The organism is Neglectibacter sp. X4 (assembly GCF_009917365.1).
Taxonomy (GTDB): domain Bacteria; phylum Bacillota; class Clostridia; order Oscillospirales; family Acutalibacteraceae; genus Acutalibacter.
Map to the genome: position 1 here is coordinate 56,784 of NZ_QWLE01000006.1, position 57,276 is coordinate 114,059.

Here is a 57,276-nt window from a genome sequence, read left to right on the forward strand (position 1 = left end):
GAGCAGGGCGGAGATTTCCCCGGCAAAGTCCCCGTCCTTCTGCACCCGCACGCACATGTCGTGGGTGAGGAGGAAGTTGGCGTTGTCCTCCTCCTGGCCGGGGATGGCGTCGAACACAGCCATGGGCAGGTTGCAGGCTAAAGCCTCGGAGACAGTGAGGCCCCCGGGCTTTGTCACCAACAGGTCGGCGGCGTGCATGTATTTCTCCACTTCGTCTGTAAAATACAGCAGGCGGGTGGGCACCTGGCTTTCCTGGGCAACCTCTTTTTCAAAGGCCTCGTAAAGCTTCTTGTTGCGCCCGGTGATAACGATAATCTGCATGGGCACGCTGGTGGCAGCCAGCTCCCGGTACAGCCGGATGATGTTGTTCACCCCGAAGCTGCCTGCCATAAACAGCAGGGTGGGTGTTTCCGGGCTGAGGTTTAGCTGGCGCAGCAGCATGGCCTGGTCGCTTTTGTCAAAGAACACCCCGTGTACCGGGATGCCAAAGGGATATACTTTTTCTTCCGGCACGCCGAAAGCGGCAAGCTCCGGCAGCATGTGGCTGCCTGCCACCACATAGGCGTCCACCTCTTTGGCGATATAGGCCCGGTGTGCGCCGTAATCGGTGATGATGCAGATGAGGGGGGCCTTCACAAGGCCGTCTGCCTTCAGGGCTGCCGCCATTTCTGTGGCAAAGGGGTGGGTGGTGATGATGGCGTCTGGCCCATAGGCCTCAATGGCGGGGTAGAGCAGGCGGCTGAACAGGCCGCTGAGCTTGGGCACCAGGTCGGAAAAACGGCTGTTCTTGTTGGTACGCTTGTAAAGGTGGCCGAAAAGGGCCGGGGCCTTTTTGGCCATAAACAGGTAGCTGTCGCACACCGTCTTGTCCAGCAGGCGGCCTACGGCCTTTAAGGTGTCCACGATGGTAACATCATAAGGGGTGTTGTCCCGGATGTACTGTTCTATGGCGTTTGCCGTGCGGATGTGGCCCCCGCCGGTAGCAGCCGTTAAGAGCATGATTTTCATAGTTTTATATCCCTCGCAAAAGTTAAGGCTTCCTTTTGAAAAAGCGCGGGCGCCATCTTCTGGCCCCTTGGGCGCCTGGGGTTCAGCCGCCTTGCCCTGCGCGAAATCCGTCACTTCCTCTGTTTTCAAAACAAGCCCTGAAAATTTATTACAAACATTGTAACATACACCCCGAAAAAATTCCAGTTTTTTAATCAAATTGAAACCATTTCCCCGTTTACTTTTCCCCGGGCAGACGGTATAATAAGAATGGCGCTTGCGCTGCCCGGCTTTTTTGTTTCCTGAAACTGCGGCAGGCTGCGCGGCGCAAATGCGAAAAGCGGGAAAGCCGCTCTCACGCAGCAAAAGCCCTCTGCGGGCATGGGAATGGAAGGGTTTTCTTTGGAAGCCTTGTTTGGAAGCGTGGGAAGCTAACGCAGGGGAGCGGCAGGACGATAAAACGGTAAAAAGCACGGCGCAGGCCGGCAGAGAGGATGGTAAAAGCATGAAGCATTTTTGGAAATACGCGGTGGTGGCCGGGGCGGCCTCCCTGCTTTTGATTACAGGGCTGGGGGCCTGCTCCAAGCCGGAGGAGGATACTTCTTCCCTGCTTTCCTCAGCGGCGGAGGACGCCTCCTTGTTCCCAGCGGGCACCACCATGGGCGGGCGGAATATTGGCGGGAAAACCCTGGACGAGGCCCTGGATATCTCGAAGAAAGCCCTGGAGGAGGCGGTGAACAGCCTGGAAATCAGCGTGAAGTTCAAGGATGACACCATCCTGCTGCAAAAGGGGGATTTCGTTATCCAGGACGTGCTGGAAAAAGAGCTGCCAAAGCTTTTGGAAAACCGCAGCCCCCAGGAATATGCCCTGCCCTATGTGGCGGATTTGTCCCCCAGCGGCAGGCAGAAGCTGGAGGACGCGGCAAAAACCTGCTATGTAGAGGCCAAGGACGCCACAGTGGAAAGCTATAACGGGGAAAAGTTCTCCTTCACCCAGGAGCAGGCCGGCGTCAGGGTGGACATGGCCGCTACCCTGAAAAGCGTGCGGCAGCTTCTCTCCCAGAAGCATGACGGGGATATCCAGGCGGCGTTCCTGGAGACAAAGCCCAAGCTGACCCAAAGCTATTTAAACGAAAACTTTAAGCTCCTTTCCACCTATTCCACCACCTCCACCAACACGGAAAACGGCAACAGCAACATGCGCCTGGCCCTTTCCCATGTAAACGGCACGGTTTTGGAGCCGGAGCAGGAATTTTCCTACAACACAGCCCTGGGCGACAGCACAGACCCATCCCGGGGGTGGCTGCCTGCCGGAGGCATTAACGGCGGGGTGCTGGTGCAGATGTATGGCGGCGGCATCTGCCAGGGTTCCACCACCCTGTATAATGCCGCGCTGCTGGCGGGCATGGAAATTACGGCCCGGGAATGCCACAGCATGCCCTCTTCCTACTGTCCCATTGGCCTGGACGCTACGGTGGACTATGGGAACATTGACTTTAAATTTAAAAACCCCCTGGACGCCCCGGTGTATATTGCCGCCTGGATGGACAATGTGGATCTCCACGTAAGCTTCTTCGGGGTGTTCCCCAAGGAGTGGGATAAAATCAGCGTTTCCTCTGAGCAGACCGGCTCTTCCGGCCCTCTTTCCGAGGTAAGCTTTGTGGTGGACGCGGGCCTTGCCAAGGGGGCCTATAAGCGCAAGACCTCCGGGAACAACGGCTATTCCGCCAAGGCATACCGCACGTTCCTGAAGGGCGACGCCACTGTGCGCACAGAAGAACTGCCCTCTTCCTACTATCCGCCTACAGGCAAGGTGTTCATCATTGGGGAGGGCACAGACACTAGCAAGATAGACACCGGCAAGGAGGAGGGCAATACCCTGCCCTCGCCCTCGCCCTCTCCCAAGCCCTCTGTTTCTCCCAGCCCCACGCCCACCATTAAGCCCAGCGAGCCTACGCCTCCTCCGGTTACCCCGCCTCCTGTCACGCCTCCACCGGTAACCCCGCCCCCGGTTACGCCGGATCCTGTGCCCAGCTTTAACCCGGAGCCGCCTGTGTCCCAGCCCCCTGAAGGCGGGTCAGGAGAGGGCAGCGGCGTGCCCCAGGGATTCTTGGATTAGCGCGTATTGCAAAAGCCCGGGGCTTTCCGTACAAGAACGGCAGAAGAAGGAAGGTATCCCCTCGCCCGGTCGGCGGGGGGATACCCCTGTGAATATAGGAAGAAAGGAGCGGTACAGGACAGAAAAGGCTGCTTTGCAGGCGCCTGTACCCAGTGGCAATGAAGATGAAAGACGGATTTTTCCGGGTGGCGGCCGCCACCCCGGCTGTGCAGGTTGCAGACGTGGACTTTAACAGGCAGGGCATTTTGGAGCTGATTGGAAAAGCGGCGGGGGAGGGCTGCGGGGCTGTGTGCTTCCCGGAGCTTTCCCTCACAGGATATACCTGCGGCGATCTTTTTCGGGAGCGCACCCTTCTGGCAGCGGCAGAGCGTGGCCTTGCCCGCCTGCTGGAGGACACAAGGGAGTTGGACATCCTCTGCGCCGTGGGGGTGCCTGTGGCCTTGGAGGGTGCTTTGTATAACTGCGGGGCTGTGTTCCACCGGGGCAGGCTTTTGGGGCTTATTGCCAAGGAGAGCATTCCCAATTACAGCGAGTTTTACGAAATGCGGTATTTCACTCCTGCCTGCCCGCCCAGGGAGGTTTTCTTTGCCGGACAGCAGACTGTGCTGGGCAAGGGGCTTTTGTTCCCCTGCGAGAATGTGGAGGGGCTGTGCGTGGCCGGGGAAATCTGCGAGGACTTGTGGGGCGTTGTGCCGCCAAGCGCCAAGCTGGCCCAAAACGGCGCCACCCTGCTTTTCAACCTCTCCTGCAGCGACGAAACCATTGGCAAGGCGGAATACCGCCGGGATTTAGTGAAAATGTGGTCGGGCCATCTGCTGGGGGCCTATGTATACGCGGACGCGGGGCCGGGGGAATCCACCACGGACATGGTGTTCGCAGGGCATGACATCCTTGCGGAAAACGGCACTGTGCTACAGGAAAGCAGCCTGTTTTCCAGAGGGCTGGTTATAGGGGAAATTGACCTGGAACGCCTTTTGCAGGAGCGGCTGCGGATGAATACCTGGCAGCCCCGGCAGGACAGGGACGTGGTGCGCATTCCCTTTGCCTATAAGGCGGAAACCCTGGAAAGCTTTGTGCCCCGGCGGGATTTCTCCCGGTTCCCTTTTGTGCCTGAGGACAAGGCATGGCTTTCCGACCGCTGCCGGCTGATTCTCACTATGCAGAGCCAGGGCCTTGCCACCCGGCTTTCCCACATCCATGGCAGCAAGGTGGTAGTGGGCCTTTCCGGGGGGCTGGATTCCACCCTGGCCCTGCTGGTGTGCGTCCGGGCCTTTGACAGCCTGGGCCTTGACCGCAAGGGGATTCTGGCGGTGTCCATGCCCTGCTTTGGCACCACAGGCCGCACCAAAAGCAATGCCCAGCGCATTGCCGAGGAGCTGGAGGTGGAGTTCCGGGAAATCAGCATTGAGAAGGCGGTTTCCCAGCACTTTGCGGACATTGGGCAGAACCCGGAAACCCTGGACGTTACCTTTGAAAATGCCCAGGCCCGGGAGCGCACCCAGGTGCTGATGGATTTAGCCAACCAGCGGGGGGCGCTGGTGATTGGCACAGGGGATTTGTCCGAGCTTGCCCTGGGCTGGGCCACCTACAATGGCGACCACATGTCCATGTACGGCGTGAATGGTTCCATTCCCAAAACCCTGGTGCGCCATCTGGTGCGCCACGAGGCGGAGCACTGCCCGGAGACGGAAAGCGGGAAGCGCCTGCAAAAGGCCCTGCTGGACGTGCTGGACACCCCGGTAAGCCCAGAGCTGCTGCCTCCCAAGGACGGGGAAATCGCCCAGAAAACGGAAGAGCTGGTAGGGCCTTATGAGCTGCACGACTTTTTCCTTTTCTACATCCTGCGCTATGGCTTTTGCCCCGGGAAAATTTATAGGATGGCCTGCCGGGCTTTCCAGGGGGAATACAGCCCCGCTGTTGTCAAAAAGTGGCTTGTCTCCTTCTACCGCCGGTTTTTCTCCCAGCAGTTTAAGCGATCCTGCCTGCCGGACGGGCCAAAGGTGGGTTCTGTCACCCTGTCCCCCCGGGGAGACTTCCGGATGCCCAGCGACGCCTGCGCCGCCCTCTGGCTGGAAGAAGCAGAGAGGCTGTAAAGATTCCAGGAAATCGGGCAGCGGTTATTCCCTGGTGGATAAAAGAGAATTGCAGACTCCCCTGGAAAATTGTACCGCCCCAGGTTGTGCAGACAGCACAAACAGGCCCCTGGGTAGGAAGTATGAAGATTTAAGCGGAGAGGCGTCGCGCAAGCGGTGCTTCTCCAGTTTTTAACTGGATGCGCTCGTGATTGTAGAAATAAATGAAATCGCCAATTAATTCTCTGGCCAACTGAAAAGTCTTGGTTTTCTGCCGATAGATGCATTCAGTTTTCAGAATGGAGAAAAAATTCTCAGCCATTGCATTATCGTAGCAGTTTCCACGTCTTGACATAGAGGGCGTAATGCCGTATTCTTTGGTTAGGTTGAAGTATGCTTGCGAGGTGTACTGGATCAGTCGATCATTTTTTGCGGACAGTTCAATACATACCATCCTTTTCTGTTCCCTGTTCCTGCGTTTGCTCTCGTTTGACTTCTCCCTCTGTATCCTCTTGGCACAAGCAGGACAATACTTCGATATTCCAGAGCCAGGGACATATTCAACGCCGCACACCGTACAGTGTTTGGCGGGCAACGCTGTCCACCGTTTCGTGGGTGTGATATGTAATTCACCGACAAAGACGATGAATTTATAATAAAGATTTTGCAATTTCCAGCTCTAACCTTATGTAACTCGGCAAATGGTGGCAAAGCCTTGATTTTCAGGCGTTTCCGCCATTTGCCGTTTGGGAGAGTTATTCGCATATCTCGGCGTATCCCGGCGTGACTTTGCGCTGAAACGTAGTACGGAAGTAGTAAAAGCGGCCTGCCGCTTTCTTTTTACTTCTTTACTACTCACTACGCGGCCAGCCGCTCCATCTCCGCCTTTACGGAACAGGCGTCAACATGGGTGTAATAGTCCGGCGTCATGGTGATGTTGGCGTGGCCCATGATGTACTGCAACGCCTTGGGGTTCATACCGGCGTTTGCCATGTGGGTACAGAACGTGTGCCCTTACGGTATAATAAGGACAAATCGAAAAACCCAGTGATATCAAGGGTTTTCAGGTTTGTCCTTATTCTTTTTCCAGTAAAAAAGGGGCAGAAAATGGCTCTTAAAAGAGGGGTGGAAAACAGCGGCGTTATATGAACGACAAACTTTCAACAGTCAAAAAGAGGGATAAAAATATGTGCAAAACAACAAAAATTATTGCCGTCTGCAACCAAAAGGGCGGCGTGGGCAAAACCGTCACCACAGTAAACCTGGGCATCGGCTTAGCCCGCCAAGGCAAACGCGTCCTGCTGGTGGACGTTGACCCACAAGGGTGAGCGAGCGCCGGTGGCGCTCTGGTGCGAACTGACCGAGCCGGCAGGCGAGACCGCTTACCGCAAGCCTTGGCTTCCACCAGCCAGACCGGATCGAGAAAACGGTTTCTACTGTGCTGGGTGAGATCGTCCAGCAAAAGCCTTTTAACCCTGCGGACTACATACTGCACCAGGACGAAGGGGTTGACCTGCTGCCCGCCAACATCGACCTTGCCATGGTGGAAATGAACCTGGTGGGCGTCATGGGCCGGGAAACGGTTCTGCGGGAGCTTCTGGAAGCTGTGCGCGGCCAGTACGATTACATCCTGTTGGACTGCTGCCCGTCCTTGGGCACCCTCACCGCCAACGCCTTAACAGCGGCGGACGAAGTGATTATCCCCATGCTGGCCCACTATCTGTCCATTAAGGGCCTGGAGCAGCTTCTAGCCACCATCGGGCTGGTGCGGCGCAAATTCAATCCCAGCCTGCAAATCTCCGGCATCCTTATCACTATGGCAAATATGCGCACCGCTTATTCCCGGGACATTGTAGCCCTGCTGCGGGAGAGTTATGGGGACAAGCTGCGTATCTTTGACACCATCATCCCCGAATCCATCCGGGCCGCGGAAACCAGCGCGGAGGGCAAGAGTATATATTTACACGACCCTATAGGCAAGGTTTCCGCCGCCTATCCACAGCCATTTCCTATGTGCTGATTCCGCTGTCACTCGTCCTTGCAGGCGGCCTATCAGAAATATGGCCTGCGTTTGTTCTGCCGCTGGCCAGCGGCGGGATGCTCATGATAGCTCTTGTGGTTCTGTGGGCTGTAGAGCGGTGGAATGGGAATAATCAGAAAAAACATGTTCGGATTTCAAATCAAGAGACGCCTCATTGAAAATCGTGTCAAAATTACATTTCTTTGTTAAGCAGCGCAGATTTTGAGGTGGGACGCAAAATGCGGCCCACCTCGCCATGCTGCCCTTGTCAAATTGATATTCCCCCCACTACCCGCTGAGCAGCCTGCACCTTTGTTATGCGTTGTTCCATCGCCATACGTTCTAAGGCCCGGTGGGCTTCCGGCTCTGTAAAGCCCTTCTTATCTATCAGCACCCACTTAGCCCGGTCAATCATCTGCAACTCCCGGATCTTCTCTTCTACCGCAACCTGCCTGCGGCCCCGTGCCCGCAGCCGTTCCCGCATAGCGCAGAGGGCTTGCAGGCTGTGTGAAGCCAGAAGCCGGCTGCTGGGTTTATGCAGTGTGATTACCCCGCTCTGCTGGGCCTGGGCAGCGGTTTCCTCGTAGACCCCCGCCGGAACCAACAGCAGGACCCCGGCTTCTGTTTCGGCGCACAGATCCTCCGCTAAAGGCAGGCCTGGGCCATCGGGCAGGGGGGAATTGATGAGAACCAGATCAAACCCCCGCTCCAGCAGCTTCCGCCTTGCTTCAGCACAGCTGCGGGCAACGCAAACCGGGTTAAAGGAACCTGGAGGCAGAAGAGGGGACAGGCTTTCCCGGAAGCGGTCGCCTGGGGAGACAATAAGTACACTATAAGGCTCCGGTTCGAATACCATATGCTTACACCTGCCCTCGTACCAGAGCTGCCATGAGCCGGTACGGGTTCTGCCAGCCCTTTTGGGGCACGGCTTCCCGCACGTTAGCCCCCTGGGTTATGAAGAGCCGGGGAGGATGGGGGAATTCTGCAAAAAGCCCGTTTTGGTCTGCCATTGTGCGTACCACTGCCTGAAAAGTTACCATGTTGTCCGCAGCCTTTAGAGGGCCTGCGCCCTGGTAGCGGATCAGGTTCCTTCCTGGCCCCGCCCCGTGGTGGGAGCTTTCCGGCTGGATGCCCATCTGCTCCAGGGTTAGGCAGATGGCCCGGCGCACATTCTCCCCGCGGTCTGTGGGGGCTATGTCCAGATACCCGGCTTCGTCCTGGGGTTCAGTTGTGGGGCGGCCCTGCTCGTCCAGTTTGTACAGGGCAAAAAGCATCTCTGCCGCTACAGTACACTCCATCTGCTGTGCAAGCTCTTTCAGCTGCCACCGGATATCCTGGGGGTGGGGCGTACCGTCCAGGGCCACCAGATCGCAGAACATATGCACCACCCGCCCGTGCTGGGGCCGCCAGGGCATTTGCAGCAAAGTTGTGGGGTCTGGGCGCAAAAGCACAGGCCCTGCTCCAAAACCCGGCAACTCGCGGCCATCTACCGGAATGCCTTGGGAGAACGCCCGGGGAAGCGTCTCCGGCATAACGGCCAGATTCTTCTGGCGCCCTTCGGTATCACAGAACGCCAAACGGATAAATTTCACATCTTCGCTTTTCACATAACACAATACATCGTCTTGGGTAAATTCCATAGGCATCCTCCTGTCAATTGGCTACATACATCTGCCGGTACGGATTCCGGCTGTCCGGGACCGCCAGGGTAAAGGGGGCGTTTAGAATAAACGCCAGGTCTTTGCCGAAGCGGCGGCAGAATTCTTCTAAATATGGCCGCACGGCATCCAGGTCTTGGGGAGATGCCGGAAGGGCCGTCACCTGGCCGGGGAAAAGGAGTTCTTCCGGTCGGCACCGCAGCAGCACCTTGCCGCCATGCATGCCCGTACAAGGGAAGTTCCCGGCAATGGGGCCTGAACCCGTCAGCCCCAGCACCAAGATCACCCCGCCAGCCTGGTACTCCCCCAGGAAGCTGCCGGCCCGGCCGCCGATGACCATTACCGGCACCTTGTCCTGGTACTCCTTCATATGCACCCCAGCCCGGTAGCCCGCCGAGCCTTCCACATAGATTTCCCCGCCCCGCATGGCGTATCCTACCGTATCGCCCACATCCCCGTGGATCACAATGGTGCCGGCATTCATGGTGTCGCCTACAGCGTCTTGGGCGTTTGCGCACACTTCTATCTCACCGCCGTTGAGGTAGGCCCCCAGGGCGTTTCCCGGTATGCCTGTAACACGAATTTTCTTTCCGTGCATCCCCGCCCCGATAAACCGCTGCCCCAGGCATCCCACAACCTCTACCGGGCCGGGGTGCGCTTGGATCTGCCTGCCCAGCCCGGCCGCGTCTAAGCCTTGGGCCATTATTTTATAGGCCATTATACCGCGCCTCCTTTACTTTGCGCAGGGATCATTCCCCCGCGTGGGCTACGCCCAAAATCTCCAGTTCCTTTGCCGTTAGCCCAATGCCCCGCAGCATCAAACGGTTGCCCCGCAGGGCCTCTATAGAATTGATGCCCATGCCGCCCAGCATTTCCATAATCTCGTGGTTCCAGGCGGTCATTAGGTTTACCAGGCGTTTCGCCCCCTCTTTGGGGTCTAAACGGGCCACCAGTTCCGGCCTTTGGGTGGCAATGCCCCAGTTGCACATACCCGTCTGGCAGGTACGGCACAGATGGCAGCCCAGCGCCAGCAGCGCCGCCGTTGCAATATAAACCGCATCTGCGCCCAGGGCGATAGCTTTAGCCACATCTGCCGAGGAGCGTATGCTCCCTCCGGCGATGATGCCTACCTGGTTCCGTATCCCCTCATCCCGCAGGCGTTGGTCTACCGCCGCCAGGGCCAGCTCAATGGGGATGCCCACATTGTCCCGTATTCGGGTGGGGGCGGCGCCTGTACCGCCCCGGAAGCCGTCTATGGCGATAATGTCTGCGCCGCTGCGGGCAATGCCGCTGGCAATAGCCGCGATGTTGTGCACAGCCGCCACCTTCACAATGACGGGCTTTTTGTGATGGGTGGACTGCTTTAAGGAATACACCAGCTGGCGCAGATCCTCAATGGAATAAATATCGTGATGGGGGGCCGGGGAGATAGCATCGCTGCCCTCGGGTATCATGCGGGTGCGGGAAATATCGGCCCCCACCTTTGTCCCGGGCAGATGCCCTCCAATGCCTGGTTTGGCCCCCTGCCCCATCTTGATTTCAATGGCCGCCCCGGCGTTTAAGTACCCTTCGTGCACCCCAAACCGCCCTGACGCCACCTGCACAATGGTATTAGGGCTGTAAGCGTAAAAATCTTCATGCAGGCCGCCTTCGCCGGTATTATAGTAGACGCCCAGTTCCTCTGCCGCCCGGGCCAGGGCCTCGTGGGCGTTATAGCTGACAGAGCCGTAACTCATAGCTGAAAACAGCATGGGCATAGCAAGCTTCAGCTGGGGCGGCAGCTCACAGGTAAAGCGGCCGTCCGGCCCGCGCTGGGGCTTGTCCGGCTTCTTGCCCAGACAGACGCGGGTCTCCATAGGCTCCCGCAAGGGGTCAATGGAGGGGTTGGTCACCTGGCTGGCATTGAGCAGCAGCTTGTCCCAATAGACGGGATAGGGCTTTGGCGTGCCCATGCTGCTCAGGAGGACGCCGCCGCTCTGGGCCTGCTTAAAGATCTCTTTGATAGTCTGGCTGTCCCAGTTGCTGTTTTCCCGCAGGGCACAGTCCGCCTTTACGATTTTCAGCGCCCGGGTGGGGCACATGGCTACACAGCGGTGGCAGTCCACACACTTGGCGCTGTCGCAGGTCAGTTGTACCCCGTCGTATTGATGCACCCCGTTAGCGCACTGGGCCACACAGCCCAAACATTTTGTACAGCGGGCGCTGCTGCGCACCACTTCAAATTCCGGATAAACTTCCCATTGCCCCATTTTTAATATGCCCCCTCCCGCACCCGCACTACCACGGGCTGGCCCCCCGCCGGGGCCCAGATGTTTTCCGCGCCTGGCTCCACTGCGCGGATAGCCGCTTCTTCACTGGCTATGTAGACCTTGTCATCTTTTTCGCCCACCACCATGCTGCGTAATTTCAGGCGGTCGTTCAGGGCCATCAGCCCGCCGCGAAAGCCCAAAATAATGGAGAACGGCCCGGTAATCAGCAAACTGGAGTAGACTGTGCGCAGATACGCCAACTCCCGGCTCTTGCCTTTTGGCTGCCGTTCTATAGTAGACCAGAAGGGCGCGGCGATTACCGAGGCCATTTCTTCTAGTGTGAGGCCCTGCTTGCGCTGTAAAAAATCGGCAATGTAGGTGATGACCTCTGTATCCGTTTGCAGGGTGCATTTGTAGCCATACATCTCGATGGTGCGGCGGTTGCAGTCGTAAGAAGAAATCTCGCCATTATGGACAATGGTTCTGTCCAGCAGCGCAAAGGGATGCGCCCCGCCCCACCAGCCGGGGGTGTTCGTGGGATAGCGGCCGTGGGCAGTCCAGCAGTAGCCGCTGTATTCTTCCAGGCGGTAAAATTCGCCTACGTCTTCGGGGTAGCCCACGGCCTTGAACACGCCCATATTTTTCCCGCTGGAGAACACGTATGCCCCTGGATAGCCTGTATTGACGCGCATGGCCAGGCGGGCAATGAATTCCTCCTCATCCTGCTGGCAGCTATGCAGCACTGACCGCAGGGGGGCCACGAAATAGCGCCAGATAAAAGGCTCGGCCGTGATGGCTGGGTGCTTGCGGGTGGGGATGTTCTCTGCCCGGACAATCTCCAGCACAGCGCGCAGATGGGCTTCAACGGCGGCACGGGCCTCATCCGTATCATAGAAGATGTGCAGGGCAAAGAAATCTTTATATTCGGGATAAATGCCGTACCCCGCAAATCCGCCCCCCAACCCGTTTGACCGCTCATGCATGGGGCGCATACTGTCCACAATGGTCTGGCCGCTGATAAGCCGCCCCTCCCGCGAGATCACCGCTGAAATAGCGCAGCCGGAAGGGATGCGGACTTGCCCTTCAAAAAGCTCCGGTCGTATCATAGGTAAGTCCCTCCCAAAATAAAAAAGGACATAAAGACGCAATTCCACGAACGCCTTTGTCCTTGCCTCTTATTATACGATATGCAACTTGAGTTTGTCAACCTTGCATATAGCAGTAAGGTTTTTCGGAGTTCCGCCTTAAAAATTGTTTATATAAACAAAAATGCATAAAACGGCTTGACAACTTGCAAAAATGAGTGTATGCTAGTCGGCGTTGAGAGACAACGGCGTCTACGGGAAAGCCCCCCGCAGACGCCGTTGCCTCTCTTCGTTTTTAGAAAACCTATTCCCTAAAAGGAGAGATGAGCTATGCAGACCCCACATCATGTGCCGGATTTTTTCGCCAGTAAAGTTTTCGATGAACAGGCCATGCGCGCCCGCCTGACCCCAGAAGTATACCGTTCTTTAAAGCAGACTATCCGGCGGGGCGTCCGGCTGGATTTATCCTTGGCAAATGCCGTGGCCACCGCTATGTGTACTTGGGCTGTAGAGAACGGGGCAACCCACTTTACCCACTGGTTCCAGCCGTTGACAGGCATCACCGCGGAGAAGCATGACTCTTTCATCACCCCTGCTCCTGGCGGCCGGGTTATTATGGAATTTTCCGGGAAAGAACTCATCCGCGGCGAACCGGATGCCTCCTCCTTCCCTTCCGGCGGCCTGCGGGCGACCTTTGAGGCCCGGGGCTACACCGCATGGGATCCCACCAGCTTTGCTTTTATTAAAGATAAGACGTTGTGCATCCCCACCGCGTTCTGTTCCTACAGCGGGGAAGCCTTAGATAAAAAAACGCCTCTCCTGCGCAGCATGGAAGCCTTAAATAAACAGGCTCTGCGTATCCTGCGGCTGTTCGGCAACACAGCGGCCAGCCGCGTCATCACCCATGTGGGTCCGGAGCAGGAATACTTTCTGGTGGACCGGGACATGTACCTTAAGCGCAAGGATTTGATTTATACAGGCCGCACGCTGTTTGGGGCGAACCCGCCCAAAGGCCAAGAGCTGGAGGACCACTATTTTGGCTCCATCAAGCCCCGGGTGCAGGCGTATATGGATGACCTCAATGAAGAGCTGTGGAAGCTGGGCATCCTGGCGAAAACCGAGCATAACGAGGTTGCCCCTGCCCAGCACGAGCTGGCGCCCATTTACGCCAGTACCAACGTGGCTACCGACCACAACCAGCTGACTATGGAGATTATGAAGAAGGTGGCCCGCAGGCATGGCCTGGTGTGCCTGCTGCACGAAAAGCCCTTTGCCGGGGTAAACGGCAGCGGCAAACACAACAACTGGTCTATGGCAACAGACACCGGGGTAAACCTTCTCTCTCCCGGCGAGACCCCTTATGAGAACGCCCAGTTCCTGCTGTTCCTGGTGGCGGTCATCAAGGCGGTAGACGAATATCAGAGCCTGCTGCGTTTAAGCGTGGCCACCGCAGGCAACGACCATCGCCTGGGGGCAAACGAAGCGCCCCCCGCCGTGGTTTCCATCTTCCTGGGTGACGAGCTTTCGGCCATCCTGGAAGCTATCGAGATGGACAGCCCCTATGAGGGGACAGCCCAGAAAAAGATGAAGCTGGGTGTGGACGCCTTGCCCCGCATCACCCAGGACACTACCGACCGCAACCGTACCAGCCCCTTTGCTTTTACAGGCAATAAGTTCGAGTTCCGCATGGTAGGGTCAGGGGATTCTATCGCCTGTGCCAACATCATGCTCAACGCGGCAGTGGCTGAAGCCCTCCGGCAGTTCGCCGACATCCTGGAAGGGGCCGGCGATTTTGACGCCATCCTGCATGGATTGATAAAAGAAACCATCATTTCCCACAAGCGCATCCTCTTTAATGGGAACGGCTACGATGGCCAATGGATAGAAGAAGCTGTGGAAAAGCGCGGCCTTTTAAACCTGCCTACAACGCCCGACGCCATGGCGCACCTGCTGGACAAGGGGAATATGGAAATGCTGCTGAAGAACGGGGTCTTTACAGAGGGGGAATTGCGTTCCCGCTATGAGATCCAACTGGAAAACTACACCCGCACAGTCAAGATAGAGGCCCTGACCATGGAGGACATGGCCAGGCGGGAGATTTTGCCCGCTGTGCAGCGGTACGCCGGAAGCTTGGCAGCGGCTATGGCCGACAAGGCAAAAGTTGACCCAGCCCTTGTGAGCGGATATGAGAAGAAAGCCAGCGCCGCGATCTCCGGGCTTCTGGACGAGATTGACCAGGCAGCGGATGCCCTTGCGGAAAAGCTTACCGCACTGGATAGGGCTGTGGATGTGACCGCCCAGGCGCTCCTGGTAAAGGGGGAGATCATCCCGGCCATGGAGGCCCTGCGGAAGCCCTGCGACAAAGCCGAGTCTATGGTTGGCCAAAAAGACTGGCCGTTCCCGACATATGGGGATTTATTGTTCGGGGTGTGAAAAACGCTTGAGAGGTGAAAGAAAATGACAATAGAATTTTGGTTTTTGATCGGTGCGGCCCTTGTGTTCTGGATGCAGGCGGGGTTTGCTATGGTAGAGACAGGATTTACCCGTGCGAAGAACGCCGGGAATATCATCATGAAGAACCTGATGGATTTTTGTATCGGCACCGTTGTGTTTTCATTGCTGGGGTACACATTGATGATGGGGGAAGACGCTCTGTTTGGCCTTATCGGCCTGCCTAATTTGGATTTATTCATCCACTTTAGCGATTTTATCGCCGCGCCCCAAGAAGGATTTACAGACGCCTCCTATTTCGTATTCAATCTAGTATTCTGCGCTACCACCGCTACCATTGTTTCCGGCGCCATGGCCGAGCGCACAAAGTTTTCTTCCTATTGCGTTTATTCCGGCATCATCTCCCTGCTGGTATACCCCATTGAGGCCCACTGGATTTGGGGCGGCGGCTGGCTTTCCCAAATGGGCTTCCATGATTACGCCGGCTCCTGCGCCATCCATATGGTGGGCGGCATCGCAGCTTTAGTAGGCGCTGTGATTTTAGGGCCGCGTACCGGCAAATATGTTAAAGACGCAAGCGGGAAAGTGGTGAAGGTCAACGCTATCCCTGGGCATTCGATCCCCTTAGGGGCTTTGGGGGTGTTTATCCTGTGGCTGGGCTGGTACGGCTTTAACGGCGCGGCGGCCACCACAGCCACAGAACTGTCCGCTATTTTCCTCACCACCACCATTGCCCCTTCTGTGGCAACCTGTACCACGATGGTTTATACATGGGTTAAAAACGGCAAGCCGGACGTGTCCATGTGCTTAAATGCATCCCTGGCAGGCCTGGTGGGCATCACAGCCGGATGCGACGCCCTGGACGCGGTTGGCGCAGCAATTGTAGGCATTGTTTCGGGCATCCTGGTGGTAGTGGTCGTTGAGGCGCTTGACTTGAAGCTGCATATTGACGACCCGGTAGGCGCGGTAGGGGTGCACATGGCAAACGGTATCTGGGGTACCCTGGCGGTGGGGCTGTTGGCCGCGCCGTCAGCCCCGGCAGGGCTTTCCGGGCTGCTATACACTGGCAGCGCTTCCCTATTGGGCATACAGCTTTTGGGTGTTGCCAGCGTGTCGGCTTATGCGGCAGCCGCTATGGTGCTCACTTTCCAAATCATGAAAAAGACGGTAGGCCTGCGGGCCAGCATGGAAGAGGAGCTCCGCGGTTTGGACGCAAGCGAGCACGGCCTGCCCAGCGCCTATGCGGATTTCGCCCCGGCAGTGGACAGCTATAGCGGTTTTGCCTTGGAAGGCGGCCTGATACCGGCGGCCGGCGCCACATCTCCCGCAGAGATCCTGCCCGCAGATTGGGCGCCCGCTTCGGAAAGCCCCGCAGAGGGGAAATTCACCAAAATCGACATTGTTTGTAAAGAGGAACGCCTTTATGCCCTCAAGGAAGCTATGTCCAAGCTGGGCATTACCGGTATGACAGTTTCCCATGTCATGGGATGCGGCGTTCAGAAGGGCAAGCCTGAATATTACCGCGGCGTGGCGGTGGAAACAAGCCTTTTGCCTAAGGTGCAGGTGAGTATCGTGGTCAGCGCTGTCCCTGTCCAGGACGTGATTGCGACAGCAAAAAAAGTCCTGTATACCGGCCACATCGGCGATGGGAAAATTTTTATCTATAATGTGGAGAATGTCGTCAAAGTCCGAACCGGAGAGGAAGGCTTTGCAGCCTTGCAGGATAAGGGATAAAAGCATATCGGCCACAAGCCTGTGGGGCGGTTTTACGGCTGCCCCCGCTTTGGCTTTTTGTCGGGAGGGGATCAAGATGGAATCAAAGCAGGATGCCCTGCATGAAGAATGCGGCGTGTTCGGGGCCTACGCCCCGGTTAAAACAGACTTGGCCGCGCTTTGTTACTACGGGCTGTTTGCCCTGCAGCACCGGGGACAGGAAAGCGCGGGCATTGTCCTCAATGACCAAGGCTGCTTTACCGCCTGCCGGGAAACGGGGTTAGTCAGCGAGATTTTCACGCCGGCACGGTTGGCGGGATTGGGGCAGGGCAACATGGCGGTGGGCCATGTGCGGTACGCCACCACCGGGGCCGACAGCAGGCGCAACGCGCAGCCCCTGCTCGTTAACCACCATAAGGGGCGTATGGCCCTGTGCCATAACGGCAACTTGGTCAACGCCTATGAATTACGCACGTTTTTAGAAGAACAGGGTTCCATTTTCCATACAACTACGGATTCAGAGGTGATCGCCCATCTTATTGTGCGGGAGCGCCTTCGCTGTGGCAGCATCGAAGAGGCCGTGTGCCGGGCTATGGAGCATCTGGTGGGGGCCTACTCGCTGGTAATCTGTTCGTCCCGCAAGCTTATGGCAGCCCGTGACCCCAACGGCTTCAGGCCTTTGTGCATGGGAAAGCGCCCCGACGGCGCCCTGTTGTTCGCATCGGAGACCTGCGCCCTGGACGCTGCCGGGGCGGTTTATGTCCGGGATCTTTTGCCGGGCGAAGTGGTGACGGTAAGCAAGGAAGGCATCTGCAGCGATAAGCGGCACTGCAACAAATCCCCCAAGACCTTATGCGCCTTTGAATATATTTATTTTTCCCGCCCCGATTCCGTACTGGACGGTGTAAGCGTCAGCCTGGCCCGCCAAAAAGCCGGGGCCCGGCTGGCTCAGGAACATCCCGTGGATGCGGATGTGGTTATTGGCGTACCGGATTCCGGGCTGGACGCTGCCATTGGTTATGCGCGGGAAAGCGGTATCCCCTATGCTATGGGGTTCACCAAAAACAAATACATCGCCCGGACTTTCATTGCGCCGAACCAAGCCCTGCGGGAAGCCGCGGTCAACTTAAAGCTCAACCCCATACGTTCGGCTGTAGCGGGAAAAAGGGTAGTGCTCATTGACGACAGCATCGTGCGGGGCACCACCTGCCGGCGCATTATCGCCCTGCTGCGCCAGGCCGGGGCCAAAGAAATCCATATGCGGGTGAGCGCCCCGCCTTTTGTGTCGCCCTGTTGGTACGGCACAAACATCGACAGCCCGGGCGCGCTTATTGCCAGCCAGTTCAGCGTCAGGGAAATTGGGGAGCAGATAGGCGCGGACAGCTTAGGCTATTTAAGCTTAGAGCACGCTAAAGCTTATGCCGCAGACGGCAAGGTGTGTTTGGCGTGTTTTGGCGGCGGCTACCCGACGGCGATCCCGGCCCACGGAGAAAAGGCGCGGTTTGAGGGAAAAATCAAAGGATAAGGAGGAAAGGATATGTGCGCAATCATAGGGGTTACCCGCCGGGGGATAAGCAAAGAAACTATACAGGAATGCTTTTCCCGCACCCGCTCCAGGGGGCCGGACAGGGAACGGGTGCGGGAGGTGGGGCCAGGCTACCTGGGGTTCCAGCGCCTGGCTGTTATGGGGCTGGAGGAAAGCGGCATGCAGCCCTTTTACCTGGGCGAAACGGCCTGCGTATGCAACGGGGAGCTGTACGGGTTCCGGGAGGCCAAGGCCATGCTGGAGGGAAAAGGCTACCGCTTTCAAAGCGGTTCAGATTGCGAGCTGCTGCTGCCCCTTTACCGAGAGTATGGATTAGACATGTTCGCCAGGCTGGACGCGGAGTTCGCTATGATCTTATACGATGGCGAAAAGGGCGATTTCATCTGCGCCAGGGATCCCATTGGCATCCGGCCCTTATTTTACGGGGCTTTACCAGACGGTTCTATGGCTTTTGCCAGCGAGGCAAAGGACTTGCTGGGCCTGTGCGGGAAGATCAAGCCTTTCCCGCCGGGGCATTACTACGCCCAGGGCGAGTTTGTGCGGTACGCCGATCCGGCTTCCGCCCCTGTCCTCCATACAGGGCCTGTGGAAGAAATCTGCCAGGGTATACACGACCGCCTGATAAAGGCTGTAGAAAAGCGGCTGGACGCGGACACGCCAGTAGGCTTCCTTCTCTCCGGCGGGCTGGACAGCAGTCTGGTGTGCGCCATAGCGGCAAGGCTTATGAAGAAGCCCATCCAAACCTTTGCTATTGGGATGGATTCCGATGCCATCGATCTGCAATACGCCCGGCAGGCGGCTGATTTCATCGGCGCGGACCATACCGAGGTTATCATGACAAGGGAACAGGTGTTAGGCTCCCTTGGGGAGGTCGTTGCGTTGCTGGGCACTTGGGATATTACTACCATCCGGGCCAGCATAGGGATGTATTTATGCTGCAAGGCCATCCACGAGACAACAGACCTGCGGGTGCTGCTGACCGGGGAGATCAGTGATGAACTTTTTGGCTACAAATATACAGACTATGCCCCCAGCGCGGAAGCCTTCCAGAAAGAAGCGGAAAAACGCGTGCGGGAGCTGTATATGTACGATGTTTTGCGGGCTGACCGCTGTATCTCCGTCAACTCCCTGGAAGCGCGGGTGCCCTTTGGGGACCTGGCCTTTGTACGGTATGTGATGGGAATCGACCCTAATCTGAAAATAAACACCTACGGCATAGGGAAGTATCTGCTGCGCAAAGCCTTTGAAGGGGAGGGGTTATTGCCGGAAAACATCCTTTGGCGGCAGAAAGCCGCGTTTTCCGACGCGGTGGGGCATAGCATGGTAGAAGACTTAAAGGAATACGCTGAAGGGCGCTATACGGACAGGGAATGGGAAGAAAGGCGGCGGGCATACCGGCATGGCACGCCCTTTACAAAAGAGAGCCTGTTGTACCGGGAGCTTTTTGAAAAATATTATCCTGGACAGGGTGAAATGATACAGGACTTTTGGATGCCAAACCGGGATTGGGAAGGCTGCGGCGTAAACGACCCTTCGGCCCGGGTGCTGGGGAACTATGGAGAAAGCGGGCATTAGAGGCGCTGCGGCGCTGCGGAAAGGCAGGATGATACGGATGGATAAAAAATACATCTTCGTCACGGGGGGCGTGGTTTCCGGGCTGGGCAAGGGAATCACAGCGGCCTCTTTGGGGCAGCTCTTGAAGGCCAGGGGCCTCAAGGTGGCGGCCCAAAAACTGGATCCTTACATCAACGTGGACCCTGGGACCATGAGCCCCTATCAACACGGCGAGGTGTACGTCACAGAGGACAGCGCAGAAGCCGATTTAGACTTGGGGCATTATGAGCGTTTCATTGATGAGGACCTGAACAAATTTTCAAACCTCACCACTGGAAAAGTCTACTGGAACGTGCTTAATAAGGAACGCCGGGGGGAATACTTAGGGTCAACCGTACAAGTGATCCCCCATATCACCAATGAGATCAAAAGCTTCGTCTACAGCGTAGGGCAAAAGGCCCGGGCCGATGTGATCATCACGGAGATTGGCGGCACCATCGGCGACATAGAAAGCCAGCCTTTTTTAGAGGCCGCGCGCCAGGTTTCCTTGGAGGCCGGCCGGGAAAACAGCCTCTTTATCCATGTGACCTTGGTGCCTTTCCTGCGGGGGTCAAATGAGCACAAATCAAAACCGACCCAGCATTCCGTGAAGGAATTGCAGGGCATGGGCATCAACCCCGACCTGATCGTTCTGCGCTGCGATGAGCCGCTGGAACCTTCTATCTTCCAGAAAATCTCCCTGTTCTGCAATGTACAGCCCGACTGCGTCATTGAAAACCGCACCATCCCCAACCTCTACGCAGTCCCCTTGATGCTGGAGCGTTCCGGGTTTTCCGGGGTGGTCTGCCGGCGGCTGGCCCTGCATACCCCGGCCCCTGAACTCTCGGAGTGGGAAACAATGGTACAGCGTATGGAATCGGCCGATAAAACAGTACGGATCGGCATAGTGGGCAAATATGTGCAGATGCACGACGCTTACCTTTCTGTAGCCGAAGCCCTGCGCCACAGCGGGTTTATCCTGGGCGCCCGTGTAGAGATAGAATGGATCGATTCCGAGGGGATCGCCCCGGAAGCCATCGGAGAAATTTTAGGCGGCATAGACGGCATCCTGGTACCGGGCGGGTTTGGCAGACGGGGCATAGAGGGCATGATAGAGGCCGCGCGGTTTGCCCGGGCGAACCATGTGCCCTATTTCGGCATATGCTTAGGGATGCAGATCGCCGTCATAGAATTCGCCCGGCATGCCGGGGGCTTTCCCGGCGCTAATTCAGGGGAATTTGACAGCGGCTGCCCTTATAAAGTCATCAGTTTCATGCCTGGCCAGAGCCAGGAAACCGATAAAGGCGGTACCCTGCGCCTGGGGGCCTATCCCTGTGAGATTCGCCCCCATACCACACTGGCCCGCTGCTATGGCAAGCCCACTATCTCTGAGCGCCACCGGCACCGGTATGAATTCAACAACGAATACCGGGCCGCCTTGGAAGAAGCCGGTATGGTCTTCAGCGGCCTTTCCCCAGACGGCGCCCTGGTAGAAGCTGTCGAACTGCCTGGCCAGGATTTCTTTGTGGGCGTGCAGTACCACCCAGAATTTAAGAGCCGCCCCAACAGGCCCCACCCGCTTTTTACCGGGTTTGTACGGGCCGCGTTGGAGAAACAGAAAAGGAAGGGATGAACATGCTCCATTTTACAAAAATGCACGGTTTAGGCAATGACTACCTTTATGTCTACGGCGAACCGCAAGACCCGCAGGCCCTCTCCCAGAAGCTTTCCGACCGCCACTTCGGCGCCGGGGCCGATGGGATGATCTGGATCAGCCCCTCCAAGGCGGCTGATTTCAAAATGCGCATCTTCAACGCGGATGGCAGCGAGGCCAATATGTGCGGCAACGGGATCCGCTGTGTGGGCAAATATGTATACGACAAGGGCCTCACCTCCAAGACCCGCTTGACCATCGAGACGCTGGCAGGCCCGCGCACCCTGGCCCTGCAAATCGAAAACGGGAAGGCTGTCGGCGCGGCGGTGGATATGGGTACGGCCCAGGTGGGGGATACCCTATCCCTTTCCCTGGATGGCGCGCTTATTGCCTGTACGCCTGTGGATATGGGAAACCCCCATGCGGTGCTCTTTGTAGAGGACATGGCCGCTGCCCCCCTGTCCACCCTTGGCCCCCAGATCGAACGCCATCCCGCTTTCCCCGGCGGGGTCAATGTAGAATTCGTCCAGGTGTTGGGGCCTGGACGGTTGCGCATGCGCGTCTGGGAACGGGGCAGCGGGATTACTCTGGCCTGCGGCACTGGGGCTTGCGCCTGTGTGGCAGCAGCCGCCGCTATGGGCCATTGCCCTAAAGGCAGGCCAGTCCTTGTGGAACTGGATGGGGGTACGCTGCAAATTGAGATAGACGAAAAGGGCGCTGTGGTCATGACCGGCCCGGCGGTGACGGTATATGAGGGGGAAGTGGAACTATGCTGAAGCCAAACAAATGTTATGGGGATTTACAAGACTCTTACCTGTTTTATAATATTGCCCAGAAAATCCAAGCCTATTTGGAAGCCCACCCAGACGCAAAGCTGTACCGGATGGGCATCGGGGACGTTTCCCTGCCCCTGTGCGACGCCGTGATCGAAGCCTTGCATCAGGGAGTGGAGGATCAAGGGGTAAAAGAACGCTTCCACGGTTACATGCCAGAGTGCGGCGCCCCCTTTCTGCGGGAGGCTATTGCGGCCCATTATCAAAAACGCGGCGTTTCGTTGGACGCAGACGAGGTTTTTATCAGCAGCGGGGCCAGCGATGAATTAGGCGACATCCTTGATCTGTTTGACCGCAGCAGCACGGCTTTGGTTATGGAACCGGCTTACCCCGCTTATGTGGATGCCAATCTTATGGCTGGACGTAAAATTGTGCGTCTGGCGGCGGGGGAGGAAAACGGCTTTTTACCGCAGCCAGACGACCGCCTGGAAGGGGACATCCTCTACATCTGTTCGCCAAACAATCCCACTGGCGCGGTTTTTTCTAAAGAACAGTTGCAAGCCTGGGTGGATTATGCCAATGAAAAAGAGGCCCTCATTCTTTTTGACGCAGCCTATGAAGCCTTCATTGAGAACCCCGACCTGCCCCACAGCATTTTTGAGCTGGAAGGCGCCCGCACCTGTGCCATTGAGATATGTTCCTTAAGCAAGACGGCAGGCTTTACAGGCACAAGATTAGGCTATACCATTTTGCCGAAAGGCCTTCAGCGCGGCGGTATGGATTTGCACGCCATGTGGGTACGCAACCGCACCACTAAGACCAATGGCGTATCTTACATCCTGCAAAAAGGCGGCGCGGCGGTCTTTACAGAGGAAGGCCAACGGCAGATCCGGCAAAACCTGCAGATATATAAAAACAATGCCAAGGTTTTTATGCGTGCGGCTAATGAACTGGGCCTATGGTACTGCGGCGGGAAAAATGCCCCTTATATTTGGTTAAAATGCCTTGGCGGCATGACGGGTTGGCAGCTTTTTGATTACCTGTTAGAAGAGGTCCAGGTGATTGGCACCCCCGGCGAGGGCTTCGGGGCCTGTGGAAAAGGGTTTTTCCGCTTCTCTACCTTTGGCAATCCCCAGGACACAGAAGAAGCGGCCCGGAGGCTTGTATGGCTGTTCAAAGGCAAAGGGTATTAAGGGCTGGCCCGTCACGGAGCGTCAGATCTCAAAATTTTCCTGGATATGCGCCTCGTTGCTGGAACCGGGGATGGCAATGTTCCCGGCCTGCAAGTGCCAGCGCAGAATCACCTGGGCAGAGGTTTTGCCGTGAGCTGCCGCGATAGCTGAGATAGCTTCATCATTGAACAACGTTTGAGTATTTCCCCGCCCTCCCAATGGGAACCAGCTTTCCATCACCGTGCCGTATTGGGCGATGTGCTCTTTCATGACGGTGCTCTGGTGATAGGGATGGGTTTCGTTCTGAATCAGGGCAGGCTTCATTGTCGTGGCGCTTATCAGCCGGTCAAAATCTTCCGGCTCGTAGTAGTTTGACAAGCCAATGGAACGCAGCTTGCCATCGGTCACAGCCTGCTCCATGGCTTGGTATGCGGCAACATCGTTTTCCGGCTGGGAGTGATGGAGAATCATCAGGTCGATATAATCCAGGCCCAGGCGCTGTAAAGAAGCATCGATAGCTGCCGGGCCGTCATCATAATCCGACGTCCACATTTTTGTGGTGACGAAAATTTCTTCCCGGGTGACAAAGCCCTCATCGATGGCTCTTTGGATACCCCGGCCCACACCATCTTCGTTGCCGTAAATGCGGGCGGTGTCGATGAGCCGGTAGCCGTCCTTTAATGCCCAATAGACAGAGTTCTCCGCTTCCTCTGAGGACAGCCGGAAACAGCCGATGCCCAAAATGGGCATTTCAATGCCGTTGTTGAGCAGGACCGTGCCGCTCTCCAGGTCAAATTCACCCACAGCTTTTTCTGCCGGTGCTTCGCTCTCCGCTTGGCTGGATTCGGGTTCCACAGACGCTTCTTCCGCCAGTGAGCTGGAGGGAATTTTGCTATCAGCGGCAGGAGTGGGCGCTGCCGCCTGACTGGAACTCTCCGGCCTTTCGGAACTTTCCACAGTGCGGGGCGTGTCGCCAGCACATCCGGCCAGCAACAGGCACGTCAAAAGCAAAGCAAGTAAGCTGGAGCTTCTCCTCGGCGCGGGCGCGGCACTTCACCGCAGCCTTGCAGAACTGGCACCAGGGGCCGGGGAGATAGTCCCCCTCACCCTTATGGGCCAGTTCCGCTTTGGGCTTGAGGATGTTCTCCGCCCAGGCGTTCAGCTCGTCCACCGAGATCGTCCAAGTGGACACATTTTCCCGGCGGGGCTGGTAGATACTCATGCTCACCTCAGAGATGTCGTAGAGGGAGTCGAACAGCCGGAGTGCGCCCAGGGCATACAGCATCATCTGGGGATTCCCCTCGGCCTCCACCAGAACGCCCTGTCCGTACTTGAAGTCGATGATGTGGAGCAGCTTGTCTGCCACGATGAGGCAGTCCCCGGTACCGAAGCCCTCCGGGACCCAGCAGGAGAAGTCCAGCCGCTGTTCGATGAGGGCCAGCGGATCGACGCACTCCAGCTTGGCCTGGGCAAGCTGCTCCAGCACGAACTCCACATAGCCGTCCGTGTATGCGTCCATCTCGTCACAGTCGTACTTGGACACCGGCTTGCGGGAGCGCATCTTCAGAGCGCGGCGGAGCTTGTGTTCGCACAGGGCATGAGCGGCGGTGCCTTCGGCCGCGGCCTCCGTTTCCCGGTCGGCGAACTCCCGCTCCAGACGGGCGGAGGGGGTACAGTTCATCCAGCGGTGGCTAGACGATGCAGAGAGGATTGCGTGTGCGTTAGCTGCCATGGCCTAGCACCTCCGCGTCCTTCAGGAGGGCGGCATAGTGCTTGGGTCCCACGCCGCTGAGTTTATCGGCTCCGTACTTCTGGAGCAGGCCCCGCACCTCGGCGGTGTACCCATCGTGGCTGCGCTCCGCCAGCACCGCCCGAACCTCCTCCAGCGTGATGGCCTTGGGGGGCGGACCAGCGGGAGCCGATTCCGGGGGTGCTGCCGGGACAGGAGCGGGGGTGTCCTCCGGGTCGCTCTGGCCCAAGGCGGTGGCCACGGCCTGGAGGCTGTCCGCCAGGGAGCGGATGTCCTCGACCACATCGAGGAGCAGCTTGATCCTACTCACAGACCGCACCTCCCTCCGGCACCTCGGTGATGCACACCGACTCCACGCTGTTTCCGGGGACCAGGATCATCACCTTTTCCTGCCGCCCCAGCAGCCGGGTGAGCAGCTTTTCCCGCAGGGACACGTTCCGGCATTGCACGATGCCGCCGCTCTGGGGTTCCTTGGACACGCTGATTTTCAGATTGTGTTATTTGGAACCTCCGACCAAACAGGAAAGCTGGTTGTCTACATAGGACAGGCCGGGGCCAGGAAAAACGGCGAAGGCATCCTTAACCGTCTGCGGGAGCATAAACGCAATCCGGAAAAGGATTACTGGGCAGAGGCGGTAGTGTTTACCACATCAAATAATTCCTTTGGCCCCACAGAAATCAGCTATCTTGAAAATCGTTTCTGCAATCTCGCTATCGCTGCCAACCGCTATGAAGTGAAAAATGGCAATGATCCCACTTCTGGGAATATAACCGAGGAGAAAGAAAGTGAGTTGGAGGAATTCATTGATTTCGCCAAGCTCATCATGGGTACATTAGGACACAAGGTTTTTGTCCCGCTGAGCCAAGTTCAGTCATCAAAAGAGCTACCAGTGGATGGGGTAGAAGCAGACGAAGGAACTATATTTTACCTTACCCGCACAATTAAGCAGTATGGCATAACCGTCAACGCTGTGGCAAGGCAAACCAGTGATGGCTTTGTTGTATTGCGGGGCAGCAGCATTTCGCCGCAGGATGACAGCACTGTCTCAGCCGGAATCAGGGAACGCCGAAAGTCGGCTCAAGTAGATGAAAACTATGTTCTATTGGAAGACGTCCTTCTTGCCAGCCCATCTGGAGCGGCTATGTTTGTTATAGGAAAAAGCGCAAACGGATGGACTTCCTGGAAAACCCAAGATGGGAAGACCCTCCATGACTTGGAAAGTGACCAGTGAGTGAGGCAACAACCTTTCAACGATTCCCCCAACCTTTTAATTTTCCCTCCCGTGGGGCAGGGGGAGGGTGCAAATTGCAAATCTTTCCTGATGGTGTATTGACCCCGCAAAACGAAAAAAGCGGGACGCCGGAGGATATCCGCACCCCCTGCGTCCCGCTTTTCCCCTGATTACAAGGCTTTTTCATAGGCAAAATTAAAAAGTCCTCAGCCGATTGTATCATCGACTGAGGACTTTCGTGGTGCGGGTGACAGGACTCGAACCTGCACAGTCTCCCACCAGAACCTAAATCTGGCGCGTCTGCCAATTCCGCCACACCCGCATATGTACAAAGTTATTATACAGGTATTTGGCGGGAAGTGCAAGCTTTTTATAATAAATTTTTTATCTTCAAGGGCTTTTGCGGGATATTTCCCAATGAGCGTTGCACTCCTTAATCCAATATTTTGCCTGTTACAAATGAAACTGAAAAAAGCTTTTGCGGAAAAATATAGATTTAGTAGATACTCAAAGTCCTTTGTTTCAGGGAATTTAATAGAAAAACACGACCTTTCACCTCATATCAATTGAAATTCCAACGTTTATATGCTATAGTGGTACTTAGCATTTTTTCTTTATCGAAAGGAATTATAGACCAATGGAAAACATATCATTCATGACAGTTTCTGATGTTGCTGCCAAATTAAAGATCACGGCACCATCGGTTCGGACTCTTATTAAGAGCGAGCTCTTGTCTGCCCAGAGAATCGGCAAACAATGGGTTGTTACCCCTGAAGACCTGGATTCATATATTACCAAAAATGATGTGATAATCGAGCCAGATGACCATCCACGAATTGGTGATGATATTCCCCAAATTACTGCACTGAGCTTTTTCTCCGGAGCCATGGGCTTAGACATCGGTATGAAAAACGGCGGGATTGATGCCCTCCTTGCCTGCGAGTTCAACAACTACTGCCGAATGACCATAAATGAAAACAACCCCAATATTGGATTAATTGGGGACATAACAAAATACGATGCCCCTGACATTTTAAAAATGGCCAACCTCCCGCCGAAGGCTCATGTCGATGTAATCTTTGGCGGCCCACCATGCCAAGCTTTTAGTACCGCCGGAAACCGTAAGGGCTTTGATGATTCCAGAGGGAATATCTTTCTCCGCTACCTCGATATAGTTGGCGAGATCAAGCCAACCTATGTTGTTATAGAAAATGTCCGTGGATTGCTGTCAGCAGAGTATCCATACAAGGACATTTCAAAGCCATTCAAAGGTGGAGCATTGCTTATAATCATTGATCGCTTGCAAGAACTTGGGTACACCCTTTCCTTCGAACTGTATAATGCCGCCAACTTTGGCGCCCCGCAAATCCGGGAAAGGGTTGTGATGATAGGCAAATTAAACGGAGACAAAGTCCCTTATCTTTCTCCTACAAACAGCGATAAAGAGAAATATGGCCTGCCAGGTTGGAACACATTAGCAGATGCATTAAAACACCTGCCATCTGATACTGAACACCACTACATAGAATTTCCTGAAAAGAGGTTGAAATATTACCGTATGCTCACAGAAGGGCAATATTGGAAAGACCTTCCCCCGGATATACAAGTTGAAGCCATGGGCGATAAATTGAAACTTGGTGGAGGTAAAACAGGATTTTACCGTCGGCTGTCCTTCGGAAAACCATCCCCGACATTGGTGACCAATCCAACCATGCCTGCCACGGATTTATGCCATCCAACGGAAGACCGCCCATTAAGTGTTGAGGAATATGGCTGTATCCAAGGCTTCCCTTCTGATTGGAAAATTTGCGGTTCCATATTGGAGCAGTACAAGCAAATAGGGAACGCTGTTCCTATAAAATTGGGCGAAGCAATAGCGCGTACAATCATTGCCGATATGGACGGGACGCCCCTGCCGCAAATTCCTGGTTTTGATTATTCCAGATACAAAAGCACAAGCGATACATCTTGGCAGAAGCAGATGGATAGCAATCTTTCAAAATTACGGAATGAAAACCAACAGCTTTCTGTTGCCGATCTAATCTAAAAATCAAGTGGCATGCATTCCCATAGGATGCATGCCTTCTTTCAAATCATCCTTTCAAAGACAGCGGCATCCGCCAAATTAAACAAATAACTTTCCCTAGCATTATGGTCATCATTCACCCTATGCATGTAAGCATGCAAGACTACTTCTCCAGCCTGAATTTTTTCTGCCATTCTTTGGAAAGGTGCCCTCCAGACACCGTACAACTCGTTAACCTTTATGTTTCTATAGGCTAATTGCGACCAATATACCCAAAAATAGATATCACAGTCTGGATGTTTTTCTATGTAATTCTCATAATCTTTTTTATTAAAGGTAACTGTGTAGGCCGGATCATATGGTACCCCTCCATACATATACCTCCCCGCTGTAAAAAACGGGGTATTCTGTGTCTTTAAATCCGCGTAACGGTTATGCGTATAATCAAACAAATCAATTTCCCACGGTTTTTGGTCTTTTTCGGGGTTGATCCGTATGTCTATGCCCAACCTGGGAACAATATGTTCAACAAAATCATTCTCTTCCCCTTCTCCCCAAACATACCATTGTGTTCGGTCTTCTGTGTTAAACAATGCCTGATTCCTATCTGCAACTGAAATAAACTTTGCATACCAGTTTCCTATTCTGCTTATGGCTACATTAAATTCAATGGTGCAGTCCATTTGCACCACATCAGGAATTTCCTGAAAATAAATTGTCAGTATCCCTATATCATCATTTCTTGTATCTACTTGTCCTCTTTTTGCCTCCCGGTCTAATGAGATTAGTATTCCTTCCACAAGCGAAACCTCCCATCCAAATGCTAACCTTGTGGATTATAATTCCAAATACTTGAATAACCAATTGCAGGTATTGGATTGATATATTCGATGTCTTTAAGAATCGAAGCATACCTGCCAACCGCATAATCTCCGCAGTCATAATTTGAAGGATTTTCCTTACAGGTTTTTGCTGCAAATTCTTCATCAATATAAACGCAGTCCACCAAATTACATTTAGCAATTATCATCCCGTACATAAATGGTTTCCCATCTAAATATGAGGTAAGCCTTTTTATCCTCTCATCTTTTGTGGGCACTTTTGCTAATCCAGCATGAATATATAGTTCTCCCCTGTAAGAAGTTGACCAGCTTCTTGTTTCAATCGTCTTTACCTGATTTCCTATAAGGCTTGCCCACGGTTCCCTCAGTGTTAAAACTTTCATGCTTGAGCAAGCTCCTATCTTCCACTAAGCATCCTGGAAATCGACTGTTTTGTTTCCACACCTACTGCCCGCGCAATATCTATCAATTCCTCATAACAGCCAGGTCCTCCAATTGTATCCCACATTTCCTTGCCAATCAAAACGACTGGATCATGGTGGAAATCAAAAATCCCCATTGGCGGAGTATGGGCATAATCACTTTTATTCTCACCATATGGGTTATATGGCAGACCAAAATAAGTATTACAGTTTGGATCTGCCAATGTTAAACGCAGACAATCCTCCTTAGCTACTGCCGTCTGGTCAATATTAGGCTTTACCGTTTTCAAACTGATATAGTTGTTAATTCCATCTTTTTGCCACCATAAATCCGATATTATTCTTATAGGGGTCACTGTCCCTGATAAAGGAATCGCCCTAAGTGTGGCAATCGTGGTATTCCAATCAGAATGCCGACCATTTCTTAACCCCTGCATATGTGCTGAAATTGCCACAGAATAAGCATTGTCCAAATTAATAAAGGTTTCCTTTTGCCTCTGCGCCTCAGAAGCACCATTTGAAAAAGCAACAAGCCTTGCTATTTCTTCAATGACCCTCTGCCCAAACGATGTGCTAAAGGATCGTTCAAATCTGCTCCCAAAAAGGGCCTCTTCTGACAATAATGCAGAATGGAATGGACGATAGGTTGCTTCACCCTGCAGTCTCTTAATCGTGTTATTTACACAATTTCTAAACTCATTTGCTATCATTTGCCGGTATCTTTGATCCATAATTCCCCCTAATCCTCTGTAATAATACTTGGGTTTTCCATTACCACCCTATACAAGAAATCTCGATAATCTTCCTCTGATATTTCACATGATACTTCACCATATTTTAAATCCCTATTAATAATTTCGTTTAGCTTATCCTATTCATATGAAGGATACGGTCTCCCATTATTCTTTTTCGTTTTAAGGCGAAACCATTTTTCAATTTTCGTACCATTTCTAATAGCGCTACTGGAACTGTTTTCTGTATTATTCTTATTTTTGACCTGTAATAATACCGAACCATCTCTTTTACAAAAATCAACAGCTCTGAGAGCATTACCAGAACACCATACCCAGCCATAATCCTCCACATTTTCTGCTATGTATTCTTCTAATAACTCGCCTTGGATATTTTCAGCCGACATGAACAAGTTATGGGCATTTCCCATCTCCTCAATCTCATCGTCATCCAAATCACACGCGATTTTAACAATCATAGCCAGTGCGGGATCGGAGCATGTCCTTTTTGCCTCTCCTATATGTGAACTTGGTAAATTAATGATACTTTGGATGTATCTATTAATCCAGTTCCTCAAACATTTTTCTTCCGAGTTCTTATTTTGATTTGGGAATAAATTTTTCCTATCCAACATTGCAACTTGGAAAATATCATCCATATCTTCATTCTCTATCCCCTTTTCATACTTAATGTCTTCATACAAATCCCATAATTCGTCATCTGACATATACGAATTAGCAAGCACATTTTCTTTTCCCATATTTCACCTCTATATATTAATCCCGTGAAATTTATACTAGAAATTACACACAACTATCATACTACAAAATGTATAATTTCACAATAGTAACCTTAATCAGAGCTGTGTGGTGAAGAGAGTAACATTAAAATCAGAGAAAACCAGAGTGTTTTCTACTGCTTATTTTTTATCTCGAAGGACGGCGGAAGGAGGTTAAAAGATGGACAAATACACGTATTTGACATTCGATCAGCGCCGCGAGATCGAAAAACTGCATAACGCGAACAAACGGAAGATTTACAGCGCCGACCGCGCGCAGACGGTTTTTCAAGACAATATCGCGAAGCGCGGAAACCGTCAATCCGCCGCCGCGAAATAATCCACAGGAAAGGGGATATTCAACATGGCAAATGAAGCAAGAGGGATCGACCTTTATAACAAACTTCACACGTGCTTGAAAATCGCGCTGACCGCACCGAAGCAGAAGAACGGCGACGAATTGAGTTGTCACGCGAACAACATTATCCGCAATCTTGCAAAGAGCGTTGAAAGCGGAGAAACGTGGTACGATCCGACCGTTGAAATTTGGTGCGACTACTTTATCGGAAAATGCTTCTGTAGGTACTCTCGTATAAAGTCAGTCACCTGACCTCTCATCTGTTCCAGCTTAATCATGTCCACAATACCAAACGGCTTGACATTATCAGAGCGGATACAGTGAACAACATTTGCATAGGCCCGTAGCCGCCCACCGATGCACTCGATTCTTACAATCGTGTTCCCGGCATCGTTCTTCAATTCCGCTGGCGGCAGATTGCGGTACTCCACATCTTCCAGCCCCAAGGCAAGTTCAAGGTTCATCCCATCCAGTCCCTGCTGGCACTTCTTTTTGTTCAGCCGTACCTTTTCCACTGCCTCACCTCCTATAAAAAACAAAAAAGAGCCAAGCCGCCCTCTCTGGGTAGCTCCGCTCAACTAAGCACTTAAGAAATTCTATTCACTTTTTGCAGACTTTGATCTTATTTAGATATTATACATGATTATCTTGATTCTGGCAACAGGTTTTTGAAAAATTTTTAATCTTTTTTCTTCCCTGTTTTCCTCTGCATTTCTCTCACTTGCCCCGGCAACAAATCGGTAACAAATCCCGGAATCACCCCGTCGAACACAAAAAGAAGAAATCCCTCAAACCGTTGTGGCTCAAGGGATTTCATGGAGCTGCTAAGCAGATTTGAACTGCTGACCTCATCCTTACCAAGGATGCGCTCTACCAACTGAGCCATAGCAGCGCAATAGTTCACCAAGTGAACTATGCCAACTTTAAAAGCTGGATGGCGACCCGGAACGGGCTCGAACCGTCGACCTCTAGCGTGACAGGCTAGCGTTCTAACCAACTGAACTACCGGGCCATCCGGCGCCCGAATCACTTCGAGCGACAGTCAATATTATACACGGTTCGAGCCGCCTTGTCAACCCCTGCGGGCAAAAAACTTTTCAGGGATGGTTTCACCCTTTTTCGCCCCGGATAACCATGGTGCTCTCCCGCTCATACAGCACCCGCACCTGCTGAAAGCCTGCATTTTCCAGCAGGGCTTTCTGGTGCTCCCAGGTTAGGGGGGTATCAATGTGGATAAACTGGCTCTCAGGGATACCGCTCTTCTCCCGTTTGCGCCGCAGGTGCTCCTGGCACAGGGTTTCCTCCTCGGGGCAGCAGGCAATGTAGTCGCACTCTATATAATACCCGCCTGGGGCCAGGGCGCGGTGCAGCTTCTCATAAATGGCCTGCTTTTTTTGAAAATCGAAGTGGTGCAGGGTTTCAAAGGACAGGGCCGCGTCAAAGGCTTCCTCCCCAAAAGGCACCTGGAAATAATCGCCTTGGATAAGCCGGATACCCTTTCCTGGGAAATTCTCCCGCAGCCTGCCCAGCATGGCAGAGGACAGGTCAATGCCTGTCACCTGAAGCTGGGGGAAGCGCTTGAACATGGCCTCCAGCTCCAACCCGGTGCCGCAGCCGATGTCCAGCAGGCTGGCAAGCCCTTCATCGAAAAATTCCGCGATTTCCCGGTATTCTGCCCCCCAGCTTCCCATATGTACATCTTCGTATTTGTCCAGCCGGGCAGCGAAAAAATCCGCCATGCCTTCCGCTGGATCCTCCCGTGTCTGCAAAAGCCAGTTTTTTAAATCCTTCAGGTACTGCGCTGTTTCCTCCGGCGTGCGTTTTTTGCTTTCTAGCATACTGGTTCCTCCTTATCCTGCCCCGCAAGCCGCCAAAAGGCTTCCTCCAGCAGGGCTTCCACCTGCTCTCCCGGTAGGTGGATACAGTTTGACACAATCTGGGTGGCAATGCCGTGGGAATAAAGCCACACATGGATGAAAAGCCGCTCTGCCTGCTCTAAAGGCAGATTTGCCGTTATGGCCGCGTTTTCAATGGAAGCCCTGTTCCAGGGGGCTTTCAGGATGTCCTCCAGGGAGGCCCCCGCCATAGTCAGGTTCATAAACAAGGCGTTGAAGATGTGCTTTTCCTGCCGGGCAAAGGCCACATAGGCAATGGCCTGGCTTAAAAGCCTGTTTTCCTCTGTCATCCGCTGGGCCATAAAGGCGTCATACTGCCGGTCAAGCTCTTCCTTTAAGTCTGTCCGCAGCGCCTCCATAGAGGTATACACCCGGAAAAGGGGCTGGGTGGAACAGCCCAGGGCCTGGGCAAGGCTGCGGGCGTTGACGTTTCCCAGCCCGCCCTCCCGCACAAGTTGTACGGCAGCGGCAAGAATCTCCTGTTTGGTGATGGTAGGTTTTGGGGGCATACCCGGCCTCCTTTATAATAACATATGTTACGTAACATTTGTTATTATAAAACGGATTCCCTTTCCTGTCAAGAAGGAAAATTTGCTCAGTCCAGCTTTATGCCCTTGAGCAGATCGCAGAGGGCCATGGCGGGCAGGGTGAGCAGGCACCACAAAAGGGAATAGGGCAGGCACACCTGTCCCAGGATATTCAGGGGCATGTCCCTGTAATCCCACACCTCGAAGCCCAGCAGATGATTCACCACAAGGCCGGTGCAAAGCTCTACCCCGGTGATAATGCCGGAGCCTGTGAGGCACCGCAGGGCAAGGCTTCTGTGGGACAGAGGGCCGCAGCAGATCCGCCCTATCAGGGTGAGGCACAGGCCCCCTGCAAGGGCCATAGAATAGTGGGTGCGTCCCCGCCAAATCATCTCTAAGGTGGGGTATGCGCAGCTTCCGGTTAAAAACAGCAGTCCGTCCATAAATCGCCATAGGATGCAGGCTTCCCGCACAGGGCCATGAAACATGCATCCGTTCCTCCTTTTTATGCGTGCTTTGCCCATTCCCCGGGCTTTCCTGTATTCTGCCACAAAGGGGGCTTTTTATGAGGGGCGGGTGTTTTTTCCCCGGGCCGCTTGTATTTTGCCCCCTGGTTCGCTATAATATAGATTCAGACGTTACTTTATTTTATAAAGAAAAGGCGGTGTGCGGCATGAAAATTCTGGTGACAGGCGGGGCCGGGTATATCGGTTCCCACACCTGCATTGTCCTGCTGGAACAGGGCTATGAGGTGGTAATTGTGGACAACCTCTGCAACAGCAAGGCTGTGGTGGTGGACAGGATTAAGGAATTGAGCGGCAAGGACGTAACCTTCTATGAGGAGGACGTGTGCAGCGAAAAGGCCCTTAGGGAGATCTTCCGCAAAGAGGGTATTGACGCGGTAATTCACTTTGCCGGGCTGAAAGCGGTGGGGGAGTCTGTGGAAATCCCCCTGCGGTATTATGAAAACAACCTGGGATCCACCATCACCCTTTTAAAGGTTATGGAGGAGTTCCATGTGCAGAACATTGTGTTCAGCTCCTCCGCCACAGTATATGGCGACCTGACACAGCCTCCCCTGCGGGAGGACGCTCCCCTGCCAAACCACGCCAACTGCCCTTACGGCACCACCAAGCTGATGATTGAGCAGGTTTTGAAGGACTATGCCGCCGCAAACCAGGGCTTTAACCCAGTGCTTCTCCGGTATTTTAACCCTGTGGGCGCCCACGAAAGCGGCCGCATAGGGGAGGATCCTGCCGGCATCCCCAACAACCTTTCCCCTTATATCATCCAAACCGTAGTGGGCAAGCGGGACAAGCTCCACGTGTTTGGCAACGACTATCCCACCCCCGACGGCACCTGCCTGCGGGACTATATCCATGTGGTGGATTTGGCGGAGGGCCATGTGGCGGCTTTAAAGCTGTTTGAAAAGGGGAACTGCGGCCTGCGGGTGTATAACCTGGGCACAGGCCGGGCTTATTCTGTGCTGGAGGTGCTGAAAGCCTATTCCGAGGCTGCCGGACAGGAGATCCCCTATGTGATAGAAGGCCGCCGGGCCGGGGACTTGCCGGAAAGCTACGCCGACGTTTCCAAAGCAAAGGAAGAACTGCACTGGGAAGCAAAGCGAACCTTGCAGGACATGTGCGCAGATTCCCTGCGCTGGCAGAGGCAGAACCCCGATGGCTATGGGGAATAAGCTGCTGATAGGGGAGAGGGTGGTGCTGGCCTCCCAGTCCCCCAGCCGGAAAATGCTGCTGGAACAGGCGGGGATAGCCTTTGACGTGGTGGTTTCCGGGGTGGAGGAGGACGTGCCGGAGGGCTTCACCCCCGCCCGGACTGTGGAGGAATTAAGCGCCCGGAAGGCCCGGGCTGTGGCTCCCCTGTGCCCGGGCAGGGCGGTTATCGCGGCGGATTCCGTAGTGTCCATCGACGGGCTGGTGCTGGGCAAGCCGGAAAGCGACGAGGCCGCCTGCCGGATGCTCCGCAGGCTTTCCGGCCGCACCCACGAGATTTTCACCGGGGTATGCCTGCTGGCAAAAGGCGGGCAGCAGGTGTTCCACCAAGTGACCCAGGTGAAGTTTTACGATTTGACTGACGAGGAAATCGCCGCTTACGTGGCCATGGGGGAGTCCCGGGGCCGGGCCGGCTCTTATGGCATTGAGGGCGCGGGGGTTATCCTGGTGGAAAGCATTCAGGGAGACTATTCCAACATTGTGGGCCTGCCTGTGGCGGAAACCCTGCGGCGGCTGCGGGCCATGCTGGGATAGGTCGTCCCCCATGGAGGGAGCTTATGGTAAAAAAGGAATATGCGGGAGAGGAATTTTCTGCCCTGCGGCTGGAGGAGGGGGATTTTCGCGGCGTCCTGTTTGAGGACTGCCTCTTTACAGACTGCCGCTTCCAGGGGCTTTCCTTCCAGGGCTGCCGCTTCACCGGGTGCCATTTTGCCCGGTGCCGCTTAGGAGGGCTTTCCTTTGACAACGTCCAGGCCATGGGCAATTCCTTTGAGGACTGCGCGGTGCTGGGAATAGACTGGGCCGCCCTCTTAGACCCCCGCAAGCAGGATTTGGGCTTCCTGCCCTTTGACAGCTTTGCCCGCTGCACCCTGCACCACTGCCTCTTTTTCCACCTGGAGCTGGGGAAGTTCTCTTTTGCTGGCTGCGATCTTTCCGGCAGCTTTTTTGAGGACTGCCGCCTTAGCGGGGCGGATTTTTCCGGCTGCCTGCTGCGGGGCGCCGCTTTTTCCCACAACGACCTTTCCAGCGCGGATTTCCGGGGGGCCGCGGAGTACAGCTTCTCTATAGAGGGCAACCAGGTGAAGGGGGCGAAGTTCTCCATGCCCGAGGCGGTAAGCCTTCTGTATGGCCTGGGGCTGGAGATTGACGGAGGATGACAGACGGGAGCAAAGGCAGAGGAACGTTTCTTTTTGCCTTTGCTCTTTCTTTTTCAAAGCTTTTGTGGTATACTGGCAAGGCTGGAGCCATGCCTGCGCCTTTATAACAGCCTGCACCCGCTGGGGCAGGACAGGAACCTGTGTGAAAAGCCTGAAAGCTTTCAGGCTTTCGCAGGGCGCAAAAGGGCATACTGCAAGCGGCGTTCCGGCAAAAATACGCGCTGTATCCCTGCGGAAAAAGGGAACAGCAGTGGAGGTTTTTTATGATGGAAAGCAAAACAGCACACCCCGCCCGTCCCATGCAGGAGCTGGTGCTCACTGCCCTGTTCGCCGCCATTATTCTCTTAATGGCTTTCACGCCTTTGGGGCTTATCGACCTGCCCCTTATCAAGGCCACCATCCTGCATGTGCCGGTCATTATCGGCTCTGTGGTTCTTGGCCCTAAGCGGGGGGCTGGGCTGGGCGCTCTTTTCGGCCTTGTCAGCCTTTGGAAAAACACCATGGCCCCCAGCCTTTTAAGCTTTGCCTTTTCCCCCTTTGTGCCCCTGCCCGGAACGGACAAGGGCAGCCTGTGGGCGCTGCTGATCTGCCTTGTGCCCCGCATCCTTACAGGCGCGGTGCCCTGGTTCGTATTTGCCGGCATGTCCCGGCTGGCAAAGGGAAGGGCCTGGGGACGCGGGGCAGGTTTTGTGCTGGCGGGGATTGCCGGCGCGGCGGTGAACACCGTGTTGGTAATGGGCCTGATGGGCCTTGTGCTGGGAGAGGCTTTTGCCGCGGCCCAGGGCATTTCCCATACCCTGGTTAGTGGGGCCATTTTAAGCATTATGCTGGCAAACGGCATTCCCGAGGCCATAGCGGCGGCAGTGCTTTGCGGGGCTGTATGCGCGGGGCTTGACAAGGCCCGCGTTATCCCCAACAGGGAACAGGAGGAGAAAGCATGATTCTTGCAATTGACATAGGCAATACCAACACAGTGCTGGGGTGCCTGGAGGGGGACAATCTCCTTTTCACCCTGCGCATCCGCAGCGACCGCTACAAGACAGCAGACGAATACAGCCTGCTTTTAGAGGGCCTGCTCTCCCGGCAGGGGGTGGATCCCAAGGGCTTAGAGGGCGGGATTTTAGCCAGCGTGGTGCCGGAACTGCGCACTGTCATTGCGGACGCGGCCCGGCAGATGACGGGGAAGGAATTCCTGGTTGTAGGCGCGGGGCTAAAAACAGGCCTGGATATCCGTATCGACAACCCGGCCCAGCTTGGGGCAGACCGGGTGGTGGACGCAGTGGCGGCTTTGGCTGCATACGACCCGCCCTTGGTTATTTTTGACATGGGCACTGCCACCACTATGTCGGTGGTGGGAAAGAACGGCGCCCACCTGGGGGGCATGATTATGCCCGGCCTGCGCACCTCTGTAGACGCCCTCAGCGCCCGGGCGGCCCAGCTTCCCTATATCCATCTGGAAGCCCCGCCCCGGGTTATCGGCACCAACACGGTGGACTGTATGCAGGCCGGGGCTATTTATGGCAGCGCCTGTATGCTGGACGGCCTTATCGGCCGGGTGGAGGAAGCCCTGGGGGAGAAGGTTACGGCAGTGGCCACAGGGGGGCTGATGGCAGTTGTCCACCCTTATTGCAAAAGGGAAATCCACTATGAGCCGAACCTGCTCTTAAAGGGCCTGCACCTGCTCTACGAGAAAAACAGGAAGGCATAAGGCAGCACCGCACAATTCCCTGCTTCCGCCTTAAACGGCATCCCGCGGGAGCTTTTTTCGCCATATACCACTTAGGATTATGTGGTATTGCCATAAATAAAACCGCAAAGAAAGTGCGCGTACCCGCAAAAGGGCCGCGCACTTTTTTATGGCTTCCGCTGTTTCCCGCTGCAAGCCGCCAGGCTTTCCAGCCGCAGCATGGCGCTGGAAAGCATCCGCGTCCCCAAGGCAAACCCCATGGCTGCCGCAGCGCCTCCTGCCCCCAGGCCAATGAAGGAAAACCCGCTTAGAAAAAACAGCCAAACGCCTGCGGCTCCTCCCAGCCCCAGCAAAAGCCCAAAGAGCGCCCAGGCAGAAAGCCTGTACAGCTTTTCCCACATGGAACTGTTATTTTCCACCGCCACCATCCCTTCCAAAAATTTTCCTCCCTTATAATAGGACAAATCGTCCTTTTTGTCAATACTCCTTTATGCCAAAATGTTCTATAAGGACAGGGGCGAGGAGGTGAGCCGGATGGAAAATCGCTTGCGGGAGCTGCGGAAAAAGCGGCGGCTAACCCAGGTGGGCCTGCAAATGCAGACAGGCATCGAGCAGACCCTGATTTCCAAATATGAGCGGGGAGAGCGGGTGCCGCCTACGGAAACCCTGATGGTGCTGGCAAAGTTTTTCGGCACCACCATGGACTATATCATGTGCCTGACGGATAATCCCCAGCGCCCGCCGCCTTTGGGCAGGGAGCCTGCCCCGGATAAGGAAAAGCCCGGTGCCTCAAAATTTTCCAAAAGCACTTGACAAGGGAAAAAAGCAACGGTATAATGATAGTGTCCTAACAGTTTTGGAACTAACAGATTGGGGGATCCCGGAAAGGAGCAGCCAGATGGAAAATCGCGAACCTCTTCAGGGGCATCCGGCCCCGCGCAAGGAGCACTGGGACGAAATCGGCTTTCAGATACACCGGCTGCACATTTTGTGCAAGCGGCTGGTGGATCAGCAGGCCTTTCAGGACATGGCGGAAAAGCCCACCAAAACCCAGACCTGGGTGATGGGGTATCTCTATGAAAACCGGAACCGGGATGTGTTCCAACGGGATATCCAGGAGCAGTTCGGGGTGCGGCGGTCCACAGTGACGGGCATTTTGCAGTTGATGGAAAAAAACGGCTGGATAACCCGGCAGTCTGTAGGGGAGGACGCGCGGCTGAAAAAAATCCAGTTGACCCCGCAGGCAGTGGAGCTGCATGAGCGGGTGGGGGAGTGCATCCGCAAAACAGAGGAGCAGCTTTCCCAGGGGCTTTCCCCGGAGGAAAAGCAGGAGTTTTTCCGGCTGTGCGGCAAGATACGCGGCAATGCTGAGAGCGCCATGAAGTGACAGCGCTCTTTTCTGCCCATATTGTTAGGGAACGTACTGTAAGGATATAAACTTATAAAAATTCAAGGCAGCCATCCCCATCCGCCACACTTACTTGTGAAGGTTTTTGAAGATTTTTAAGAAACTTTTTCCTTAAAAAAGTTTCTTAAGCGGGGTTTGGGGCAGGCCCCCAACGAAAGAAAGGAAGCGGTGCATATGATACGAAAGCTTGCCGGCAGCGTCCGGCAGTATAAGAAGGACGCCTTGCTGGCTCCGGCCTTTGTCACCATGGAAGCGGTGATGGAGGTGGTAATCCCCCTGCTGATGGCAGTGCTGATTGACCAGGGCATTGAAGCAGGGGACATGGGGACTATCCTCAAGGTGGGCGCTGCCCTGGCTGCAGCCACCCTTATTTCCCTGGCCTTTGGTTTTTTGGCAGGACGCAGCGCCGCCAAGGCTTCCGCCGGGTTTGCAGCCAACCTGCGGCAGGATATGTTCCACAAGGTGCAGGGCTATTCCTTTGGGAACATCGACAAATTTTCCTCCGCCAGCATTGTCACCCGGCTTACCACTGACGTGACAAACCTGCAAAACGCTTTCCAGATGATGACCCGTTCGGTGCGGGCGCCTGCCATGCTGGTGTTTTCCCTTATCATGTCTTTTTACCTGAACCCCGGCCTGTCCCTGGTGTTCCTTGTCGCCATCCCGGTTCTGGGGGCAGGTCTGCTGTTTATCGCCAGCAAGGCCCACCCGGTGTTCGAGCGCATGTTCAAGCGCTATGACCGGCTGAACGTGGTGGTGCAGGAAAACCTGCGGGGCATTCGGGCGGTGAAAGCCTTTGTGCGGGAGGAGCACGAGACGGAGAAGTTTACAGCCGCCAGCGAGGACATCCGGCACGATTCGGCCCTGGCGGAAAAAATCCTGGCCTTTAACGCACCGTTAATGCAGTTTTGCATGTATGCCTGCATTCTGCTCATCTCCTGGTTTGGGGCAAAGCTGATTTTCAAAGGCTCCATGACCACAGGCCAGCTTATGAGCCTTTTGTCCTATGCCAGCCAAATCCTTATGAGCCTGATGATGCTCTCCATGTTCTTTGTGATGATCACCATGTCCCGGGCTTCCATAGAGCGCATTACAGAGCTGCTGGAGGAGGAAAACGAAATTAGCGACGGGGAAAAGGGCCTTGCGGCTGTGGCAGACGGCTCTGTGCGCTTTGAGAACGTGGAGTTCCGCTATCAAAAGGAGGGGCGTGTGTGCCTTTCCGAAATTAACCTGGAAATTGCCTCTGGCCAGACTGTGGGCATTCTGGGGGGCACAGGCGCTGGCAAAAGCAGCCTGGTGCAGCTTATCCCCCGGCTGTATGACTGCACCGGGGGCCGGGTGCTGGTGGGCGGCGCGGACGTGCGGGACTATACCCTCCGGGCCTTGCGGGAGGAGGTTGCCATGGTGCTGCAAAAAAACGAGCTTTTCTCCGGCACCATCAAGGAAAACCTGCGCTGGGGCAATGAAAGGGCCACAGACGAGGAGCTTGCCCATGTGTGCGAGCTGGCCCAGGCAGACGGGTTTATCCGGCAGTTCCCAGAGGGCTATGACACCTATATCGAGCAGGGAGGCTCCAATGTGTCCGGCGGGCAGAAGCAGCGGCTGTGCATTGCCAGGGCCTTGCTGAAAAAGCCGAAAATCCTTATTTTAGACGATTCCACCAGCGCGGTGGACACCCGCACAGACGCCCTCATCCGCCAGGCCTTCCGGGAGGAAATCCCCGGCACCACGAAAATCATCATTGCCCAGCGGGTAGCCTCTGTCCAGGATGCCGACCAGATTATCGTGCTGGATGGCGGTAAGATAGCGGATGCGGGCACCCATGAGGAACTGATGGAAAAGAGCGCCATTTACCGGGAAGTATATGAATCGCAGCAGAAGGGAGAGGATGGCCATGGCGCAGCCTAGAGTACACGGAGGCCCTCCGGGCCGGGGGCCGGGAGCCTTTGTAAAAGGCCAGGGGCCTAAAAACCAGGGGAAAACCATAAAACGGCTGTTAAGCTATTTGGGCCGGGGGTATCAGGCGCGGTTTGCCGTGGTGCTTCTTTGCATCCTGCTAAGCGCTGTGGCCGGGGTGCTTGGATCCATGTTCCTGCAAACCCTCATTGACGATTACATCGAACCCCTTATGGCAGTATATGCCGGCACGTCCCAGGCCTTTTCCAGTGTAGGGCAGGGGATGGCGGCCCTGCTGGGGGCCATTGGCAGGATGGCGCTTATCTACCTTTTAGGCGTTGGCTCCACCTTCCTATATAACTGGCTGATGGTGGGCATTTCCCAGGGAATGCTGAAAAAAATCCGGGACGATTTGTTCTCCCACATGCAGGCCTTGCCTATCAAGTATTTCGACACCCACACCCACGGCGACCTGATGAGCCGCTACACTAACGACACCGACACCCTGCGGCAGATGATTTCCCAGGGAATCCCCCAGGCCTTTTCCTCGGTGATCACAGTGGTTTCCGTGTTCTGCGCCATGGTAACCACCAGCATCCCCCTCACGGCTCTGGTAGTCCTGTTCGTGGCTTTCATGCTGGCGGTAACCAAGCATATCGGCGGGCAGAGCGGCAAGTATTTCGTCCGGCAGCAGCGGGCCTTGGGGGCGGTGAACGGCTTTATCGAAGAGCTGGTCACCGGGCAGAAGGTGGTGCAGGTGTTCTGCCATGAGGACAAAGCCAAAGAGGACTTTGACGCTCTCAACGAGGAACTGCGCCGGGAAGCGGACGCTGCCAACAGCTACGCCAACATTATGGGGCCGGTTATGAACAACCTGGGCCACTTGCAGTATGTGCTCATCGCCATTGCCGGAGGCGCCCTGTCCCTTTCCGGCATAGGCGGGCTGACCCTGGGAGGCATCGCGGCGTTTTTGCAGCTAAGCCGCAGCTTCACCCAGCCCATCAGCCAGATTTCCCAGCAGTTCAACACCATCATTATGGCCCTGGCCGGAGCCGAGCGCATCTTTGACGTGATGGATGAGGCCCCAGAGCAGGACGAGGGGTATGTCACCCTGGTGAACGCAAAAGAGGTGGACGGAAAGCTTGCGGAGACAGCGGAGCGCACAGGGCTGTGGGCCTGGAAGCACCCCCACCACGATGGATCTGTCACCTACACCCGGCTGACAGGCCGGGTGGAACTGCGGGAGGTGGACTTCGGCTACAATGAGGAAAAGCTGGTGCTCCACGACGTGTCTTTGGAGGCCCAGCCCGGGCAGAAGGTGGCCTTTGTAGGGGCCACAGGCGCGGGCAAAACCACCATCACCAACCTGATAAACCGCTTCTATGACATTGCGGACGGGAAAATCCGCTATGACGGCATCAACATCAACAAGATTAAAAAGCCGGATCTCCGCCGCTCTTTGGGCATTGTGCTCCAGGACACCAACCTGTTCACCGGGACGGTGGGGGACAACATCCGCTACGGAAAGCTTGACGCCACCGACGAGGAGGTGGAAGCGGCGGCAAAGCTTGCAAACGCCGACAGCTTCATCCGCCGCCTGCCAAAGGGCTATGACACAGTGCTCTCCGGGGACGGGGGCAGCCTTTCCCAGGGCCAGCGGCAGCTTCTGGCCATTGCCCGGGCGGCTGTGGCAGATCCCCCTGTGATGGTGCTGGACGAGGCCACCTCTTCCATCGACACCCGCACCGAACGCCTGGTGCAGCAGGGTATGGACGGGCTGATGCAGGGCCGCACTGTGTTTGTCATCGCCCACAGGCTTTCCACTGTGCAGAATTCCGACAGCATTATGGTGCTGGAGCTGGGCCGCATTATCGAGCGGGGCAGCCATAAAGAGCTTATTGCCCAGAAGGGGAAATACTACCAGCTTTACACAGGTGCCTTTGAGCTGGAATAGCTTTCCCGGGATATGGTTTCAGCCTGCCGCAAAGCGTTGTTTTTATTGTGCCATCCGTCAAAATGTAAAAAAAGGAAATACCGCTTGACAAGAGCGGATTTGGATGGTATAATACAACACGTAATTTGCGCGAGTGCTGGAACTGGCAGACAGGCACGTTTGAGGTGCGTGTGTCTTCGACGTACGGGTTCAAGTCCCGTCTCGCGCACCAGCGTTCCGCGCTCCCATGAAAATGGGGGCGCGGACTTTTTTAAGGGCGCGGAAAGTAAAGAGGAACAACGCAGGCGGGTGGGGTGCAGTCCCTATCCGCCGTCAGGCGTTGCATATGGCGGAAAGGAGGGCTTTTATGCCCTTTTGGAAGAAACCGGCGGCAGGCCCGGTGGATTTTCTGGCGGTGGGGCTGGGAAACCCCGGCAGGGAATATGAAAACACCCGGCACAACGCGGGCTTTATGGCCCTGGATTTGCTGGCGGAAAAGCATCATTCGGAAATAAAGCGGATAAAATTTAAAGGCACAGTGGGGGAGTGTACCCTGGGCGGCAGGCGCGCCCTGCTTTTAAAGCCCGGCACCTTTATGAACCTGAGCGGGCAGGCTGTGCAGGAGGCCATGGCCTTTTACAAGCTGCCTCCGGAGCGGGTGCTCATTCTGTTTGACGATATCAGTCTGCCCCCGGGGCGCCTGCGCATCCGCCGCAAGGGCAGCGCCGGCGGCCACAACGGCATGAAGAATATCATCTATCTCTCCGGGTCGGATCAGTTTCCCCGGATAAAAATCGGGGTGGGCCAGAAGCCCCATCCCGACTATAACCTGGCGGACTGGGTACTGTCCAAATTTACAGACAAGGAGCGGGAAGCCCTGGGCACAGCCCTGGAAAACGCCTGCGCCGCCTGCGAGCTTATCGCCAAGGGAGAGCTGGACAGGGCCATGAATCTGTATAATAGCTGAAGCACAAAGGTTTTTGGAGGAGGCATAAGGAAGCCCTTTTCAGGAAAAGGCTCCTTATGCGGAAGCCGGGGCTTTGCCCCAACCAAGGAGGAGCCATGAAATTTCTTTTTAACGCGCTGAAACACTCCCCGGAATATATGAATCTCAGCCGGGCGGTGCGGGCGGGCGCCCTGCCCGGGGCTGTAACAGGGCTTTCCGGGATACACAAATGCCTGGTAATAGCCTCCCTGTGCCGGGAAACCGGGCGCAAGGCCCTGGTCATTGCGGCGGACGAGGGGGAGGGCCAGCGGTTTTCCCAGGACTTAACGGCCCTGGGGCTGCGGGTGGCCCAGTATCCTTTGCGGGACTTTAACTTCCGGGACACAGCGGGAGCCTCCCATGAATATGAGCAGCTTCGGATAGAAGCCCTTTCCAGCCTGCAAAGCGGCCTGTGCGACTGCGTGGTGGCCTGCATGGACGCGGCCCTGCAATACACCCTAGGCCCAGAAGAGCTTTCCTCCCGGCTGTTTGCCCTGGAAGCCGGGGCGCGCCTTTCCCCGGAGGAGTTGCTGGGAGCGTTGGTAAGCTGCGGGTATACCCGGGAGGATCAGATTGAGGGCACCGGGCAGTTTTCCCACAGGGGCGGCATTGTGGACTTCTTCTCCCCCAGCGCCCGGGAGCCTGTGCGGGTGGAGTTCTGGGGGGATGAAATTGACTCTATCTCCTTTTTCGATCCCCAAAGCCAGCGGCGCACAGAGCCTGCGGGCAGGGTGGACTTAGCCCCCTGCGTGGAGGTGCTGCCGAAAAACACCGGAGCGCTTATAAAAAAGATAGAAAAGCTTGCAGCCTCCCTGCGGGGGAAGCGGGCGCCCAAGGCCCGGGAAGTGCTGGAGGGGGAGGCCCAAAAGCTAAAAGACGGACTGCACCTTGGCTCTATGGATAAATTCATCTCCCTGGTGTATGAAAAGCCCGCCACCCTCTTTGACTATTTCCCTGCTGAAACCAGCCTCCTTTTCTTCTCCGAAGGGAATAAGCTGAAGGAGCGTATGCGCACCACTTTGTGGCAGTGGGGGGAGGATGTAAAGGCTTATCTGGAGGAAGGGCTTTTGTGCAAGGGCCTTGACATGTTCTCAGAAACCTGGGAATATGCCCTTTCCCAGGCGGAGCGCACCCCGGCTCTGTTTCTGGACGTGTTCGCCCGGGGCAGCTATGAGGTGCCCACCCGCACCCTTGTAAACATGACGGTGCGGCAGTTCCCGGTGTGGGGCGGGGGCGTGGAGCTGCTTATGGAGGATTTGTCCGCCCTGCTGCGGGAAAAACGGGCCTGCGTGGTGCTTTCCGGCACCAGGCGGGCAGGGGAGGCCCTGGCCCAGGATTTAAAGCAGGCGGGTCTGCCCGCGGCCTATGTGGAATCCCCCTCCACCTGCCAGAAGGGCACAGTCACAGTGACGGAGGGTACCCTCTCCGCCGGGTTCGACCTGCCAAACGCCCAGTTTTCCCTTTTAACCCATGGGCGGCTGGGGGCTGTGAAGCAGAAAAAAAAGAAGCGGGACAAAAACAGCAAGGAAATTTCCTCCCTTTCCGAGCTTTCCCCCGGGGATTATGTTGTTCACGCCGCCCATGGCATCGGCATTTTTGAGGGCATCCACAAGCTGGAGATGAACGGCATTTTAAAGGATTATATCAAGGTGCGCTATGCCAAAAGCGACACCCTCTATGTGCCTGTCACCCAGCTTGACATGGTGAGCAAGTATATCGGCCCCCGGGAGGACGCGGGGGTGAAGCTGCACAGGCTGGGGGGCCAGGAGTGGCAGAAGCAGAAGGCACGGGTGCGGGCGGCGGTGAAGGACATCGCCAGGGAGCTGATACAGCTTTATGCCCAGCGGATGCAGGAAAAAGGCTATGCCTTCCCGCCGGACGGGGAGTGGCAGCGGGACTTTGAAAACCGCTTTGCCTTTGACGAAACAGAGGATCAGCTCCGGTGCGTGGGGGAAATCAAGGACGATATGGAAAAGGAATCCCCCATGGATAGGCTTTTATGCGGGGACGTGGGCTTTGGCAAAACAGAGGTGGCCCTGCGGGCAGCCTTCAAATGCATCACTGCCGGGAAGCAGTGCGCCATCCTGGTGCCCACCACCATCCTGGCCTGGCAGCATTACCAGACCATTTTAAGGCGCATGGAGGGCTTCCCTGTAGACGTGGAGCTGCTGTCCCGCTTCCGCACGCCAAAGCAGCAGGAGGAAATCCTGCGCCGGGTGAAAAGGGGCAGTGTGGACGTGGTTGTGGGCACCCACCGCCTGGTGAGCAAGGACGTGGGCTTTAAAGACCTGGGCCTTGTCATCATCGACGAGGAGCAGCGCTTTGGGGTGGCCCAGAAGGAAAAGCTGAAAACCCTGTGCAAGTCTGCCGACGTGCTCACCCTTTCCGCCACGCCCATCCCCCGCACCCTGAACATGGCCCTTTCCGGCATACGGGACATGTCGGTAATTGAAGAAGCCCCTCACGACCGGCACCCGGTACAGACCTATGTGCTGGAATACGACCAGGGCGTGATAAATGACGCCATTTTCCGGGAGCTGAGAAGGGGCGGGCAGGTGTATTTCCTCCATAACGACGTGGCCTCCATAGAGCGTGTGGCGGCCCGCATCCAGCAGAACGTGCCCCAGGCCAGAATCGGCATCGGCCATGGCAAGATGAACGAGGAGGAGCTTTCCGAGGTGTGGCGGCAGCTTTTAGACCACGAAATCGACATCCTGGTGTGTACCACCATTATTGAAACAGGGGTAGACGTGCCCACTGCCAATACCCTCATCATCGACAACGCCGACCGCATGGGCCTTTCCCAGCTTCACCAGCTCAGGGGCCGGGTGGGCCGCAGCAACCGCAGGGCCTATGCCTACCTCACCTATGCTCCCAACAAGGCCCTGACGGAAATTGCCCAGAAGCGGCTTTCCGCCATCCGGGAGTTTACAGAATTTGGCTCCGGCTTTAAAATCGCCATGCGGGATTTGGAAATCCGGGGGGCCGGGAACATTTTAGGCGGTGAGCAGCACGGGCACATGGAAACCGTGGGGTATGACATGTATATCCGGCTGTTAAGCGAGGCTGTGGGCCTGATGAAGGGGGAAGAGCCGAAGCGCCCGGTGGACGAAGGGTGCCTGGTGGATATGCAGGTGCAGGCCCACATCCCGGAAAGCTATATCGAAAGCCTGAACCTGCGGCTGGACGTGTACAGGCGCATTGCCGAGGTGGAGACAGAGTCCGACGCCATGGACGTGACAGACGAGCTTATCGACCGCTTTGGCGACCCGCCCCCGGCTGTCCAGGGGCTTATCGACATTGCCCTGCTGCGGAACACCGCCTCCCGGCTGGGGATAACAGAGGTGAAGCAGCAGGGGGAGGCCCTCCTGCTGTACGTGGCACAGCTTGACATGGGCCAGGTGGGCGCGCTGATAAAGCTGATGCAGGGCCGGGTGCTGTTAAGCGCGGGCAGCAGGCCGTACCTCAGCGTAAAGCTTCAGGGCAGGGAACCCTTGGAGGCGCTTTCGGAAGTCCTCTCCGCCATGGAAGAGGCAGGCGGCCCTGTTGACAGGGCAGAGGGGAAATGATATACTTTTTGCCAGACTTTCGTGAAATGGGAGGAAAAAGTATCAACATCTTAGCTATGCACAAACTTGTGGGATGCAGCCCTAACCGGATCAGGAGAACTATCTTGAATTTTAGGAGGATGCATCATGGACCATAACGATACGATTCTGGAAACAGAACGGCTGATTTTGCGCCGCTACCGGGAAAGCGACCTGCAGGATCTGTTCGAGTACCTCTCCGACCCGGAGGTGGTGCGCTTTGAGCCGTATAAGCCCAAAACCCTGGAGGAATGCCGGGAGGATCTGGCCTGGCGTGTCTCCACAGAGGAGATGACGGCAGTAGAGCTGAAAGCGGAAGGAAAGCTGATTGGCAACGTGTACCTGGGCAGGCGGGACTTTGAAAGCCTGGAAATGGGCTATGTGTTTAACCGCCGGTACTGGGGCCAGGGCTTTGCCGCTGAAAGCTGCCGGGCGCTTATAGGGCGGGCGTTTGAGCAGGGGGCGCACCGCGTCTTTGCCGAATGCGACCCCCGGAACAGGGCCTCCTGGCGGCTGCTGGAATCTCTGGGCTTTGCCCGGGAGGGATGCCTGCGGCAGAATGTCTATTTTTGGAAGGACGAAAACGGGCGGCCCCTCTGGAAAGACACCTATGTGTACGGGCTGCTGGACAGCCGGGAAAGCGAAAAGCGAAATAAACAGTAGACAACCAGGGCATTTTGCTGTATAATAAGCGGGTACGGCATGTTTTGCCAGAATACGGAATTTTAAAACCTATAATACTGTGAAAGGCATGATACCCATGAGAAATGTTTTGAAAAAAGCCCTCTGCCTGTGCCTGGCCCTGTGCCTGGCGGTAAGCTGTGGGGCCTGCTACAGCGAGGACGATACCTGGGCCGCGAAACACGGCGATGACGTGATGCCCATTGGCGCGTACATCTATTACCTCAGCAGCGCTTACACCGAGGCCGGCAACCGGGTGGCGGCAACCGACAAGATCCTGGAAGGGGAAATTGACGGGCAGAAGTCTAAAGACTGGATGAAGGACAGGGCTTTGGCCTATGTGGGCGCATACTATTTTATCTGCGACAAGTTTGAGGAGCTGGGCCTGGAGATGCAGACCAGCGACCTGACCGCCATTGAAACCGGCGCTTCCACTTACTGGCCCTATTTTAAGAGCAGGCTGGAGGCCATGGGCGTTTCCGAAGAGTCCTTTAAAAAGGCTTATGCCGAGCACAACGTGCGCGCCCGGCTGGTCATGCTGGCCATGTATGGCGAGGGCGGCGAGAAAGAGCTTTCTGAAAGCGAAATGCTGGACTACTACAAAGAGAATTATGACAGCTATGAGTATATGTACGTGTCCAAGAGCAAAATGGACGAAGATGGCAACAGCGTGGCCCTTACAGACCAGGAAAAGCAGGATATGCTGGACAGCATAAACGAGTATGCCGACAAGATCAACAGCGGGGAAACCACCTTCTCGGAAGCGTACACGGATTATTCCTATGAAACCCAGACCACGCCCCAGCATGAAACGCCTGGCGCCGCCAAAAAGAGCGAAATGCACCCCAACATCTCCGGCGCGCTGCCCGACATGAAGGACAATGAAGCTAAAGTGCTTGAGGTGGATATGGGCATCTACCTGCTGCAAAAGCTTTCCCTGGAGGATCGCTTCAAGGAAGTTATGGAGGATGCCACCCAGAAGGAAGACCTGCTGGTGGAAATGAAGGGCAACGAGTTCAACGAGTATGCGCTGGAGCAAGGCAAGGCCCTTAACGGCGTGGAGGTCAATGAAAAGGCCATCGGCCGCGTCAAGGTAGACGATGTGGTGACAGATAAGAACCAGACCGGCGCTTCCGTAGCCCCCTCTTCCAGCGGGGACGGGGAAAGTTCTGCCGCTGAAAGTTCAGAGACTGAGTAAAAATAACCCGCAAAGCGGGCAGCGCCTCCGGCATAGGGCCGGGGGCGCTTTTTGTTCCATCCAAAAGCCTCTGGGAAAAACGCCGAAAAACAAAGGCGGATTTTAGGCGTTTTGTGCAGGAGGCTCATCCGGCCGCCGGGAAACCCAGCTTTCGCGCGGCTGTAGGCGTTTTTTTAAATTGACATTTTTCAGGATTCTACCCAGTATTGCCCTTTACTTTTTCATAGGCGGAGTGTATAATGATAAAGTAATGCGCGCCTAAAATATTCCGTTTTTTTTAGGCAGCCTTTCCGAGCGTCTTTTTCCCGGGAAGGCGGCATAAGCATTCTTTTGCAGGAGGTGAGAAGTTTTGGCAAAAGACACCATGCAGGCCGTAAACCAGGCGGAGCAGGATGCCCGCCAGACGGTGCTGCGTGCCAAAGAGGAAGGCGAACAGCTAGTGGCAAAAGCCGTGGAGCAGGGCAAAGAAGCCATTGCGGGCGCGGTGAAGGAGGCCAGGAAAAAGGCCGAGGTGCTGCGGGGCGTAGCCCGCGCAGACGCGGAAAAGCTGCACGCCCAGTCTGCGCAGGCGCTTGCGGATACCCAGGCAGACCTGCAAGCCAGTGCCGGAAAGGCCCGCGAGAAGGTGGCGGGGGAGATCCGGAAAATCGTTTTGGGGCAGCCCTAAAGGAGGTCGATGCAGATGGCGGTAGTGGAAATGAAGCGTATACATATATATGCGCTGAAAAACAACCGCAAAAAAATCCTGGAAATGCTGCAGCGCAAAGGCGCCGTGGAGGTAAACTCCCCGGACACCGCCGAGGAGCTTTTCTCCAAAACGGACACTGCCTCCGCAAAGCAGACATTTGAAAAGAACGTACAGCTTATTACCAACGCTGTGACGGTGCTGGACAGCTACGCCCCGCCCCAGAAGGGGATGCTCTCCATGCTGGAGGGGCGCACAGCCATCAGCGCCAAGCAGTATGATCAGACCGCCAAAGAGGCCCCGGAAGTGACGAAAAAGGCTTCCCGCATTGGGGCGCTGGGCAAGAAGGTTGCCGACGAACAGGCGGAAATCCTGCGGCTGGAAGCGCAAATTGAGAGCCTTGCCCCCTGGCTGGGGCTGGACATTTCCATGCGCACAAAGGGCACAGGATCCACAGCCGTGTTTATCGGCTCTTTCCCGGAGGAAGTGCCGGAAGCGGATTTAAAGAATAAGCTGGCCCAGGCGCTGCCAAAGGTTTCCTCCGTTACGGTGGAGGTGGTAAGCGCCCAGGCGCAGCAAACCTGCGTTTTCGTGATGTGCCACAGCAGCCACGCAAATGAAGTGGAGGGCGCTTTGCGGGGCATGGGCTTTACGTACCCGGCGGCCCCCTCCAAAAAAGCTCCCGCAGAGCGCGTGGAGGAGCTGAAGGGCCGCATTGGGAATGCCCGGAGGGAGATCGAAAAGGCAGAAGCGGAAATCCGTTCTTTTGCCGGCGACCGGGAGGCCTTGCTCTTTACAGCGGATTATTTCACCATGCGCCGGGATAAATACCAGGTGCTGGGGGAATTGTGGCAAAGCCCCCATGTGTTCTACCTGACGGGCTTTGTGCCCGCTCACATAGCCCCCCTGCTGCAAAAGCAGCTTGAGGAGGAGTATAAAGCTTTTGTAGAGCTGGAGACCCCCTCTGAGGACGAGGACTTGCCGGTGAAGCTGCAAAACGGCTTCTTTGCTTCTGCTGTGGAAAGCGTCATTGATGGCTACAGCCTGCCTGGCAAGTGGGAGGTTGACCCTTCCAAGGTCATGTGCGTGTTTTATTACGTGCTCTTCGGCATGATGCTGTCAGACGCAGGGTATGGCTTCCTCATTGCCCTGGGCACAGCCATCGTGCTCTTAAAGTTTAAAAACATAGAAGCGGGCCTGCGCAAGACCATGCGCATGTTCTTCTTCTGCGGCGTGTCCACAATGTTCTGGGGCGTCATGTTCGGCAGCTATTTTGGCAACGCGGTGGATACCATCGCCCACACCTTCTTCGGATACTATTCGAACATCCCCTCTGTAGACAACATCCCGTCTTTAACGCCGCCCCTGTGGTTCGCCCCGTTAAGCGACCCCATGCGGCTGATGCTGTTCAGCTTCCTGCTGGGCATCATCCATTTGTTCGCCGGCTTGGCCATGCAGATTTACCAGTATGCAAAGCGCGGGAAATATGCCGACGCCCTGTATGATTCGGGCTTCTGGTATATGCTGGTGGGAGGCCTTATCATTGCCCTGGTGGGCAGCGACATGTTCCAGGATATGATGAGCCTGGATTTAGCCATCCCCTCCATCGTCAGCACCATCGCCATTGTACTGGCAGCTATTGGCGCGGTGGGCATCATTGCCACCAGCGGCCGGGAGAGCAAAGGCGTAAAGCGCCTCTTAAAGGGCCTTTACGGGCTTTACGGTGTTTCAAGCTGGCTTTCCGACATCCTGTCCTATTCCCGCCTGCTGGCTTTAGGCCTTGCCACCGGCGTTATTGCCAACGTGTTCAACATGCTGGGCACCATGGCAGGGGGCGGCGTTGTAGGAGCCATCCTGTTCATCCTGGTCTTTATCATAGGCCACGTTCTCAACCTGCTCATCAATTTGCTGGGCGCATACGTGCATACCAACCGTTTGCAGTATGTGGAGTTCTTCGGCAAATTCTATGAGGGCGGCGGGCGGAAGTTCGAGCCTTTTGCCGCTAAGACAAAATACTTTAAGATTACGGAGGAAAAGTAAAATGGACATCTCTAGCTTAGTATTCAATTGGGATCAGTTAGGCATTGTGTTCGCGCTGGCCGGCGCTGTGCTGGCTGCACTCATGGGCGGCATCGGCTCCGCCATCGGCGTTGGCATGACCGGCCAGGCCGCCGCGGGCGTTGTAACAGAAGACCCCTCCCAGTTCGGCAAGGTTCTGATTCTCCAGCTCCTGCCCGGCACCCAGGGCATTTACGGCTTGCTCATCGGCTTCGTCACCCTGACCCAAATCGGCATTCTGGGCGGCAGCGCCGACCTGACCCTGGCTAAGGGCCTGCTGTACCTGGCCGCCTGCCTGCCCATGGCAATTGTAGGCCTGGTGTCCGCCAAATGGCAGGCAAAGGCTGCTGTGTCCTCCATCTCCCTGGTGGCAAAGCGCCCCGACCAGTTTGGTAAGTCCATGATCTTCCCCGCCATGGTGGAAACCTACGCGGTTCTGGCCCTGCTCATCTCCATCCTCTCCATCACCAGCATTGGCGGCCTGTCCGTATGAGGAACCCGCTGAAACCTGAGAGAGAGGAGGGACAGGGATGACCGGACTGGAATCGATCATCAACCAAATCGCGGGAGACGCCCAGCAGGAGGCTTCCGAAATCCTCGCCGGGGCAAAAGAGCGGGCTGAAAAGGCTGCTAAAGAGGCCCAGGAGGAGGCAAAGCGCCAGGCTGACGCCATTTTGCAAAAGGGCGAGCAGGACGCAAAGGACATCCGGGAACGGGCGCAGTCTGCCGCGGAACTTGAAAAACGCAATCAGATGCTTTCCTTTAAGCAGAGCCTCATTGGGGAGGCCATTGAAGAAACCAGGGCTTCCTTGGAGGAGGCTCCGGACAAGGAGTATTTCGACACGCTCCTGCAGCTTTACAAGCGCTTCGCCCAAAAGGGCCAGGGAGAGCTGCGGCTGAACCAGAAGGATTTAAAGCGCCTGCCCGGCGATTTTCTCGCCCGTTTGAAGCAGGCTGTTCCGGAAGCCGACATGCACATTTCCCCTGCGCCTGCCGATATAGAAAGCGGGTTCCTTTTGGTGTATGGGGGCATGGATATCAACTGCACCTTCCGGGCGGTTTTTGAAGATGCCGCAGACGCACTGCGGGACGCTGCCGGCAGGCTGCTGTTCCCGGCATAAATCCCCCTAAAGAAAGGAATTCCCATCTATGAGTGACGATTTTATCTACGCGGTGGCGCGGGTGCGCTCGAGAGAGCTTGCCCTGCTGGGCCGTCAGGACATCGACCAGCTCATGGCCTGCAGGGGGTTCGACGAGTGCCTGCGGGTGCTGAACGACAAGGGCTGGAGCGGCGGCAGCTCTGCCGAAGCGCTGCTTGCGGCAGAGGAGGAAAAGACCTGGGCTTTCATCCGGGAATTGACGGATGACCTGGCGCCCTTCTCCGTGCTGCTGTACCCTATCGACTACAACAACCTCAAGGCTGCGGTCAAGTGCGTGGTAACAGACACCCAGCCCCAGAACGTGTTCCTGAGCGGGGGTTCCATTGACCCCCAGGCGATGGTGCGCTGTGTGAAGGATAACGACTTCACATCCCTGCCCCCCCAAATGGCGGAGGCAGCGGACGAGGCATACCATGTGCTGCTGCAGACTGGCGACGGGCAGTTGTGCGACGTAATCCTGGACAGGGCCTGCCTGACAGGCATCCTCCAGTGCGGCAAGGACAGCAAAAACGAGCTTTTGGAGCAGTATGCCCAGTTGCGGGTGGCTGTCTCCAACATTAAGACTGCGGTGCGCGCCTGCAAAACAGGCAAGTCCAAAGCCTTTATCGACCAGGCCCTGGCCCCCTGCGGCACCCTGGACGTGTCCTCCCTTTCCGCCGCTGCCTGCAAAAGCGTGGAAGATATCTACGGGTATCTTGCCGCCACGCCCTACAGCGGGGCCGCTGAAAAGCTGAAGGAATCCTATTCAGCCTTTGAAAAGTGGTGCGACGATCAGGTAATGGATCTGATTAAAGAGCAAAAGCGCAACCCCTTCACAGTAGGCCCTCTGTTCGCCTATGTATTGGCGCGGCAGAATGAGGTGAACACTGTGCGGATTATCCTCTCCGGCAAGCTTAACGAGCTGGACGACGGGGTTATCCGGGAAAGGCTGAGGGATATGTATGTATAAGATTGGCGTATTAGGCGACCGGGACAGCATTTACGGCTTTGCCGCCCTGGGCCTGGAAGTGTTCCCGGTGTCCACCCCCGAGGACGGGGCCAGGGCCTTGCGGAACCTGTGCGATCAAAACTATGGCATTGTGTATATCACCGAGGCCATGGCAGAAGAGCTGGCTCCCGAGCTGGAGCGCTGCCGGGAAAACCTGCTGCCCGCCGTTATCCCCATCCCCGGGGTGCATGGCAACACAGGGCTTGGCATCAATATGGTGAAGCGCTCGGTAGAGCAGGCCGTAGGCTCTGATATTATCTTTAACCAAAAATAAGCTGTACAATAAAATCATCGAGAAACGGGTGATCGAGAAACATGAGTAAAGGCACTATCAAAAAAGTGGCCGGACCTCTCGTCATCGCCAAGGGTATGCGCGACGCCAACATGTTCGACGTGGTGCGCGTCAGCGACAGGCGCCTGATTGGCGAGATCATCGAGATCCATGGCGACGAAGCCTCCATCCAGGTTTACGAGGAGACTTCCGGCCTTGCCCCCGGGGCGCCTGTGGAATCCACCGGCGAGCCTATGAGCGTGGAGCTGGGGCCTGGCCTTATCAGCAGTATCTATGACGGCATCCAGCGCCCCCTGGACGATATTATGAAGGTTGCGGGCAACAACCTGTCCAGAGGCGTGGAAGTCCCCTCCCTAAAGCGGGACGCCAAGTGGGAGTTTGTGCCCGCCATGAAGGCCGGCGACGAGGTTTCCGGCGGCGACATCATCGGCACTGTGCAGGAGTCTGAAATTGTCTCCCACAAAATTATGGTTCCCCCTGGCATTACAGGTACCATCAAGGAGATAAAAGGCGGCAGCTATGTGGTCACAGACACCGTCTGCACCGTCACCACCAAAGACGGCAAGGACGTGCCGGTAACCCTGATGCAGAAGTGGCCTGTGCGCCGCGGCCGTCCCTACAAGCAGAAGCTGTCCCCCGACATGCCCCTGATTACAGGCCAGCGGGTGGTGGATACTTTGTTCCCCATTGCAAAAGGCGGCGTGGCGGCTGTGCCCGGCCCCTTCGGCAGCGGCAAAACTGTTGTGCAGCACCAGCTTGCCAAGTGGGCTGAGGCCGACATCGTGGTTTACATCGGCTGCGGCGAGCGCGGCAACGAGATGACCGACGTGCTCAACGAGTTCCCCGAGCTGGTTGACCCGAAAACAGGCCAGTCCCTGATGAAGCGCACGGTGCTGATTGCCAACACCTCCGACATGCCTGTGGCGGCCCGGGAGGCCTCCATCTACACCGGCATTACCATTGCCGAATATTTCCGCGACATGGGCTATTCCGTAGCCCTCATGGCCGACTCCACCTCCCGCTGGGCAGAGGCCCTCCGCGAGATGTCCGGCCGTCTGGAAGAAATGCCCGGCGAAGAAGGCTACCCTGCTTATCTGGGCAGCCGCCTGGCTCAGTTCTACGAGCGCGCGGGCCGCGTGATGACCTTGTGCTCCGGCGACCGGGAAGGCGCCCTGTCCGTTATCGGCGCTGTATCCCCTCCCGGCGGCGACATTTCCGAGCCTGTCTCCCAGGCCACCCTGCGCATTGTCAAGGTGTTCTGGAGCCTGGACTCCTCCCTGGCCTACAAGCGGCACTTCCCTGCCATCAACTGGCTTACAAGCTATTCCAACTACATGGACACCATGCAGGATTGGTTTAACCAAAACGCCGGGGAGGACTGGATCGAGCTGCGCAACAAGCTGATGCGTCTTCTGCAGGACGAGTCCGAGCTGGAAGAAATTGTGCAGCTTGTTGGCATGGACGCCCTCTCCGCCCCTGACCGCCTGAAGCTGGAAGCCGCCCGGTCTATCCGCGAGGACTTCCTCCATCAGAACGCCTTCGATGATATCGACACCTACACCTCCCTGGAGAAGCAGCATGACATGATGCAGCTTATCATTGCCTACTATGAGAAGGCCGCCGAGGCTTTAAGCGAGGGCGCCGATATCAACACCCTGATAGACCTGCCTGTGCGGGAACAGATTGGCCGCTTCAAGTACACAGAGCCTGAGAAGGTGAAGGAAGTCTTTAATGAGGTTTCCAAGCAGTTGGAGCAGGAACTTTATGACGCCAAACAGGCAAAGGAGGAATTCTGATGCCCAAGGAATATAGGACGATCCAAGAGGTTGCCGGCCCCCTGATGCTGGTGCGCGACGTGGAAAACGTGGCCTATGACGAGCTGGCGGAAATTGAGCTGTTTAACGGCGAGAAGCGCCGCTGCAAGGTGCTGGAGATTAACGAGGGCAACGCCCTGGTGCAGCTTTTTGAAAACTCCACCGGCATCAACCTCTCTAACTCCAAGGTGCGCTTTTTAGGCCGCAGCATGGAGCTGGGGGTCAGCGAGGACATGCTGGGCCGCGTATTCGACGGCCTGGGCCGGCCCATTGACGGCGGCCCGGACATCCTGCCCGACCGCCGGGCAGACATCAACGGCCTGCCCATGAACCCCGCCGCCCGCAACTATCCCCAGGAGT

54 protein-coding genes, 4 tRNA genes and 3 pseudogenes (2 of these 61 running past the window's edge) are annotated in these 57,276 nt (G+C 55.8%); 36 read left to right on the plus strand and 25 right to left on the minus strand.

Annotated elements, in window-relative coordinates; genetic code table 11:
- Positions 1-1,008, minus strand: the 5' portion of a protein-coding gene (locus D1841_RS04870; protein WP_160641540.1) for a glycosyltransferase. The gene continues 120 nt to the left of window position 1, outside the view; only the first 1,008 of its 1,128 coding nucleotides appear in the window; its start codon is at positions 1,006-1,008; its stop codon lies beyond the left edge, outside the window.
- Positions 1,009-1,402: 394 nt separating this feature from the next.
- On the opposite strand from D1841_RS04870, the gene D1841_RS04875 reads away from it, so the two are divergent.
- Together D1841_RS04875 and D1841_RS04880 are read left to right on the plus strand one after the other, a co-directional pair.
- A complete protein-coding gene (locus D1841_RS04875; protein WP_161879889.1) occupies positions 1,403-3,106 on the plus strand; it encodes a VanW family protein in 1,704 nt (567 codons plus the stop codon).
- 158 nt (positions 3,107-3,264) lie between these two features.
- Positions 3,265-5,199: an NAD(+) synthase gene (locus tag D1841_RS04880; RefSeq protein ID WP_347563940.1), complete on the plus strand. Its 1,935-nt coding sequence runs from the start codon at positions 3,265-3,267 to the stop codon at positions 5,197-5,199.
- 130 nt (positions 5,200-5,329) lie between these two features.
- Here D1841_RS04880 and D1841_RS19475 read toward each other — a convergent pair whose 3' ends face one another.
- From D1841_RS19475 to D1841_RS04890, 3 genes and pseudogenes are all read right to left on the minus strand, one after another.
- Positions 5,330-5,617, minus strand: coding sequence for an IS3 family transposase (locus tag D1841_RS19475; RefSeq protein ID WP_256376632.1), 288 nt, complete (start codon positions 5,615-5,617; stop codon positions 5,330-5,332).
- Positions 5,593-5,839: pseudogene (locus tag D1841_RS18975) on the minus strand (recombinase); the annotation flags it as partial. The gene D1841_RS19475 and the pseudogene D1841_RS18975, both read right to left, overlap by 25 nt.
- A gap of 197 nt (positions 5,840-6,036) precedes the next feature.
- Positions 6,037-6,189, minus strand: a pseudogene (locus D1841_RS04890) (tyrosine-type recombinase/integrase); the annotation flags it as partial.
- Between the two features lie 176 nt (positions 6,190-6,365).
- On the opposite strand from D1841_RS04890, the gene D1841_RS19740 reads away from it, so the two are divergent.
- Positions 6,366-6,506, plus strand: coding sequence for a ParA family protein (locus tag D1841_RS19740; RefSeq protein WP_201751176.1), 141 nt, complete (start codon positions 6,366-6,368; stop codon positions 6,504-6,506).
- Positions 6,507-6,616: 110 nt separating this feature from the next.
- A complete protein-coding gene (locus D1841_RS04895; RefSeq protein ID WP_347563937.1) occupies positions 6,617-7,198 on the plus strand; it encodes an AAA family ATPase in 582 nt (193 codons plus the stop codon).
- A 268-nt stretch (positions 7,199-7,466) separates the two neighbouring features.
- On the opposite strand, the gene D1841_RS04900 is transcribed toward D1841_RS04895, so the two are convergent.
- From D1841_RS04900 to D1841_RS04920, 5 genes are read right to left on the minus strand one after another with little or no spacing between them, the layout of a single operon-like run.
- A complete protein-coding gene (locus D1841_RS04900) occupies positions 7,467-8,054 on the minus strand; it encodes an ANTAR domain-containing response regulator (protein WP_160641543.1) in 588 nt (195 codons plus the stop codon).
- Between the two features lie 4 nt (positions 8,055-8,058).
- Positions 8,059-8,838: a glutamine synthetase beta-grasp domain-containing protein gene (locus D1841_RS04905; protein WP_160641544.1), complete on the minus strand. Its 780-nt coding sequence runs from the start codon at positions 8,836-8,838 to the stop codon at positions 8,059-8,061.
- A 13-nt stretch (positions 8,839-8,851) separates the two neighbouring features.
- A complete protein-coding gene (locus D1841_RS04910) occupies positions 8,852-9,574 on the minus strand; it encodes a glutamate synthase (protein WP_237076142.1) in 723 nt (240 codons plus the stop codon).
- A 31-nt stretch (positions 9,575-9,605) separates the two neighbouring features.
- The gene (locus D1841_RS04915) at positions 9,606-11,105 is read right to left on the minus strand and encodes a glutamate synthase-related protein (protein ID WP_160641545.1); all 1,500 of its coding nucleotides are present in this window, start codon (positions 11,103-11,105) and stop codon (positions 9,606-9,608) included.
- A 2-nt stretch (positions 11,106-11,107) separates the two neighbouring features.
- Positions 11,108-12,211 (minus strand): hypothetical protein, encoded by a 1,104-nt coding sequence (locus D1841_RS04920; RefSeq protein WP_160641546.1) that lies wholly within the window; start codon positions 12,209-12,211, stop codon positions 11,108-11,110.
- A gap of 309 nt (positions 12,212-12,520) precedes the next feature.
- Here D1841_RS04920 and D1841_RS04925 point away from each other — a divergent pair, with 309 nt between their 5' ends.
- The 7 genes from D1841_RS04925 (at position 12,521) to D1841_RS04955 (ending at position 23,113) form a co-directional block, all read left to right on the plus strand.
- On the plus strand, positions 12,521-14,623 hold the full coding sequence (locus D1841_RS04925) for a glutamine synthetase III (RefSeq protein ID WP_160641547.1): 2,103 nt from the start codon (positions 12,521-12,523) through the stop codon (positions 14,621-14,623).
- A 24-nt stretch (positions 14,624-14,647) separates the two neighbouring features.
- The gene (locus D1841_RS04930) at positions 14,648-16,375 is read left to right on the plus strand and encodes an ammonium transporter (protein WP_160641548.1); all 1,728 of its coding nucleotides are present in this window, start codon (positions 14,648-14,650) and stop codon (positions 16,373-16,375) included.
- 76 nt (positions 16,376-16,451) lie between these two features.
- Complete coding sequence (gene purF / locus D1841_RS04935; protein ID WP_160641549.1) at positions 16,452-17,879, plus strand: amidophosphoribosyltransferase; 1,428 nt, start codon at positions 16,452-16,454, stop codon at positions 17,877-17,879.
- A 12-nt stretch (positions 17,880-17,891) separates the two neighbouring features.
- Positions 17,892-19,475: an asparagine synthase B gene (asnB, locus tag D1841_RS04940; RefSeq protein WP_160641550.1), complete on the plus strand. Its 1,584-nt coding sequence runs from the start codon at positions 17,892-17,894 to the stop codon at positions 19,473-19,475.
- Between the two features lie 37 nt (positions 19,476-19,512).
- Positions 19,513-21,126 (plus strand): CTP synthase, encoded by a 1,614-nt coding sequence (locus D1841_RS04945; protein ID WP_160641551.1) that lies wholly within the window; start codon positions 19,513-19,515, stop codon positions 21,124-21,126.
- A 2-nt stretch (positions 21,127-21,128) separates the two neighbouring features.
- A complete protein-coding gene (gene dapF / locus D1841_RS04950; protein WP_279268321.1) occupies positions 21,129-21,923 on the plus strand; it encodes a diaminopimelate epimerase in 795 nt (264 codons plus the stop codon).
- Positions 21,917-23,113, plus strand: a complete 1,197-nt coding sequence (locus tag D1841_RS04955) for an LL-diaminopimelate aminotransferase (protein WP_160641553.1) — start codon at positions 21,917-21,919, stop codon at positions 23,111-23,113. Before dapF ends, D1841_RS04955 begins: the two co-directional genes overlap by 7 nt.
- A 21-nt stretch (positions 23,114-23,134) precedes the next feature.
- Here the strand turns inward: D1841_RS04955 and D1841_RS04960 are convergent, their stop codons facing one another.
- From D1841_RS04960 to D1841_RS04975, 4 genes and pseudogenes are all read right to left on the minus strand, one after another.
- A complete protein-coding gene (locus D1841_RS04960) occupies positions 23,135-23,947 on the minus strand; it encodes an aldo/keto reductase (protein ID WP_347563936.1) in 813 nt (270 codons plus the stop codon).
- Between the two features lie 139 nt (positions 23,948-24,086).
- Positions 24,087-24,824 (minus strand): annotated as a pseudogene (locus tag D1841_RS04965) (DUF2800 domain-containing protein); the annotation flags it as partial.
- The gene (locus D1841_RS04970) at positions 24,814-25,152 is read right to left on the minus strand and encodes an rRNA biogenesis protein rrp5 (RefSeq protein ID WP_160641556.1); all 339 of its coding nucleotides are present in this window, start codon (positions 25,150-25,152) and stop codon (positions 24,814-24,816) included. The pseudogene D1841_RS04965 and the gene D1841_RS04970, both read right to left, overlap by 11 nt.
- Positions 25,145-25,291, minus strand: coding sequence for a hypothetical protein (locus D1841_RS04975; RefSeq protein WP_166554230.1), 147 nt, complete (start codon positions 25,289-25,291; stop codon positions 25,145-25,147). The genes D1841_RS04970 and D1841_RS04975 overlap by 8 nt, the downstream gene beginning before the upstream one ends.
- Here D1841_RS04975 and D1841_RS04980 point away from each other — a divergent pair.
- The gene (locus tag D1841_RS04980) at positions 25,286-26,074 is read left to right on the plus strand and encodes a GIY-YIG nuclease family protein (RefSeq protein WP_237076143.1); all 789 of its coding nucleotides are present in this window, start codon (positions 25,286-25,288) and stop codon (positions 26,072-26,074) included. The genes D1841_RS04975 and D1841_RS04980 overlap by 6 nt on opposite strands.
- Positions 26,075-26,313: 239 nt before the next feature.
- On the opposite strand, the gene D1841_RS04985 is transcribed toward D1841_RS04980, so the two are convergent.
- A tRNA-Leu gene (locus D1841_RS04985) sits at positions 26,314-26,396 on the minus strand.
- Between the two features lie 315 nt (positions 26,397-26,711).
- Here D1841_RS04985 and D1841_RS04990 point away from each other — a divergent pair.
- The gene (locus D1841_RS04990; RefSeq protein WP_160641560.1) at positions 26,712-28,121 is read left to right on the plus strand and encodes a DNA cytosine methyltransferase; all 1,410 of its coding nucleotides are present in this window, start codon (positions 26,712-26,714) and stop codon (positions 28,119-28,121) included.
- A gap of 41 nt (positions 28,122-28,162) precedes the next feature.
- Here the strand turns inward: D1841_RS04990 and D1841_RS04995 are convergent, their stop codons facing one another.
- The 4 genes from D1841_RS04995 to D1841_RS05010 all read right to left on the minus strand — a co-directional run bounded on the left by D1841_RS04995 (position 28,163) and on the right by D1841_RS05010 (position 30,856).
- On the minus strand, positions 28,163-28,900 hold the full coding sequence (locus tag D1841_RS04995; RefSeq protein WP_160641561.1) for a hypothetical protein: 738 nt from the start codon (positions 28,898-28,900) through the stop codon (positions 28,163-28,165).
- A 23-nt stretch (positions 28,901-28,923) separates the two neighbouring features.
- A complete protein-coding gene (locus D1841_RS05000; RefSeq protein WP_160641562.1) occupies positions 28,924-29,325 on the minus strand; it encodes an ASCH domain-containing protein in 402 nt (133 codons plus the stop codon).
- Between the two features lie 14 nt (positions 29,326-29,339).
- Entirely contained in the window at positions 29,340-30,095 is a 756-nt protein-coding gene (locus D1841_RS05005; RefSeq protein WP_160641563.1) for a TdeIII family type II restriction endonuclease, read from the minus strand.
- Positions 30,096-30,235: 140 nt separating this feature from the next.
- The gene (locus D1841_RS05010) at positions 30,236-30,856 is read right to left on the minus strand and encodes a SinI family restriction endonuclease (protein ID WP_201751179.1); all 621 of its coding nucleotides are present in this window, start codon (positions 30,854-30,856) and stop codon (positions 30,236-30,238) included.
- 199 nt (positions 30,857-31,055) lie between these two features.
- On the opposite strand from D1841_RS05010, the gene D1841_RS05015 reads away from it, so the two are divergent.
- On the plus strand, positions 31,056-31,214 hold the full coding sequence (locus D1841_RS05015; RefSeq protein ID WP_160641564.1) for a helix-turn-helix domain-containing protein: 159 nt from the start codon (positions 31,056-31,058) through the stop codon (positions 31,212-31,214).
- 215 nt (positions 31,215-31,429) lie between these two features.
- Here D1841_RS05015 and D1841_RS05020 read toward each other — a convergent pair whose 3' ends face one another.
- From D1841_RS05020 to D1841_RS05045, 6 genes are all read right to left on the minus strand, one after another.
- Positions 31,430-31,747: a hypothetical protein gene (locus D1841_RS05020; protein WP_160641565.1), complete on the minus strand. Its 318-nt coding sequence runs from the start codon at positions 31,745-31,747 to the stop codon at positions 31,430-31,432.
- A 301-nt stretch (positions 31,748-32,048) separates the two neighbouring features.
- Positions 32,049-32,124, minus strand: a tRNA-Thr gene (locus D1841_RS05025).
- Between the two features lie 43 nt (positions 32,125-32,167).
- A tRNA-Asp gene (locus tag D1841_RS05030) sits at positions 32,168-32,244 on the minus strand.
- 97 nt (positions 32,245-32,341) lie between these two features.
- Entirely contained in the window at positions 32,342-33,070 is a 729-nt protein-coding gene (locus D1841_RS05035; RefSeq protein WP_160641567.1) for a class I SAM-dependent methyltransferase, read from the minus strand.
- Complete coding sequence (locus D1841_RS05040; protein ID WP_160641568.1) at positions 33,064-33,636, minus strand: TetR/AcrR family transcriptional regulator; 573 nt, start codon at positions 33,634-33,636, stop codon at positions 33,064-33,066. Before D1841_RS05040 ends, D1841_RS05035 begins: the two co-directional genes overlap by 7 nt.
- Positions 33,637-33,722: 86 nt before the next feature.
- Positions 33,723-34,142 carry a putative ABC transporter permease gene (locus D1841_RS05045; RefSeq protein WP_237076146.1) on the minus strand — a complete coding sequence of 140 codons (420 nt, stop codon included), beginning with the start codon at positions 34,140-34,142 and terminating at the stop codon, positions 33,723-33,725.
- Between the two features lie 185 nt (positions 34,143-34,327).
- Here D1841_RS05045 and galE point away from each other — a divergent pair, with 185 nt between their 5' ends.
- From galE to D1841_RS05070, 5 genes are all read left to right on the plus strand, one after another.
- Complete coding sequence (gene galE, locus D1841_RS05050) at positions 34,328-35,350, plus strand: UDP-glucose 4-epimerase GalE (RefSeq protein WP_160641569.1); 1,023 nt, start codon at positions 34,328-34,330, stop codon at positions 35,348-35,350.
- Positions 35,334-35,921 (plus strand): nucleoside triphosphate pyrophosphatase, encoded by a 588-nt coding sequence (locus D1841_RS05055; protein ID WP_201751180.1) that lies wholly within the window; start codon positions 35,334-35,336, stop codon positions 35,919-35,921. The genes galE and D1841_RS05055 overlap by 17 nt, the downstream gene beginning before the upstream one ends.
- Before the next feature lie 23 nt (positions 35,922-35,944).
- Positions 35,945-36,544: a pentapeptide repeat-containing protein gene (locus D1841_RS05060; RefSeq protein WP_160641570.1), complete on the plus strand. Its 600-nt coding sequence runs from the start codon at positions 35,945-35,947 to the stop codon at positions 36,542-36,544.
- Between the two features lie 263 nt (positions 36,545-36,807).
- Positions 36,808-37,485, plus strand: coding sequence for an ECF transporter S component (locus D1841_RS05065; protein ID WP_237076147.1), 678 nt, complete (start codon positions 36,808-36,810; stop codon positions 37,483-37,485).
- Positions 37,482-38,252, plus strand: coding sequence for a type III pantothenate kinase (locus tag D1841_RS05070; protein ID WP_160641571.1), 771 nt, complete (start codon positions 37,482-37,484; stop codon positions 38,250-38,252). The genes D1841_RS05065 and D1841_RS05070 overlap by 4 nt, the downstream gene beginning before the upstream one ends.
- A gap of 146 nt (positions 38,253-38,398) precedes the next feature.
- Here the strand turns inward: D1841_RS05070 and D1841_RS05075 are convergent, their stop codons facing one another.
- Positions 38,399-38,668, minus strand: a complete 270-nt coding sequence (locus D1841_RS05075) for a hypothetical protein (RefSeq protein WP_160641572.1) — start codon at positions 38,666-38,668, stop codon at positions 38,399-38,401.
- Positions 38,669-38,765: 97 nt separating this feature from the next.
- Between D1841_RS05075 and D1841_RS05080 the strand changes: the two genes are divergently transcribed.
- The 17 genes from D1841_RS05080 to D1841_RS05160 all read left to right on the plus strand — a co-directional run.
- The gene (locus D1841_RS05080; RefSeq protein ID WP_160641573.1) at positions 38,766-39,044 is read left to right on the plus strand and encodes a helix-turn-helix domain-containing protein; all 279 of its coding nucleotides are present in this window, start codon (positions 38,766-38,768) and stop codon (positions 39,042-39,044) included.
- 85 nt (positions 39,045-39,129) lie between these two features.
- On the plus strand, positions 39,130-39,618 hold the full coding sequence (locus tag D1841_RS05085) for a MarR family winged helix-turn-helix transcriptional regulator (protein WP_160641574.1): 489 nt from the start codon (positions 39,130-39,132) through the stop codon (positions 39,616-39,618).
- 195 nt (positions 39,619-39,813) lie between these two features.
- Positions 39,814-41,547 carry an ABC transporter ATP-binding protein gene (locus D1841_RS05090; protein WP_160641575.1) on the plus strand — a complete coding sequence of 578 codons (1,734 nt, stop codon included), beginning with the start codon at positions 39,814-39,816 and terminating at the stop codon, positions 41,545-41,547.
- Positions 41,534-43,489 carry an ABC transporter ATP-binding protein gene (locus D1841_RS05095; protein WP_371721447.1) on the plus strand — a complete coding sequence of 652 codons (1,956 nt, stop codon included), beginning with the start codon at positions 41,534-41,536 and terminating at the stop codon, positions 43,487-43,489. The genes D1841_RS05090 and D1841_RS05095 overlap by 14 nt, the downstream gene beginning before the upstream one ends.
- Before the next feature lie 127 nt (positions 43,490-43,616).
- Positions 43,617-43,700 (plus strand) — tRNA-Leu (locus tag D1841_RS05100).
- 135 nt (positions 43,701-43,835) lie between these two features.
- Positions 43,836-44,435 carry an aminoacyl-tRNA hydrolase gene (gene pth / locus D1841_RS05105; RefSeq protein ID WP_160641577.1) on the plus strand — a complete coding sequence of 200 codons (600 nt, stop codon included), beginning with the start codon at positions 43,836-43,838 and terminating at the stop codon, positions 44,433-44,435.
- Between the two features lie 95 nt (positions 44,436-44,530).
- Entirely contained in the window at positions 44,531-48,022 is a 3,492-nt protein-coding gene (gene mfd, locus D1841_RS05110) for a transcription-repair coupling factor (RefSeq protein WP_160641578.1), read from the plus strand.
- 126 nt (positions 48,023-48,148) lie between these two features.
- Positions 48,149-48,703, plus strand: a complete 555-nt coding sequence (locus D1841_RS05115) for a GNAT family N-acetyltransferase (protein WP_160641579.1) — start codon at positions 48,149-48,151, stop codon at positions 48,701-48,703.
- A 97-nt stretch (positions 48,704-48,800) separates the two neighbouring features.
- Positions 48,801-49,919, plus strand: a complete 1,119-nt coding sequence (locus tag D1841_RS05120) for a peptidylprolyl isomerase (RefSeq protein WP_160641580.1) — start codon at positions 48,801-48,803, stop codon at positions 49,917-49,919.
- A 349-nt stretch (positions 49,920-50,268) separates the two neighbouring features.
- On the plus strand, positions 50,269-50,586 hold the full coding sequence (locus D1841_RS05125; RefSeq protein WP_160641581.1) for a hypothetical protein: 318 nt from the start codon (positions 50,269-50,271) through the stop codon (positions 50,584-50,586).
- A 15-nt stretch (positions 50,587-50,601) separates the two neighbouring features.
- Positions 50,602-52,644 carry a V-type ATP synthase subunit I gene (locus D1841_RS05130; RefSeq protein WP_160641582.1) on the plus strand — a complete coding sequence of 681 codons (2,043 nt, stop codon included), beginning with the start codon at positions 50,602-50,604 and terminating at the stop codon, positions 52,642-52,644.
- 1 nt (position 52,645) lies between these two features.
- Positions 52,646-53,155, plus strand: coding sequence for a V-type ATP synthase subunit K (locus D1841_RS05135; RefSeq protein WP_160641583.1), 510 nt, complete (start codon positions 52,646-52,648; stop codon positions 53,153-53,155).
- A gap of 37 nt (positions 53,156-53,192) precedes the next feature.
- The gene (locus tag D1841_RS05140; protein ID WP_160641584.1) at positions 53,193-53,783 is read left to right on the plus strand and encodes a V-type ATP synthase subunit E; all 591 of its coding nucleotides are present in this window, start codon (positions 53,193-53,195) and stop codon (positions 53,781-53,783) included.
- A 28-nt stretch (positions 53,784-53,811) separates the two neighbouring features.
- Positions 53,812-54,771 (plus strand): V-type ATPase subunit, encoded by a 960-nt coding sequence (locus D1841_RS05145; protein ID WP_160641585.1) that lies wholly within the window; start codon positions 53,812-53,814, stop codon positions 54,769-54,771.
- On the plus strand, positions 54,764-55,084 hold the full coding sequence (locus D1841_RS05150) for a V-type ATP synthase subunit F (RefSeq protein ID WP_160641586.1): 321 nt from the start codon (positions 54,764-54,766) through the stop codon (positions 55,082-55,084). Before D1841_RS05145 ends, D1841_RS05150 begins: the two co-directional genes overlap by 8 nt.
- A 41-nt stretch (positions 55,085-55,125) precedes the next feature.
- On the plus strand, positions 55,126-56,898 hold the full coding sequence (locus D1841_RS05155; protein WP_160641587.1) for a V-type ATP synthase subunit A: 1,773 nt from the start codon (positions 55,126-55,128) through the stop codon (positions 56,896-56,898).
- Positions 56,898-57,276: the start of a V-type ATP synthase subunit B gene (locus D1841_RS05160; RefSeq protein WP_160641588.1), read on the plus strand. It continues 995 nt past the right edge of the window; only the first 379 of its 1,374 coding nucleotides appear in the window; the start codon lies at positions 56,898-56,900; the stop codon falls past the right edge of the window. Before D1841_RS05155 ends, D1841_RS05160 begins: the two co-directional genes overlap by 1 nt.

Bases quoted from the DNA above. Each gene is read 5' to 3' on its own strand.
- D1841_RS04880 (WP_347563940.1), top strand. From the start codon at position 3,265: ATGAAGATGAAAGACGGATTTTTCCGGGTGGCGGCCGCCACCCCGGCT.
- dapF (WP_279268321.1), top strand. From the start codon at position 21,129: ATGCTCCATTTTACAAAAATGCACGGTTTAGGCAATGACTACCTTTAT.
- D1841_RS04905 (WP_160641544.1), bottom strand. From the start codon at position 8,838: ATGGAATTTACCCAAGACGATGTATTGTGTTATGTGAAAAGCGAAGAT.
- pth (WP_160641577.1), top strand. From the start codon at position 43,836: ATGCCCTTTTGGAAGAAACCGGCGGCAGGCCCGGTGGATTTTCTGGCG.
- D1841_RS05130 (WP_160641582.1), top strand. From the start codon at position 50,602: ATGGCGGTAGTGGAAATGAAGCGTATACATATATATGCGCTGAAAAAC.
- D1841_RS05090 (WP_160641575.1), top strand. From the start codon at position 39,814: ATGATACGAAAGCTTGCCGGCAGCGTCCGGCAGTATAAGAAGGACGCC.
- D1841_RS04930 (WP_160641548.1), top strand. From the start codon at position 14,648: ATGACAATAGAATTTTGGTTTTTGATCGGTGCGGCCCTTGTGTTCTGG.
- D1841_RS05065 (WP_237076147.1), top strand. From the start codon at position 36,808: ATGATGGAAAGCAAAACAGCACACCCCGCCCGTCCCATGCAGGAGCTG.
- D1841_RS05035 (WP_160641567.1), bottom strand. From the start codon at position 33,070: ATGCTAGAAAGCAAAAAACGCACGCCGGAGGAAACAGCGCAGTACCTG.
- D1841_RS19740 (WP_201751176.1), top strand. From the start codon at position 6,366: ATGTGCAAAACAACAAAAATTATTGCCGTCTGCAACCAAAAGGGCGGC.
- D1841_RS05085 (WP_160641574.1), top strand. From the start codon at position 39,130: ATGGAAAATCGCGAACCTCTTCAGGGGCATCCGGCCCCGCGCAAGGAG.
- D1841_RS04955 (WP_160641553.1), top strand. From the start codon at position 21,917: ATGCTGAAGCCAAACAAATGTTATGGGGATTTACAAGACTCTTACCTG.
- D1841_RS05095 (WP_371721447.1), top strand. From the start codon at position 41,534: ATGGCGCAGCCTAGAGTACACGGAGGCCCTCCGGGCCGGGGGCCGGGA.
- galE (WP_160641569.1), top strand. From the start codon at position 34,328: ATGAAAATTCTGGTGACAGGCGGGGCCGGGTATATCGGTTCCCACACC.
- D1841_RS04990 (WP_160641560.1), top strand. From the start codon at position 26,712: ATGGAAAACATATCATTCATGACAGTTTCTGATGTTGCTGCCAAATTA.
- D1841_RS05000 (WP_160641562.1), bottom strand. From the start codon at position 29,325: ATGAAAGTTTTAACACTGAGGGAACCGTGGGCAAGCCTTATAGGAAAT.
- D1841_RS05010 (WP_201751179.1), bottom strand. From the start codon at position 30,856: ATGGGAAAAGAAAATGTGCTTGCTAATTCGTATATGTCAGATGACGAA.
- D1841_RS04925 (WP_160641547.1), top strand. From the start codon at position 12,521: ATGCAGACCCCACATCATGTGCCGGATTTTTTCGCCAGTAAAGTTTTC.
- D1841_RS05115 (WP_160641579.1), top strand. From the start codon at position 48,149: ATGGACCATAACGATACGATTCTGGAAACAGAACGGCTGATTTTGCGC.
- D1841_RS05135 (WP_160641583.1), top strand. From the start codon at position 52,646: ATGGACATCTCTAGCTTAGTATTCAATTGGGATCAGTTAGGCATTGTG.
- D1841_RS05150 (WP_160641586.1), top strand. From the start codon at position 54,764: ATGTATAAGATTGGCGTATTAGGCGACCGGGACAGCATTTACGGCTTT.
- D1841_RS04900 (WP_160641543.1), bottom strand. From the start codon at position 8,054: ATGGTATTCGAACCGGAGCCTTATAGTGTACTTATTGTCTCCCCAGGC.
- D1841_RS05070 (WP_160641571.1), top strand. From the start codon at position 37,482: ATGATTCTTGCAATTGACATAGGCAATACCAACACAGTGCTGGGGTGC.
- D1841_RS05140 (WP_160641584.1), top strand. From the start codon at position 53,193: ATGACCGGACTGGAATCGATCATCAACCAAATCGCGGGAGACGCCCAG.
- D1841_RS05060 (WP_160641570.1), top strand. From the start codon at position 35,945: ATGGTAAAAAAGGAATATGCGGGAGAGGAATTTTCTGCCCTGCGGCTG.
- D1841_RS05080 (WP_160641573.1), top strand. From the start codon at position 38,766: ATGGAAAATCGCTTGCGGGAGCTGCGGAAAAAGCGGCGGCTAACCCAG.
- D1841_RS05040 (WP_160641568.1), bottom strand. From the start codon at position 33,636: ATGCCCCCAAAACCTACCATCACCAAACAGGAGATTCTTGCCGCTGCC.
- D1841_RS04910 (WP_237076142.1), bottom strand. From the start codon at position 9,574: ATGGCCTATAAAATAATGGCCCAAGGCTTAGACGCGGCCGGGCTGGGC.
- D1841_RS05005 (WP_160641563.1), bottom strand. From the start codon at position 30,095: ATGGATCAAAGATACCGGCAAATGATAGCAAATGAGTTTAGAAATTGT.
- D1841_RS04945 (WP_160641551.1), top strand. From the start codon at position 19,513: ATGGATAAAAAATACATCTTCGTCACGGGGGGCGTGGTTTCCGGGCTG.
- D1841_RS05120 (WP_160641580.1), top strand. From the start codon at position 48,801: ATGAGAAATGTTTTGAAAAAAGCCCTCTGCCTGTGCCTGGCCCTGTGC.
- D1841_RS05145 (WP_160641585.1), top strand. From the start codon at position 53,812: ATGAGTGACGATTTTATCTACGCGGTGGCGCGGGTGCGCTCGAGAGAG.
- purF (WP_160641549.1), top strand. From the start codon at position 16,452: ATGGAATCAAAGCAGGATGCCCTGCATGAAGAATGCGGCGTGTTCGGG.
- D1841_RS05045 (WP_237076146.1), bottom strand. From the start codon at position 34,142: ATGTTTCATGGCCCTGTGCGGGAAGCCTGCATCCTATGGCGATTTATG.
- D1841_RS05155 (WP_160641587.1), top strand. From the start codon at position 55,126: ATGAGTAAAGGCACTATCAAAAAAGTGGCCGGACCTCTCGTCATCGCC.
- D1841_RS04920 (WP_160641546.1), bottom strand. From the start codon at position 12,211: ATGATACGACCGGAGCTTTTTGAAGGGCAAGTCCGCATCCCTTCCGGC.
- D1841_RS05015 (WP_160641564.1), top strand. From the start codon at position 31,056: ATGGACAAATACACGTATTTGACATTCGATCAGCGCCGCGAGATCGAA.
- mfd (WP_160641578.1), top strand. From the start codon at position 44,531: ATGAAATTTCTTTTTAACGCGCTGAAACACTCCCCGGAATATATGAAT.
- D1841_RS05055 (WP_201751180.1), top strand. From the start codon at position 35,334: ATGGCTATGGGGAATAAGCTGCTGATAGGGGAGAGGGTGGTGCTGGCC.
- D1841_RS04915 (WP_160641545.1), bottom strand. From the start codon at position 11,105: ATGGGGCAATGGGAAGTTTATCCGGAATTTGAAGTGGTGCGCAGCAGC.
- asnB (WP_160641550.1), top strand. From the start codon at position 17,892: ATGTGCGCAATCATAGGGGTTACCCGCCGGGGGATAAGCAAAGAAACT.